The sequence below is a fragment of the Nocardia sp. NPDC050712 genome, from assembly GCF_040654295.1.
In the GTDB taxonomy this organism is placed as follows: Bacteria; Actinomycetota; Actinomycetes; order Mycobacteriales; family Mycobacteriaceae; genus Nocardia.
Map to the genome: position 1 here is coordinate 1,251,785 of NZ_JBFAHT010000003.1, position 55,519 is coordinate 1,307,303.

Consider the following 55,519-nt stretch of genomic DNA (forward strand, 5'->3'; position numbering starts at 1 on the left):
CGGTGCGGACCACGTTCCTGCATATCCTGCGGGAAGTCTCGCAGCACGCCGGCCACGCGGACATCATCCGCGAAGAGCTGGACGGCCAGAACAGCACCTACAGCCGAGTGTCCTGACCTGTCGGTGCCGCCCTATATGGTGTAGCCCGTGGCAGGTGTCTTCGATCGTCTGGTCGGCCAGGATACGGTCGAGTCCGAGCTGACGGCTGCCGCCGTGGCGGCCCGCGCCGACGTCATCGAAGGCGCGATGACGCACTCCTGGCTGTTCACCGGCCCGCCCGGCTCGGGCAGGTCTACCGCGGCACTGTGTTTCGCGGCCGCCCTGCAATGCACCGATTCCGGTACACCCGGTTGCGGCCGCTGCCATGCCTGCACCACGACCATGGCGGGCACGCACGGCGACGTGCGCCGGGTGGTCCCCGAGGGGCTGAGTATCAGCACCAAGGAGATGCGCGAGATCGTGCAGATCGCCGCGCGCCGGCCCAGCACCGGGCGCTGGCAGGTGGTCGTCATCGAGGATGCCGACCGGCTCACCGAGGCCGCGGGCAACGTGCTGCTGAAGGTCGTCGAGGAGCCGCCGGACCGCACGGTCTTCCTGCTGTGCGCGCCCTCGGTAGACCCAGAGGACATCTCCATCACCCTGCGCTCGCGCTGCCGGCACGTGCATTTGGTCACACCGTCGGTCCCCGCCATCGCGCGGGTACTGCACGAACGCGACCAGCTCGACGAGAAGACGGCTGCCTGGGCGGCTTCCATCAGCGGCGGCCACGTCGGCCGGGCCCGCCGCCTGGCCACCGACGAGGAAGCGCGCGACCGCCGCCAGCGCGCGCTCGCCCTGGTCTTCGCCGCCGGGCGCCCGGGCGCCGCCTACGCCGCCGCCGACGAACTCGTGAAGTCCGCCGACGACGAAGCCAAGCAGATGAGCGCCGTCCGGGACGAGCGTGAACGCGACGAACTCGCCACCGCCATGGGCGCCGGCGGTACCGGCAAGGGCGCGGCCGGCGCGACCCGCGGCTCGGCGGGTGTCCTGAAAGATCTGGAACGCCGCCAGAAATCCCGCGCCACCCGCACCGGCCGCGACGCCCTCGACCGCGCCCTCATCGATGTCGCCGGCGTCTACCGCGATGCGCTCGCCATCAAATTCGGCGCCGCCCGCAAGGGTTCCGGCGTCACCCTCACCCACCCCGACATCACCGACCAGATCCACGATCTCGCCGACCGTGTCCGCCCCGAGGGCCTGCTCAGCTCCATCGAAGCCGTCCTCGCCTGCCGCGAAGCCCTCGACACCAACGTCAAACCCCGCTTCGCCTTGGCCGCCATGGTCGCCACCCTCATCGCCGCCCAGACTTCCTGACCTGCCGTTTTCGCGATCTGGACACCGAGACGATAGACTCGCGACGCCCGTATGGGCACGCCGCCTTAGCTCAGTCGGTAGAGCGCTTCACTCGTAATGAAAAGGTCGCGAGTTCGATTCTCGCAGGCGGCTCCACTCGGAAAGCGGTCCTAACCAGCCGCTTTCCGACCTTTCCTCCGCTTCCGCCGAGCCGGAGCATTCCCCGTCTTGTCACGCTTTGCCACAAGCGCCTCCAGAGTGCCCGCCGCCGAGACCAGCGCATCGTTCTGCGAGTGCACGTAGGTACGCATCGTGAACGCGCTGTCCGCGTGCCCCAACCACTCCGAGATCACGGCGATCGGGACCCCCTGCAGGTGCATCAGGGTCCCACAAGTGTGGCGCGCGTCATGCAGGCGAATCCTGCGTACCTCGGCGGTCTTGGTGATCTTCTCCCAGTAGTCGGTCAGGGTGTCCGGGTGATAGGACGCGCCAGCCTCGTTGATCACCACATGGGTGCCAGGCCCGTACGCCTCACCGAGTGCCAACTTCTCGGCTGCCTGCCGCTTGCGTGCCGCCCGGAGTTCCGCCGTCAACGTGCGCGTGAGCGGCAAGGTCCGCCCGGAATCCTCGGACTTCGGATCGTATTCTTCGGCCTTGCCGTTCACCGATACACGATTGTTGGAGATCGTCAGCTCTCCGGCGTCCAGGTCGACATCCGTCCAGCGCAATCCACCGATCTCACCGCGGCGCAGGCCCGACAATGCCAGGTGCCAAGCGTGGCGATTGCGATCGTCGGACGCGACTGCCAGGACCTTGCGTACCTCGGCCTCGGAGTAGGTGACGTGCTTCTTCTTCGGCCCGGTCGGCACGCGGTCGACCAGTGCGGCGACGTTGCGGACCAACTTCCCCTCGGCGATCAGTGATTCCAACACCGTCTCGAACCGGTCGAGAGTGGCATTAACCGTCTGGGGTTTCCACGGGCGCCGGTTCTTGCCGTTGGCCTTCTTCGCGGACCCGGTGAGCAGATCGGTCACGAGGTCATCGAGGTGGCGCTTCGACAGTTTCTGTACTGCCTCGGCCCCGTACCGATCACGGACGGGCTGGAGCGCGTTTCTGTAGTTGGAGGCAGTTGTCCCGCGGACTCGCTTGCCAGCCAACCAGTCCTCGCACGCCTGTTCCACCGTCAATGTCGAGTTCGGGACGTAGGTGCCTCGGCGGACAGCCATCGACGTGTCGGCCAGAGCATCGCGGGCTTCAGCCTCGCTGCGGTAGCGCTTCTTCGTCTGCCGGCGCTTGCCCGTCTCGGGGTCCGTCCCCGCTTCAGCGGTCACCTGATACCGGATCGCTCCACTTTTCAGAGTGATCTTCTCGATCTGCGGGGGTAGCTGTCGCCTACTCATGCCGCCGCCTGATCGAGGGCATCTTCATCCAACTTCGCGATGAACTCCGCGACGGCCTGCGCTGTGACGAAGCGCCTACGACCGATCTTGACCGAGCGCAGTTCACCCGACGCGATCAGCTCGTAGTACTTGCTGTGACCCACCGGGATCAGCTTCCGGACTTCCTGTTCCGTCAATAGCTGCGACATGACCCAATCCCTTCTACGCTGCCAGTGGAGTTGCCGAAGTTTTCTGCGGCCCTGGCGGTTCGGCTGCCAGCCGGGCTCTGTTGTATTGCGCGCGCCAGGCTGTCCGCTTGGAGATCGCGCCCATGATCAGGTGCTCTCGCAATGGCCGGGACTTGTCGCCGGCCTCCACCGGTGTCACCCGCAGATGCGAGGTATCGGGCTTCTCGATTCCCACCGAGGCCAGCAGTTGCCGAACAAACTCGGCACGGTCGGCCTTGTGATCGGGGAGCGTCTTACCGGACCAGCGGCGCGAGACCAGAACGCGCCGACCCGGGAGTCCGAGGGTGTCTCGTCGGTGTGCCTTGCCCTTGCAGCGGCCGGGAGTCGTCTTCTCGTTGGCGCCCTGGGGGACGATGCCGTACTCCAGCCACACCGCGCACCGCGGGGAACAAGGCACGTTCTGAAGGGCGGCATGTAACCGGTCGTAGTGGTCGGCGGCCCGATCCGATTGCGGCTCCACGATTTCGGAGATGGACTTCACCAGGTACTTGGTGACGTAGCCGATGGTGCGGCCGGCCTTCTCGGTGCCCGCGAGCACGCCGGTGATGTGCTTGGGGTCCATCTGCACGCCGAAACGCACAACGTGCGCCGGTTCCAGGTCATCGACGGTATCCAGGACATCGAGCACGTCATCCCAGTACCCCAAGGACTTCCCGGTGCGCGGGTCGACGAACGTGGCCTTCTTGTGGTCCCACTCCGGTTGGTTCCCACCGCCGTAGAGCTTGTCCTCAGGATTGAAGTAGGGCCACCACACCTGGTGATAGGTCGCCGCGGTCACCTGCTTGAGCAGCTCGCGGGAGACGGTGCCACGGAACAGGATGTGCAGATGCGGGGCACCACGCTTCTGCGGTTCGACGGTGGCGAAGTATTGGACCTCCCAGCCGACCGCACGGCGAAGATTTTGGATCCAGCGGTCGACCAGTTTGGAGAAGAACACGACATCCCGAGCCGCAGCCGTGTAGTCATAGCTGCCGGGGTCGACGGGGGAGCCGTCCGAGCACACCGTGCCGTCACGGTCGGTCGCTCCATCGGCGTTGATACGGCCATAGGAGGGCATGGTCAGCGTGACGAACATCGAAGGCTGATGTTTCCCGGCGTAGACCTTGCCGACCGTGGTCTTCGCGACCTTCAACCGCGGAAGGTCCGGGACGTCCTGGCGCCGGCGGGTGGAACGTCGACGCCGATCCTTCGCCACGGCATCCAGACCCGGGAGCCGACCACGAAGGCCGGTTTCCCGCAGCTCTTCATCGAGATCGCGCACCAACTCCCGGATCCCATCGGCCAGCTCTTCATCGCAGGCAGCGACTGCTTGCTGGTACTGACCGACGAGATCCGCACGCGCGGTGAGCAATTCGACCTGCTTTTCGGTCGGATCCGAGTCGGGTTCGACAGGTTCGGTTTCGGCGTGCCAGCCTTCGCGGCATTGGGTGATCCGCAGCAGCCGATTCGCCTTCGCGCACGCCGGGCACACCGATTCGATCGTCGACTTGCACGGGGCACCCTCATAGGTGACCGAGCCGGTGCGCGGGTCTTCCACTCGCATCGCGATGGGGCGTTTGCACACCTCGTACTTCTCGGCGGCGGCCTGAGCGACCTCGTGCAGGTTCGGCATCGCACGCCGAGCTGCGGCAGTCTGCCGGGCCAGGGGAGCGTCCAAGTCGATCGTCGCGGTCATTGCGAGGCCTCCTCGTCGGCGAGGTCGAAACTGAGCTGGGTGGCGATGGGCTTGTCTGTGCTCCACATCCGCCACAGGTCTTCGTCGGAACGTCGGTAGACCACTAGCGATTTCGGCTGTGCACCGCGGGTTGCCCTCTCGGCGAACAGCAGAGCCGCTGTGAGGTGGCGTGCTTGCGGGAGAGGGCGCACCGACCGTCCGATCAGCACGCCCCACTGCACCGGTTCGCGCACACTCACGCCGCGTCTCCGTCGTCATATCCGTGGTCCCAGGCCGGAAGGTCGCCGGTTTCGGCCCACAGCCCCACTGCCACCTGGAGTGGGTCGGCACCGGCGCGTTCTAGTCGGCATCGCCGCCGGGCCTGGAGGTCGATGACGTTGTCGTCGTCGGGGTCGGTGTTCATGGCTGGGCCTCGTTTTCGTTGATTCCGCACACCGAGCAGGCACGTGGATGGGGGGCGCTCAGCAGCAGCCGGGCTGGGATGCGCGGGCGGGGGAATTCGTGACCGCGCTGTTCGCACTGCGCTGAGGCTCGGCAGCCGTCGCACAGGACTCGGTCACCGTCGTAATGCCAACCGAGGCCGGCGGATTGGACGTTGAGGTAGGTGACGGCCTGGTGCACCGAGTCGAAGCAGACACTCTCGCCGCTCTGGTCGCTGTAGGTGTCACCGCAGCCATCGCAGTAGATGACCACGTGCGTCTCTGACACGAATCCGGTCTTCATGCCGCCACTCCGTCCTCGTCGCCGAGATCGTCGGGATTGAAACCGCTGTAATCAGTTGTGGGAGCTTCGATCACCGGGGCCGGGGTGTAGGTGTCGATGATGCGGTCGATATCGGCATCGGACTGCCAGTAGGCACGCACCCGCACAAACTCCGAGGTGCCGTCCTCACCGACGTAGCCGACACCGGGAGTGGATTCAGTGATCCGGTCACACCGCGCACCACGATCACGAGCACCCTGACCATGGACCATGCTGGTCTGGGTCGGCTCATCCAGGCGCAACCCGATCCGCACCGGGAACAACTGCCGATTCGGCATCGTCTCCTTCGACGGATCTTGCAGTGCGGCAACCACACTCACAGCCGCAGCACGCCCTTGCGACAGGAGCAGACCGGTCAGGCGCCGGAACTCCTGCTGCTCGTCACGCTCGGCGTAGGAGGACAGTGCCGCGGCTTCGTCGATGATGATCAGGATCAACGGCTCATCTGCGGTCGGGACATGCTTGCGCACACCCGCGGCACGCATACTCGCCAACCGTTCCTGCATCACTTCCACGGCTTCGGCGAGCATGGCGAGGATGGTCGGGTTGTCGGTGGTGAAGCGGACGAACAGCTTGTTCTCTCCGCGCCCGAACTCCACACCACCCTTCGGATCAGCCAGCCACAGATCGACCAGGCCGTCACGGATGGCAGGGCCGAGACCGGCGATGATCGACCACAGCACCGAGCCCTTGCCCGAGCCGGTGGCACCGGCGAGCAGGATGTGGGAGTACAGGACCTTCAGGCGCCAGGTGTCGAAGTCTTCGGTGACCCCGACCGGGATCGCCTCCAGGTCCACGTCGTTGTGGACTGCGGCCGGCGCCGTTGCCGGGGCAGCGAGGGTGTCGAACACCCGCACCTGAAGACGAACCCAGGACGGTTCCGGAGAGACCGCGGTTACCTCCGGGACCTGCATATAGGTGGCGAACTGGTCCAAGGTTTCCTGCTTGGACCAATCGGTGAGGGATTGGCCGCCCAGCATCAGGACTTCCACGCTGAGGCCGTGGTCGGTGTAGTAGACGCCATCCAGTTTCGGGAACCCGCCCTCCGCCGATCCGAGGCCGAGAGCGGCGAACATCAGTGTGAGCTGGTCGTGGTCGGTGAGAATGCTTACCGCGGTGCGCAATTCGAGCGGGGCCTCGGCGACGATGTCAGCGACTGTCACCACTTCAGGCGTGCGACTCGGCAGCAGCGAGCTCAGCCACCACAGGCCGGCTGATCCGCCGATCATCGCGCCGTAGGAGAGCAGGATCGTGTTTGTCATGACTGATCACCCACCACGGCAGGGGTTTCCGGGCAGAACATGATGCAGCCGTCCGGACGGTCGGGGGTCTGCGGGATGACTACGGTGGTGTCGCGGTCGGTGGTCAGCAGCAGTGCGGCCGGGATCACGACGAGCAGGGCCAGGGCCAGCATCGCGGCCAGGATCGGGCGGGTGAACAACTCGGTGACCCCCACGCCACCTGCTTCTTGGTCAGGTCGACCGCAGTGAACTCGATCGCCAGTTCGTGATCGGTCAACGCCTTGATCAGACCTGCGGCCAGCAGCTGGGCATCTTCGATGCTGAGTGCCAGGGACGCTTTCGACCCGTAGCGCACCCAGATCGCGGCGCCGGCGTGCCCGCTGTACTCCCCAGCCGAGCCGTAGGTGTAGCCGTGAGCGGGCTCGTAGCTGACATCGATCTCAGCGTCGGCACTGCCGTCGATGTAATGGGTAGTGGTCAGGTAGACGCTCATGATTTATATACCTCCGACAGGGACCGCGATCGGCAGCATCGGCTGTTCCGGTCGCGAAGAACGAATAGGTGACACCGAAGCCGCGGACTCCGGCAAAGGCTGCGAAACAGCAGGAGCAGCAACCACTTCTGGTTCCGCGTCGCTGGCAGCGTTGGCCTCGATGACCGGTTCTCGCACCGTGTCGGAGGCTGAATGTTGTTGTGCTGCACGGAACAGCACCGCTAAGCCGTGCGTGTCGACGAGCAGGGATATCGGGGCGACCGCAGCCACCAGGGCCGAGGCCCACCAGGGCAGTTCGCGGCCGGCGGCAACAGCGTGCAGTGAGTTCCCGACCACCGACACCAGGGCGCCGATGACCAGTACCCCGATGAACCATTGCCGTTGAGGGCTTTTCGCCAGCACCAGAACCCCGAGAGTGGCCTGGACAATGGTGCCGTCCACGATCACCGGAAACAGCCAGGCATCCCCGGGCGGGATGTGGGCCAGGATCGCGAGGTCTCGCAGGGTCGCGAAGGACAGCCGGAACGCCGCGAGTCCGACCGCCACGATGATGATCACGGCGGACCAGCGCGCGAAGCGCATTCCCGTCGACCGGTCCGCCGTATCCATCACGCCGCCTTGGTGGACGGACGTGCAGCACCCGGATCGGCCGGTGCCTGTTTGGCCCCGGAGGTATCGCCCTTGATGCCCGTGGCCCGGATCGTCCAGCCGAGGGTCTTGAACTCACCCTGACCGGTAACCTTCGGCTGCAAGGTCATGTTCTCGAGCTCGATCACCCGCAGGCCCGTACCCGAGATCAGCTCTGCGCCATGGGGGATCGGTGCCACGTCGGCCAGAAAGATCACCTGAACACTCGAACGCTTCGGATTCGATTCCGATGGATCGGTGCAGGTGGCCTTCCATTGCCGCAGCCCGGTCACCGGATCCACCTTCTGGCGGGCCGGAGCGTTGCGGTTCTGGTTGTACTCGGTGTCGGGTTCGATGTCCCCGACGAGCAGCAGAGCCTTCTCGAACGCCTGGAAGAAGGTCATCTGGAATCGCAGATCTTTGAGCGCCATCTCGTTGTCTCCTTGGTCGTAGAGCGGTTTAATAGAACCAGCTCTATCGGACCATGCGCAGGTGAGCTGCGCAATAGAACCAGATGTAATTGGCCGAAAATATGGATATCGTGATTACAGCTACTCTTAATAGGTGCGGCACCGAGACGAAAGGACAACATCAACATGAGCGGTTACCGCGATGTGGCAGCCAGCCTGCGCGAGGCCATCCAGCAGGGCGAGTACGCCCCAGGTTCGACGCTGCCTAAGCAGGACGAGCTCGCCACCCGCTTCGGTGTCAACATCAAGACGGTCCGCCAAGCGGTTGGATTGCTAGAGGTCGAAGGCCTCGTCACGCCGATCAGGCGTCGGGGCACGGTTGTCCGCGAGCGCCCACCGATGAAGCGACTCGGAGTGGACCGCTACGCGAAAAAGAAGTGGAAGTACGGCGATACTGTCGCCTTCGTGGCCGACCGCGAGGCTTCTGGTCGACCGTGGAAGCTGACCGACCAAACCCAAACGGTCTCGCTGGTCGAGGCTGATCCCGAAGTAGCCGCAGCGTTCGGTATCGAACCGAAATCGCCTGTCTACGAACGTGCTCGAACCGTTCGCGACGGGGATCAGCCAACCCACACATTGACCAGCTACTACCTGCCCGAACATGTCGAGGGCACGCCCTTGGTCGACCCGACGCCAGGCCCCGCCGGTCGGGGTGGTGGCTTCGCAGTGCTGACCATGCAAGGCTACGAACCCGACCACATGACCGAGACGATCTGCGCCCGCATGCCAACTCCGGAAGAGACACAGGCGCTCGATCTACTCACCGGCGAGCCTGTGATGATCCTGACCCGCCGGACCTACACCACCAATGACGTAATCATCGAGTTCGCCCGCGGTGTCCACGCCGCGTCCAGGTTCTCCTGGACATACGATTTCAAGCTCCCCGACTAGAAGGGATCGCTCCATGCCAGACGCCGGCGTGCCCGAGGAGCTGCGCTCTGAGGTTGAAACCCTCTGGGACTACAACCAAATGCATCACGCACCACGCCCCGTCGACGTCGGCATCGGTCTGGGAGGCCACGACCTCGGCGTAGCAGACCGCATCGCCGAGCTCTATCACGACGGCATGTTCCCGCTGATCGTCTTCACCGGCGCCAACGCCCCGACGACCAGGGAACTCTTCCCGCGGGGCGAAGCCATGCACTTCCGCGAACGCGCAATCGAACTCGGCGTGCCAGAAGATGTGATCCTGGTGGAACCGCGTGCCACCAACACCGGAGAGAACATCGACTTCACCCGAGCCCTCCTCCAGGACCGGGACGTACGATCGGTCCTGCTCGTCTCACGCCCGTACCAGGAGCGCCGAAGCTACGCCATCTGCCGCAAGCGATGGCCTGCGGTTGAAGTCATCTGTGGGTCGCGGTCGCTGACGCTAGACGACTACCTTCCGAGCATCGGCGACGTTGATCGGGTGATCAACATGCTTGTCGGTGACACGCAACGGATCTGGGTCTACGCGGAGAAGAACTGGGCAATCGAGCAGGAGATGCCCGCCGAAGTGCGGAAGGCATACTCCCGACTGGTTGACGCTGGATACGCGCGCCGCGTTATCGCTGAGTGAAATCGCGTCCAGCGATTCCCGATCGGCTGCGAGGTCATGGCCGATGCATGCGGGGATGTTATTACGTGTGATCGCGCGTCGGCTGGTGGCCGTGGTCTGGTCGCAGCATCACGATGTACGGACCGGTGATGCTCTCGCACTTCACGCTGTAGGCGACCACCGTGCTCGGGAACAACGGATGCTGAAGCACGTAGTCGATCAGACCCTGGCGGCGGACGGCGTCGGGGTGGTCCGAGGCGACGCCGAGGCCATGCTTGTCGGCCCACCAGGCGACGCGCTCACCCACCCGCAAGCCCTCGTTCCACTCGAACATAGTTTCGAACTATGCCAGACGGGGCGCTGCTCGCGGGGAGGCGATCAGACGCGATTCGATATCAGCCGGGACTGGTCGGCCACGGCTTCCAATCAGGCGGGCGGACGTTGGTGAAGTAGTCCCCGCTCAGCCACTCCTCGAAGCGTTGACATTGACTCAACAGACCCTCGGCCGTGTAGCCGTCCCAAGGGTCGGCGTCGAACTCAGAAGTCGTGTCCATGCCCGGTTGGATGCCTCGATCATTGCCGCGGTTCCGCTCGGCGGTGCACCTGTCCGAGGTTGTCCGCTGCCACCCGACCTCAAGCAGCTGGAGGGAACAGCGTTTGCAGCCAGCCTTTCACCGCGGCCAGATCCCCGTACCCGTGGATCTTGAGTGTGTTCACGACATCGGCACCGCAGATCAAGGCGATGGGATGGCCGTCGCTGCGAACCTCGTCGTAGACCTGGGAAGCGAAGTACGACAGCGTGACGAAGACACCGAAGTTCCGGTGGCGCAGCCGGGAGATCAGCCGGGCCATCTCCTTGACGCCGACCGAGTTCGACGCCTTGTAGCACTTGGCCTCGAGCGCGAAGTCGATCAAAACCGGATCCGCGGCCGGGCCGAGCTGGTACTGCCCGACGGCATCGCGGCCGCCATCACGACTCGGCCGGGTCACATCGCACGTCGTGGTCGCCGGGGCCAACATCCGCCAGATCGCGACCGCGCACTTCTCGAAATCATGCGGGCGCCCGTCGAAATGCTCATGGATAGCGGCCAGGATCTTCTGACCGGCCTTGTCGGCGGGCAGTTGATCGGCTTTGCTCCGGATGATCGTGGTCGACGGAGCGATCAGCGTGTCGTAGCTACGGCTCTTCACCCACCTGCGCCACGCCGGCGGGCAATGCACACTTGCCACCGGTGCCGTGCCGGCTATGAGATCGTCGATCCACGCGCGCTCCACCTTGCCTACGTCGAGCACGCTGAACCTCGCCCGGTAGTTCTGGAACCGCACCTTGTCCTTGGTGCGCCAGATGGCCACGAGGTCATCGTCGGCGCTCACCGACTCCGCGCCGGGAGCCAGCAGTCCGCGGAAACGCGTGGCCCGGCCCGGAAGGGCCTTCTCGAACAACAGGAACGGCGGGACCTGTTCGCGCTCGGCTGCGGTTGCGTGTGTGGCGTCGAAAACCCTGTGCAGCAGGGCATTACCACGGCGTGAGGTCTTATGAAGATCCGCGCTTCCCGCCGTCCTATTGTCGCCGTAGTAGGTGAAGATCCCGGTCTGCGGATCGAGCTCGTCGGGCCAGTCGGTGCTGGTTCCGCTGGTGTAGAGGACCACGAAAGCGGCCTTGCCCTTCGTGGGTGAACTCTTGGGGCGGAAGCCGCCCAGGTTGCCTACCGGCAGTAGCTTGGCGAGAGCGTCATTGCCTGTACTGCCTTCCGCGCCACCCAAATACACCGTTTCGAGGGTGAGGTCGGAGGTCGCCAGATCCTTGAAGGATACCGTGTCGGACATAGGCGTCACCGTAACCGGGCCCACCGACACGAAGATCAACTGATTGAGCATGAGGCGGAGTCGCTGCACCCGCATGAACGGGCGTCTGCCCATAGAAGGAAGGCTGGGCCGGGCGTCCAGACGCCCGGCCCCAAACCTTTAGACGAGCTCGTGCGGGCTCGTGCCTTCGCGCTGCCGCAGAGACGACAGGATGTCGCCGAGGAGCACCTTCAGGGCAGGGTCCTCGCGGTAAAGCTCGGCATTCTCATCACGGATGACATACTCGGTGCCGGCGCTGCTGTACACGCCGACCATAAGTGAAAGTATCTGCATTGCCGTGTTGTACAGATCGGCCTTGGTCATATCGGCGGCGTTCGCCAGTTTTTCCGAGAACTCGGCCGTGTACGGCGTCTGAGTAAAAGTCAGCCGCCGGTCACTACCTTTCCTCCTGTCAGTGTTCGCATTTGCCATTTTTCCTGTACCTGCTCCCGCTATGTTGACAACCGGTAGGCCGGTGCTGTTAAGAGATCAGTGCCTACGCTGCCGGTAGACGACCAGCACCGTCATCACGATGATGGCGATGATCTCGATGAGCACAAGCGTGCCTCGCCAGTTATCAGAAATCGTTCCTGCGCTGACATAGAGCGTGGCCCAGGGCGCCGCGAAGAGCGCGAGGAACCCGATGCCGATCACCGGCATCGACATGTGCGCTTTCGCCTTACCTTCGAACGGCCAGGTCTTGCTGTTCACCTCAAGCGTGGTCTCGATGCGATCGTCGATACCGTTAGGCCGGTTGCGGACAATCTCGTCGTTTGCGACAGTGGCGTCACTGACCTGCTCGTGATGTTCATGGCAGGCGTGCCCCGCGTTCAAATAGGCCTTGCGGCCCTGGGGCGCGTTCTTGTTCTTGCTGGTCAAGATTCCTCCAGTCCGGTCCTTGGGCATCGTTAGACGGGACGGATTGGAAGGCGTTCAAGTCGGGGCCGATCTCCTCTCTAGACCCTGGTGTCACTCATGCAAGGTGGAGTTTCGGTGCGACCATCAGGTGCTCCGATCGTCCCGTCTAACGAATAGGTCCGCGCACGCGGCGGCAACGATAATCAGCGGTGCTCTCCGGTGTATCTGGGTCACATGGGCCATCGGAACATCTCCATAATGTGGGTTGCGTGAACCGGCTGGTTGAGCCGGAATCGTTGTGCCACAAGTGCATTGACGTCGGAGCAACGCACTCGTTCGCCTTGATCGGCACAGCACCAAGCTACACCGCTATGGATGCGCTTGCAACATCCATTTGGATGCCCTTGGTACGGGCGGTGGCTCGGCTACTTCTCCCGTCTGCCTTGTGCCCGACCGCTGGTTCGGTAGTTGCCGAATTCGGCCATACAGGATCAAGAGCGGCGCTGCGCGCCGCCCGCGCGGCTACCGCCGCGCCGCGCCGCGCGCCCGCCCGCCTCCGCAAGCTACGGCCAGCGGGCGCGTCGGCACGTCGGTAACCGCGCTCACTCCCGCAATGTCGCTCCAGGACATGCCTGGTCGCTTCTGCATCTACCAAGGAGTGTGGGCGCTTCGCCTGCCGTACCCGGCTTACCTCCCGCTGCCGAGCACGAATCTGCCGGCGCCCGGCCCGGTCATCCGGCGATGGTTGCCTCCCAAAAGACGCCGGTACCGAGAGGCATCCATCACCGCGCTTTGCGCCGGATGCCCCCAAACCCGCCACCTACGTCTTCCACGGCTGGCCACTGTGCACCGACTGCCTCGCCCAGGCCCTCACCGACCTCTTCAAACCCGTCAGCGCCGCCAGCTAGCCCCCCCGGGGGCTTCCGGCCCAACCGGCAATGACGCCGGACAGCGGGACCGTCAACGGCGACGGTTCCAGGCTCGGGATACGACGATGCCCGCAGCGGTAATACTCTCCCGCTGCGGGCATCTCGGTGTTAGGCCAAGCTTCGGAGGTTACCGAGGCTTCGGCGTGATGATGATCGTCCCGACAGGTCCGAGCAACGTAATTGTCTTACGACGGTCCGGCCGGATGGTGATCCGCTTAGTTGCCGTCGTGATCAACCCGCCGGCGGAAAGGGGTCATTGCCGGGCGCGACGGTGTCGGACCCCCGGATCTGGCCATTGGGGCGATGGATTACGGCCTCACCACCGCCGTCATTCCCCAGGATCCGCTTGGCAATCTGTTCGGCCTGCTTCTGGGTAGGGGCCGTCGCGCTTGCCCGGGAAGCACCCGGCTTCACGACCTTCCAACCTTGCTGAGCTGGCACAACATGCCGTGCATTGCGAGCCATGATTTGGCTCCCTTCAGCCAACGTCCATACCGGCAACTCGGGCGATCTGATACCGCACCGAGCGGGTTGAGGTATGTTCGGCTGGCACAACCCCGCAGAAGTGCAAACCGAACGAGCCTCAGCCGGTAGCCCCGTATGGGGCTCGTTCCCTTTGCAGGGGTTGGCGAGATCAGATACTACCCCTAGTAGCGAGCCTCGAGAAGGCCCCCAACATGTAGTAGTTGCATGTATGTGATTCTGCTATCGATGCAGTATGCTGGCCTGCCGGAGTCTGCTCACCCACCTGTCGTTGTGCCCTGCCTCCTCATTGCCGAATGATGTGAACTCCCTCGGGCTGGTCAAGGACCGTAATGGACGTCCGCTACGCGGTGGCTACACCATCCCTGACAAGCCCTCCCTCGCTTCAGGGCGGCAACTATGAGGAAGCGGGGCGGGGGAAGTCGCCGAGGCGGGCAAGGCGGGGGTTCGATGTCACCCGCTATCTTGGCCAGGGTTCGCCACTGGGCCATTCGCCGCCGAGGCCGAAGAATTCCAGTCGGTCGATCGACTCTGGGGTCACCCGCAACCCCGCATCGAAGGTGACTTCAGACCAGGGCATCCCCAAATTTTCAGCAAGCGGATAGCGGGCGGCTGGATGTCTCCACAAGTCGATATCGGTAACGGAAGGCTTATGAAAGTAGTACGGCATCAATTGATTTACCAGCAAAACGGCAGATGTATGTTCATTTTTCCATGTGTCCGGTACCCCGAAGTATCCATCTGGACCGCGGAACGGCTCCCCTTCGACTACCCCTGCCCCTTCTTTTAAGATTAGCGGATATTCCAAAGTGCCGTACAACGCGTTACTGGTGTGCCATCTATCTGTATCGGACATGTACATGCCGATGGCCACCACGTACGGACTCGACAACGTGCCATATCTTTTATGTTTCTTGAGCAAAGCTGAAAGAATTACCGGCGCTTCGTCAATTCGCTCAACGGCGGCTGGGTATATGCCGATGGCTTGTTCGTGTTCGCCTCGACGGTGAGCGGGCTTGGGGATCGCCTTGAAGGATGCGCTCCAGTCATGGACCTGCCAATCCTTCTCGGGCCACGGCACACCGGGTTGATAGTCGTCAACATCGAAGGAATTTAGCCAGGCTTCCAGATCGGACCGAAGGCGTGACACCTTGACCGGCCCGCTCCCGGTATGCAGTTCCGTGACGTATATCAGGAAATCATCGTTCTTTATTCCGTTAACTGCATCGTATACCTGAGCAGTCCGAGCAGCCTTTCCTCTAACCTCATCGCTTGCTGCGGGCGAGATCGCCTCTAGGTAGAAGCCTTCGCCGTCGCGTTCCGCATGGAAGTCGGGATGACGCGTAGTGCCAGGAATGTCCGGGTGAATTTTTACAACAAACCCGGCTCTAATCAAAGCTTCATGAAGGTAGAGTTCCAGGAAGGTGCTGCGGAATGCATAGTCATCTGGGGTGAGAAACCTGCTACGGATCTCGTTATATTCTGCGGGATCGTCAATTCGGTTTGCCCATCGCTGGATTAAATCTCGAACCTGATCCCAATACTCACCCGCTACGCGATTGAGAAATGTGAATGTCGATTCTCCGTGGCCGCATGGAACAACATTAACGCGGTCGCGTGTATCGAATATTGGCAAATATTGCGCACCGAAGTTACCGGCTGGAGAAACGGTCATTGGTTACCGCTCCTTTCGTTTGGAAACGGCGAGCCAAGATACATACTAGTCCTGCCGCGACCGATTGCCGAGGGTTGCTTTCGGTCATCGCTGTTCAGCAACCCTGCCCGCTTCCTGGCAGTGGCCCGCTCCGCTCCCTAATCCTCTCTACCCGGGACGTCGAGGAAGCGCGATGTCCGTCTCTGGCGGCCTCCGTGTTCGACTTCAAGAGGCGTCGTCGGGCGGGAGGTGTCACCGCGTTGTCACAACTCGCCCATACGGCCCCGGACGCGACCAGACCCCCGCGGAAGCATCTCTCCAGTTCGCGTGGTGGTGCGGACGTCGAAAGATTGTCGGCAGACACGTCGATCTCAACTCGTAATGAAAAGGTCGCGAGTTCGATTCTCGCAGGCGGCTCCAAGGTCAAGACCCTTTCCGGATGTCCGGAGAGGGTCTTTTGCTGTATTCAGGGTTGCTGGAGCCAGGGATGCATAGAAGTCTTTGCATAGATATCTGTGCAAAGAGTACTGTGCAACTATGGCTGACGAGGTACCGCCCCGAGAGATCACTGATCCCGTGGCTCTGCGCGCGCTCGCGCATCCCTTGCGGCAGCGGATCCTTCGTGCGCTGGCCGAGGACGGGCCAGCGACGGCTACGGCGTTGGGGGCGCGGTTGGGGGAGAACACCGGTGCGACCAGTTATCACCTGCGGCAGCTCGCTGAACACGGCTTTATCGAAGAGGCGCCGGAACTGGCCAAGGGGAAGGAGCGGTGGTGGCGGTCGCAGCCGAAGGATCTGCGCTACCGGATGGATCGGGAACAGTCGCCGGAGATGCGTGAGTTGCTGGAAGGGCTGTTCGCTCAGCACATCACCGAGGATGTCGAGATGTTCCAGCGGTTCCAGGGCGAGCGGGCCGAGCTGGGCGAGTGGGCCGAGGTGATGCCCTTCTCGCGCGGCGCGATCTACGCGACGCCCGCGGAACTCGAGGAGTTCTTCGAGGACTACATCGCGCTGCTCAAGCGCTTTCAGCAGTCTCACCAGCAGGATCGGCCCGGGACCCGGCGCGTGCTGACCCGTTTTCTCGCTTTCCCCGCACCACGTACGAACACCGCGGACTAGGACTTTGGCGTGCTCTCACTCTTTCGACGAATCATTCTGCTGACCATCATGATCGCGACCGTCGCCGGGTTTCCGGCGGCGCAGGCGCAGAACAACACCACAACCACCGACATCACCTTCGATCGCGGCGACGGCACAACCACGGCCGGGACCGTGCACGCTCCGGCCGGCGCGACCGGCAGGCCGGGCGTCGTGCTCGTCCACGGATCGGGCGACGGCAGCGGGGAGCACTATGACAATGTCGCCGAGGCCTTCGCACGCGCGGGCATCGTCGCGCTGCGCTACGACAAACGCACCGAGGGGTACACGCCGGCGCACCGTGACTACTCGCTCTTGGCCGACGACGCGCTGGCAGGCCTCGCCGCATTGCGGAAGTGGCCCGAAGTAGACCCGGCGCGGGTCGGCTTGTGGGGGCTGTCCGAGGGTGGATGGGTTGCGCCACTGGCTGCTTCGCGATCCACCGAGGCCGCCTTCCTGATCACGGTCGGCGCGAATTCGGCCGCACCCGCCGCGCAGCAGGCCTGGGCCAACGAGACCCGGTTCGGTGCGGCAGGTGTGCGCGGTTCGATGGTTGATGTATCGGCCCGCAACGCTATTCGTCAGCTGGTGACCGCCGGCCAGTTCGCGCAGGCCGACTACGATCCGATTCCGGTGCTGCAGCGCATCACGCAACCGGTGCTCGCGATCTGGGGTGACCAGGACCGCCTCACGCCACCCGGCGACAGCCTGCGCGGGTTCCAGGCCGCCTTCGACAGTGCCGGAAAAACGAACTACACGCTGCGCACCCTGCCGAACGCTCAGCACGGCGGACAATCGACCACCGACGGCTTCGACAAACTTCCCGGCTTGGCGCCGGGATACGGCGAGCTCATGGGCGAATGGGTGAACGGACTACCCGCCTCCGCCGCGTCACCCTCCGCGGATCGACCTGCGCCACAGGGACATTCCGTGCGAGCACTGGAACCCGCGTCCTGGTGGGAGACGACCGCGGTCCAGCTGACCTTGCTGTTCGGCACGATCCTTGCCCTGGCCACCTACGCGTTCACCGGGATGGTCAAGTCCTGGCGATTCTCTGATCGCCGGGCAGCGCGAGTGCTGTTGTGTGCCACTGTGATCGGCATTGTCGGCACCGTCATCCAACTCGGCCTCATCCTGACCACCCGCGCAACCTCGTTCGGCCCACTGCTGCTCGGCCGCACCTTGCCATGGCTGGCACTGCAACTGATCGCCCTCGGCGCGGTGGTCGCGCTCGGATTCGTGCTCGCCCGCGCCCGCCACACCCTCACGGGCGTGCCCGCCGGTGCCCGGATCCGGTGGTCACTACTGGTCTGCGGCGGAACAGGATTCGCACTCTGGGCTATTTACTGGGGCCTGCTGCTCCCCTGAATGGACTTCTTCGCGGATATCCCCTGCGCCGATCATCGTTGATCGGCTTCGGGAGAACGGACGCGGGTCGGCGGGCGGCAGGAGCGGATGGATTGGGCCACGCCCCACCTGACCATCGACGCGGCCAGGCGGCGATCTTCCCAGATGGCGGATGGGTCCGCGGCTTTCTGCTGCGCCGGAGGCTCAGGCCGAGGCCAGGGCCTGGACGGGGTAGTCGGTGTAACCGGTGGCGTCGCCACCGTAGAAGTAGGCGTCGCGGAAGGGGGTGATGGGGGTGTTGTGGCGGAGGCGGTCGACCAGGTCGGGGTTGGCGAGGAAGGGGCGGCCGAGGGAGATGAGGTCGGCGCCGGCGTCGAGGAGGCGGTGGGCGTGGTGTTTGCCGCCGTCGGCGGGGAGGGGTTCGCCCCAGCCGAGGTAGGGGTTGGCGATCAGGGTGCCGGGCCAGGTGCGGCGGATGTCCTGGAAGACGGGGGAGTCGGGGTCGGCGAAGACGACGTGCAGGTAGGCAGGGTGGTGCGGGGCGAGGGCCGCGACCAGGGCGGGGTAGAGGGCGGCGGTGTCGGATTCGGCGATGGCGTTGGCGGTGACGCCGGGGGCGATGCGGACGCCGACGCGTTCGGGGCCGATGGCGGCGGTGACGGCCGCGACGACCTCGCTGGTGAAGCGGATGCGGTTGGCGAGGGAGCCGCCGTAGGCGTCGGTGCGATGGTTGGTGTTGTCGGAGAGGAACTGGTGCAGCAGGAAGCCGTTGGCGCTGTGGATTTCGACGCCGTCGAAACCGGCGGTGACGGCGTTGCGGGCGGCGGTGACGAAATCGGCGACGGTGGCGTGGATTTCGGCGACGGTCATTGCACGTGGGACGGCGGCGGGCTGGGCGCCGTCGGCGGTGTGGATGGTGCCGGGCAGCGGGATCGGCGAGGGAGCGATCGGGGTGTGGCCTGTGTTGTCGGGGTGGCCGATTCGGCCGCCGTGCTGTAGTTGCAGGAAGATCCGGCCGCCTTCGGCGTGCACCGCGTCGGTGACGCGCCGCCAGCCGGCGATGTGCGCGGCGGTGTAGATGGCGGGGATGCCGGCGAAGGTCTTGCCGACCAGGTTCGGTGTCGCGGCCTCGGCGATGATCAGGCCGGCGCCGGCGCGCTGGGCGTAGTAGGTGGCCATCAGGTCGGTGGGGGTGCCGTCGGCCGTGGCGCGGTTGCGTGACATCGGCGCCATCACCAGGCGATTGGGGAGTTCGAGGGCCCCGAGGCGGGCGGTGTCGAAGAGGCTGGTGGGTGCTGCTGTGTTCGTCATGTGGGTACGGTAAAACTTGACATCAATGTGAGGATCAAGTCCGAATGTGAAAGGCCAGGTGGCGGATGCGAATCGGGGAGTTGGCCGAGCGCACCGGGGTCAGTGAACGGTCGCTGCGCTACTACGAGGAGCAGGGATTGCTGGTCTCCGGGCGCACACCGGGCGGCCACCGCGACTATCCCGAGCCCGCCGTGGACCGGGTCGTGCACATTCAAGAACTGTTCGCGGCGGGGCTGTCCAGCAAGAAGATCGTGCAGATCCTGCCCTGCATGCGCGACGTAGACGGCGGCGCCAACGAGTTCGCCACACCGGAACTGGTGGACGAGCTGCGCACCGAACGCGAGCGCATCGATCGCAAGATCCGCGATCTGCTGCGCTCGCGCGAGGTGCTCGATGAGGTCATCGGGCGGGCCGCCGTCTGAGGCGTCCTCAGGAGCCGATCGGCTTGCCGAACAGCGCCAGTACGGTCTCGCCGAGCATCGTGCCGGCGTAGGGCAGCACGCCGGGCGCGGCAGCCATCGAGCTGACATCGCTGGTGCTGCAACCGGATTGGGCGGGCACGCCGTTCAGCCGATCGCGCAGCCAGAGCAGGGCGGCGGGACCACCGCTGACCTCGGCGACGATGTGCTCACTGGCCCAGTCGCGGGTGTACTGGACCTGGGCGCTGGGGTCGGTGCAGTAGCTGTCGACCATGGTGTTGGCCGCGCCCAGCGGCAGGATCTCGTCCCAGCGGGAGTGCCAGATGAACATCGGCATATCGGGGACGGTCTTGCCGAGCCGGGTTTCCTCCACGACGCGCTGTACTGCCGGATTGCGCATCGGGTCACCCGCGGTGGACCACAGCAGGCCCTTCAGGTCGACGAAGGGCAGCAGCATCGACTGATATTGCACGCACAGCGGGCCTTTGGCGGTGATGAGCGCCCGGCCGAGCGGGTCGATATTGCGGTCGATGTACTCGGCGAAATACGGGTATTCGCGGGTCAATCCGATCACCGCGGCCAAGACCAGCGCGGCGGTGGCCTGCCCGTTGGCCATCTCGAGCGCGGCGCCCAGGTCGGGGCCGTTGCCGCCGCTGGCGGAGGCGACGATGTTGAGGTCGGGCGCGTAGCTCTGCTTCAGTTCGGCGGCGTGCTGGGTGGCCAGGGCGCCACCGGAGTAGCCGTACATGCCGACCGGGGCCTGCGCGCCGACGCCGAGCGGTTCGAACGCGGTGGCGGCGCGGATGCCGTCGAGGGTGATGCGCCCGGCGAGCGGGCCGGCGGCGTAGGCCGAGTTCGGGCCCTGGTGGTCGGGGATGACGACGGCCCAGCCCTGTTGCAGCGCGGCCTGCGCGAAGAGGAATTCGGCGGGCGCCACGATCTGGCCGGCGAAGGTGGCGGCCGAGAGGAATTGCAGCGCGTAGGACGGCGCGCAGTACCCGGCGAGCGAGTCCTCGGCGATCTGCACCGACAGCAGTTTGCGGGGTTCGGGGGCGACGCCGCGCGGCTTGAGCATGGTGGCCACGGCCGGAATCGGTTGTCCGGCGGTGTTGTTGGAGCGGTAGGACACCTGCCAGGCGTCGACATTGAGCGGGATGATCCCCGCGTTCGCGACGTTGACCTGCCGGACCGCGATGAGCCCGCCGGGGTCGGTGGCGGCGACCACGTCCGCGGGCGGGTTGTAGAAGGCGGCGTCGAATTCCGGCGGCAGCGGTATCGGGGCCGGCGCCTGAATGGCCGGCTGGGCCGGCGCCGGTTCGGCGACGGCGGTTGTCGTAGTGGCCAATACCGCGAGCACGCCGGCGGCCAGGGCTGCGGTACGACGCAGCGCGTGTGATTTCCAGATGGTCATCTTCGACCCACATCCCTTGTTCCCCGCATTGAGACACCTGCGTCTCAATGTTGCGCGTCACTATCGCACGAACGTGACCGGGATCGCAATTACCCCTCGGATGTGCTGGGGATCAGCAAGGCGAACAGCAGCGTCGACAGCATCTCGACCAGGGCACGCACCGGCGGCCGCTGCTCGTCCATGCTCCAGTGATGGGCCGCGCCGTTGAGCGCGCCGATGAAGCCGGCCATGGCGGTCGGCCAGCCGCAGGCCGGAGCGCGCACCTCGGGCACGTTGGAGGCGATGGCCTCGATGGTGTTGGCCCACTCGTCGCGCACGCCGAGCCGGTGCTGTTCGACGCGTTCGCTGACGCCGACCACCTCGACGTAGGCGACCTTGGCCCGGCGGATATCGCTGACCATCGCGTCCAGATACGCGGTCAGGCCCACGGTGACCAGTTCGCGGGCCGAACCGCCGGTGGTGTCGGCCAGCGCCGCCGCGACGGCGTCCCGGGCCGCCTGATGGGCCGCGTCGTAGGCGGCCATCAGGAGATCTTCGCGGCTCGAGTACTCCTCGTAGAACTGGCGCCGGGACAGGCCCGCGGTCGAGCAGATCTCTGTCACAGAGCTTTTCGCGTACGACCGATCGGCGAACACCGTCAGCGCCGCGTCTACGAACAAGGCGCGGCGCTCGGCGCGGCGCTCCAGGACCGATTGTCCGGAGTAGCTGTGTCTGGTCTGCGGCGTACCCATCGCCGCCCAGCGTAGTGCCCGCCGCGGCGCGGTTCCCGATCGGTGGCCGCAACCGAAAAGGCAGGTGCGGGCAGGTTTCCCGGCCCGCACCCGCCTTGCGGAGGTCAGTCGAGGCAGGCGGCCGCGCCGGCGCTCGGATCGGAGAAGTCGCGGGTTTCAGGGGTGGGGTTCCACAGGCCGTCGGTCTTGGCGTACTTCCAGGACGGGCCGTGCTCGACGAGCGTGGCGACGGCCTGGATCAGCCGATCGACGTCCGCGGAGCTGGTGCCGAGGCCGACGCTGGCGCGCAGCGCGCCTTCCAAGCCGAGGCGGGCCAGCAGCGGGTGGGCGCAGAAGCGGCCGTCGCGGACGCCGATGCCGTGCTCGGCGGAGAGGTAGGCGGCGACCTCGCCGGGGGCGAAGCCGTCCAGGGTGAAGGCGACGATGCCGACGATGTCGGGGCTGTCGGCCCACAGCCGCAGCTGGCGGACGCCGGGGAGGGCGGACAGGCCGGTGCGGAGGCGTTCGGCGAGTTCGTGTTCGTGCGAGATGAGGGTCTGCGGGTCGATCTGACACAGGGCGTCACAGGCGGCCGCGAGGGCGGCGACGCCGAGCACGTTGGGCGAGCCGGCCTCGTGCCGCTGCGGGGCGGGCGCCCACTGCGCCCCCGCGGTGGTGACCTCGCGGACCGCGCCGCCGCCGGCCAGATACGGTTCGGCCTGATCGAGCCAGTCCCGCCGGCCGACCAGCACGCCGGCGCCGAACGGCGCGTAGAGCTTGTGGCCGGAGAAAGCCAGGTAGTCGATGCCGGTGTCGCGCAGGCTGATCCGGCGATGCGGCGCCAGCTGCGCGGCGTCGACCAGGATGCGGGCGCCGCACTGGTGCGCGATCAGGGCGAGGCGTTCCAGCGGCAGCACCTCCCCGGTGACGTTGGAGGCGCCGGTGACCGCCAGCAGCGCGGCGGGCTTGCTGCACAATTCGGCGACGACCAGGCGGATGGTCTCCTCGACGGTGTCGGCGGCGCGCACGACGCGGCGGCCGTTCTTGGTCCACGGCAGGAAGTTGGCGTGGTGCTCGATGTCGAGGACGACGGTGTCGCCGGGGACGCAGCCGGCCAGCAGGTTCAGCGAATCGGTGGTGTTGCGGGTGAACACGACGACCTGGTCGTCGGCGGCGTCGAGGAAGCGGGTGACCGAACCGCGGGCCGCTTCGTAGCGCTCGGTGGAGATGCGCGAGGCGTAGCCGGCGCCGCGGTGCACGCTCGCGTAGAACGGCAGCAGCTCCTGCACCCGGTCGGTGACCTGGGCCAGAGCCGGCGCGCTGGCGGCGTAGTCGAAGTTGGCGTAGGTGGTGGTTCCGCCCTGCACGAGCGGCACCTGGAGATCGTCGCCGGATACTCGGGCGAGGGGGGCGCAGATCTGGGTGGCCACAGCAGTCATCACGTAAATCCCGTCGGTTCAGGGACCCGCAATCGTGAGATCGGTCGAGTCCGCGCTTGCCGCGCCCATCTGGACGAACAGCCTGGTCGTCACCCGGAGCACCCCACCGCGGAGGAGGGTTGCCGACCAGCTAGCCGGGGCTTAGTGCTGGTACTCATGACCTGAACCGAGATTGTCAGACGCACCGGCGGCCTGTCAACCGCCATTTCCCGCTAGTCGCGGCTGCATGAAAATGCAGTGAAAAGAATAAACTTGCGAACTTGTTCCGGATGCGTTCCCATGGAGGGGTGACACCTTCACTCCTGCTCAGCTTCGTCGGCCTGTGCATCCTGCTGTCCCTCACGCCCGGTCCGGACACCTTCCTGGTGCTGCGCTACTCGATCGCCGATGCCCGACCGGGGATCGCGGCGGCGATGGGGTCGGCGCTGGGCGGAATGGTGTGGGCGGTGGTCGTGGCCGCCGGTGTCGCCGCGCTGCTGGAGCAGTCCGCCACGGCCTATCGGCTGTTGAAGGTGGTCGGCGGAATCTACTTGCTGTACTTGGGAATTCGCGCCCTGATCGACCTGCGGAAGCAGCGCCGGGCGGCCGCCGCGGAACCGGCGGACACCCCGGCCCGCCCGGCGGCGGCCGCCTCGGTTCGCTCGGCGTTCGCCGCGGGCGTGATCTCCTGCCTGTTCAACCCGAAGGTCGGGTTGTTCTACCTGGCGGTACTGCCGCAGTTCCTGTCCGAGGTCAGCTTCGCCAACACCTTGGCGCTCGGCGCCATCGAATCCGCCATCGCCGCGATCGAAATGGTGCTGGTCGCGCTGCTCGCTTCGCGGGCGGTGGCGCTGCTGCGGCGGCCGGTGATCCGGGAGCGGCTCGAGCAGGCCTCGGCGGGAATTCTCGCCACGCTCGGGATCGGCACCGCCGCTTCGGCCGCGTAACGCTGCCGCGGTTCGGCGACGGGAAATTCGCAGGTACCGCAGGTACCGTGGACAGTTGGTCACCGTGGTGTTTGCCCACTGGTAACCCTGGTCGTGCAGTATTTCCGCCGTCTCGGTATGGGCCGGGATCGGTCTATGAGAGGTGGGCAGGGCGGATGCTCCAGCCGGAGGTCGATGCGGTAGCCGAGGAGCTATCGAATCCTTTGCTGCGCGGCACCCTTGCCCCGCCGGCCCGGACCCTGGTCGATATTCTCGCCGCGACCGCGGACACCTACCCCGACGCGCCCGCCCTCGATGACGGCACGACGGTGCTCGGGTACGCCGAACTGCTGGCCGAGGTCGATACCGTGGTCGGTCGGCTGGCCGCCGCGGGTGTCCGGGCGGGGGACCGGGTCGGGGTGCGGATGCCCTCGGGGAGCAGCGATCTCTACGTCACCATTCTCGCGGTGCTGCACGCGGGCGCCGCCTACGTCCCGGTCGACGCCGACGATCCGGACGAGCGGGCCCGCCTGGTCTTCGGCGAGGCGCGGGTCAGCGCGATCGTCACGGCGGCCGGTGTGGAGCGCACCGGAGTCGAAACAGCCGACGCGGCAGTGGAATCCACCGAACTCCCGGCACCCGACGACGACGCCTGGATCATCTTCACCTCCGGGTCCACCGGTACGCCGAAAGGTGTTGCGGTGACCCATCGCAACGCCGCCGCGTTCGTCGACGCCGAGGCCCGGCTGTTCCTGCGCGACGCGCCGATCGGCCCCGGCGACCGGGTACTGGCGGGGCTCTCGGTGGCCTTCGACGCCTCCTGCGAGGAGATGTGGCTGGCCTGGCGGCACGGCGCCTGCCTGGTGCCCGCGCCGCGCGCGCTGGTGCGGACCGGCGCGGATCTGGGGCCGTGGCTGGTGCGCCGGGAGATCAGCATCGTCTCCACCGTGCCGACCCTGGCCGCCACCTGGCCGGCCGAGGCGCTGGACTCGGTCCGGCTGCTCATCTTCGGCGGCGAGGCGGTCCCGCCCGAACTCGCGGAAAAGCTCGCCGGAAACAGCAGTTCGGGAGACGTCGACTCGGTCCGGGAGGTGTGGAACACCTACGGGCCGACCGAGGCCACCGTGGTCGCCTGCGCGGCGCTGCTCGACGGCACCTGGCCGGTCCGGATCGGTCTCCCGCTCGACGGCTGGGACCTCACCGTCGTCGACGCGGCCGGTAATCCGGTGGGGGAGGGCGAATCCGGCGAGCTCGTCATCGGCGGTATCGGCTTGGCCCGGTACCTCGACCCCGCCAAGGATGCCGAGAAATACGCGCCGCTGGCCTCGGTCGGCTGGGAGCGGGCGTACCGCAGCGGCGATCTGGTGCGCAACGACCGGGAGGGTCTGGTCTTCCTCGGCCGCGCCGACGACCAGATCAAGCTGGGCGGCCGCCGGATCGAACTCGGCGAGATCGACAACGCGTTGCAGCACCTGCCGGGTGTCACCGGCGCCGCGGCCGCGATCCGAACCACCAAGGCGGGCAACAAGATCCTGGTCGGCTATCTGACCGGCCCCGGCGACGATTTCGACCAGGCCGGAGCCAGAGCGATACTAGCCGAACAACTTCCGGCGCCACTGGTGCCCCGGCTCGCTGTCGTCGCGGAACTGCCCACCCGCACCTCCGGCAAGGTCGACCGCGACGCGCTGCCCTGGCCGCTGCCCAAGCACAAGGACCCGGACGCCGACACCGGACTGTCCCCGACGGCGCAGTGGGTCGCGGGACTGTGGGATTCGCTCCTCGGCGCGGAGGCCACCGGACCGGGCACCGACTTCTTCGATCTCGGCGGCGGCTCGCTCGCGGCCGCCCAGCTGGTGGCGGCCTTGCGCGAGCGCTATCCGCACGTCGCGGTCGCCGATCTGTACGACCATCCGCGCCTCGGCGCGCTGGCCGACTTCCTGGACGCGAGCGCCCCGGTCGAGGCCGTCGACGAACGCCTCGTGCGCCCGACGCCGCTGAGCGCCCAGACCTTCCAGGTCCTGGCCACCATCCCGCTGACCACGCTCACCGGCCTGCAATGGCTGACCTGGCTCGCCATCGTCGGCAATATCGCCGCCCGCTACGGCGCGCTGCCGTGGCTGCCGCATCTGTCCTGGTGGTGGGCACTGGTGGCGTTCCTGCTGTTCATTTCCCCGCCGGGGCGCATGGCGCTGTGTGTGCTCGGGGCCCGGCTGCTGCTGCGCGGCGTCGAGCCGGGCAGTTACGAGCGCGGCGGCCCGGTGCATCTGCGGCTGTGGGCCGCGATCCGGCTCTCCGAGGCCAGCGGCGCGGAGAACCTGTCCGGCGCACCGTGGATGGTGCCGTTCGCGCGGGCGCTGGGCGCGAAGATCGGCGAGGGCGTCGATCTGCACACGCTGCCGCCGGTCACCGGCATGCTGGAACTCGGCGACGGGTGCAGCATCGAACCCGAGGTCGACCTGTCCGGCTACTGGATCGACGGCGACCTGGTGCACATCGGCCCGATCACCATCGGACCGGGGGCCGTGGTTGGTGCGCGCTCGATCCTGCTGCCCGGCACCCGGATCGGGAAGAACGCCGAGATCGCCGCGGGTTCCGCGGTCGCGGGCAAGGTCAAGGCCGAACAGGAGTGGGCGGGCTCGCCCGCGGTGAAAGTCGGTAAGGCGCAGCATCGCTGGCCCGGCACCACGCCCGCGCGGGCCGCGCACTGGGTGCTGATCTTCGGTATCACCTCGATGGTGCTCGCCGCCGTGCCGATCCTGGGTATCGGCACGGGCGGCGCCTTCATCGCCTGGTGGGTGCGCGATACGCCGACGCTCGCGGCCGGGCTGGTGCGCGCCTTCGCGATCCTGCCGGTCGCCATGCTGCTCAGTCTCGGGGTGTACGCCGGGATCACGATCGTGGCGGTGCGGTTGTTCAGCATCGGACTGACCGAGGGCTATCACCCGGTGCGCAGCCGGGTCGGGTGGCAGGTCTGGTCCACCGAACGTTTGCTGGACGCGGCGCGCACCTTCCTGTTCCCGCTCTACGCCAGCCTGCTCACCCCGATCTGGCTGCGGCTGCTCGGCGCCAAGATCGGCAAGCGGGTGGAGGCGTCCACGGTGCTGCTGCTGCCCAGGTTCACCACCGTCGCCGACGGCGCGTTCCTGGCCGACGACACCATGATCGCCAGCTACGAGCTCGGCGGCGGCTGGCTGCGGATCGGCGAGGCCAAGATCGGCAAGCGCGCCTTCCTCGGCAACTCCGGCATGACCGCCCCGGGCCGCCGGGTGCCGAAAAATGGTCTGGTGGCGGTGCTTTCGGCCGCACCGTCCAAGTCCAAGGCGGGGTCGTCGTGGCTGGGCAGCCCGCCGGTCCGGCTGCGCCGTGCCTCCGAGAACGCCGACACCGAGCGCACCTTCGATCCGCCCATGCGGCTGCGCGTGGCCCGCGGCATCGTCGAAACCTGCCGCCTGATACCGGTTTTCGTGACTTTCGCGATCGGGCTCGGCGTGATCTTCGGGCTGGCCTGGCTGGCCCAGACCTTCGGGCATCTGACCGCGGCGCTGCTCAGCGGCCTCGTGCTACTGGCCGCGGGTGCGCTGGCCGGGGCCAGCGCCGTCGCCGCCAAATGGTTGCTGGTGGGCCGGATCCGGGCCGAGGAGCATCCGCTGTGGAGCTCGTTCGTGTGGCGTAACGAGGTCGCCGACACCTTCGTCGAGACCGTCGCCGCGCCCTGGTTCGCGCGCGCCGCGACCGGCACACCCGTACTCAATCTGTGGCTGCGCGGGCTCGGCGCGACGATCGGCCGCGGGGTATGGTGCGAGTCCTACTGGCTACCGGAGGCGGACCTGGTGACACTCGGTGACGGCGCGACCGTGGAACGCGGCTGCGTGGTGCAGACCCACCTGTTCCACGACCGCATCATGGCGATGGACACCGTCACCCTCGCGCCCGGCGCCACCCTCGGCCCGCACTGTGTCGCGCTGCCCGCCTCGCGCATCGGCGCGGGCGCCACCATCGGCCCCGCCTCGCTGGTCATGCGCGGTGACTCGGTGCCGCCCTCGACCCGCTGGTGGGGCAATCCGATCGCGCCGTGGCCCGGCGACGAGGGGACGGTTCGTTGATGCGGGGCAAGTTCTACGAACCGCCGATCGACGAATACCTCCCGCAGAACGGCAACCGCGGCTATCGGGTCTCGCGCTACGAGCTGGACCTGGTCTACAAGGTCGCCAGCAACCGGTTGACCGGGCGGGCCGAGATCACCGCCGTCAGCACCGCCGCCCGGGACCGGTTCGCACTGGACCTGTCCCAATCTCTCAGTGTCGGGAAGGTTTTCGTCAACGGCGCGAAGGCCGCGAAGTACGCGCACCAGAACGGCAAGCTGGTGATCACCCCGGCGCAGAAGATCCCGGCGGGCGGCGCGCTGGTGCTGATCGTGCAGTACGCGGGCGTGCCCAAGCCGGTGCGCGGCCCGTGGGGCGAGGTCGGCTGGGAGGAGCTGACCGAAGGCGCGCTGGTGGCCAGCCAGCCCAACGGCGCGGCCTCCTGGTTCCCCTGTGACGATCACCCGAGTTCCAAGGCCAGCTACCGCATGTCGATCACCACCGACAGCCCGTTCTACGCCCTGGCCAACGGCGCGCTGCTGCGCAAGCAGACCAAGGCCAGCCAGACCACCTGGGTGTACGAGCAGACCGAGCCGATGGCTACCTACCTGGCGACCATCCAGATCGGGCCCTATCAGCGTTATCGGGTCGGGCCGACGAGTAGCCCGGTGCCGATGCACGCGGTGCTGCCGGCCCGGTTGCGGGCCGAATTCGAGCATGATTTCGCGCGGCAGCCGCAGATGATGGAGCTGTTCACCGAACGGTTCGGGCCGTACCCGTTCGAGTCCTACACCGTGGTGGTCACCGGCGACGAGCTGGAGATTCCCATCGAGGCGCAAGGGATTTCGATCTTCGGCGCCAACCACTGCGATGGCCGCCGGGGTGCGGAACGCCTGGTGGCACACGAGCTCGCGCACCAGTGGTTCGGCAACAGTCTCACCATCCGGCACTGGCGCGATATCTGGCTGCACGAGGGTTTCGCCTGCTACGCCGAATGGATCTGGTCCGAGGCCGCCGGCGGGCCCAGCGCCGATCAGCAGGCCCGCGCGGCCCGGCACAATCTGGCCCGGCAGCCGCAGGACATCGTTCTCGGCGATCCCGGCCCGCTGCGCATGTTCGACGACCGCGTGTACAAGCGCGGCGCGCTGGCCCTGCACGCGCTGCGGCTGCACATCGGCGACCTGGCGTTCTTCGATCTGCTGCGGGACTGGACGATTCGCTACCGGCACGCCTCGGTCGACACCGAGGAATTCACGGATCTGGCCGGGCACTACAGCGCGGTGCCGCTGCGGCCACTGTGGGACAGCTGGCTGCGCCAGGAGCGCTTGCCCGCGCTGCCGCCGCCCGGCCGCTAGGCGACCAGGTAGCGCGCGGCCAGCTCCTCGACCAGCGGGTCGTCGGCGCCGACGCTGTCGAGATCGTCGAGGTCGGTGACCAGCGCGATCTGGGGGGGTCGTCCTGTTCCTGGTCGGGGGCGCCGTCCTCATCGAGCTGGCGGACGATCTTGGCGCGGACGCGCTGCTTCAGCGAATCGCTCATGGTCTTCGCGTGCCCTCTCTGCCGATGGTTGATCAGACGGGGGTGAGCCAGGTGCCCCAGGGGGTATTGCGCAGGACCGAATAGACGACCACCAGGATAAACACGACGATCAGCGCCGGCCGGTTGACATGCGGGATCGTCATCCGCTCGCCGCGCCAGGCGCGCATCGTCCACATCCCGACCAGGGCCGCGAAGGCGAGCAGCAGCGGGATCGCGATCAGATTGCTGTGCAGCGAATCGATCAACCGGCCCTCGGTGAAGTTGTGCACCGCGCGCATGCCACCGCAGCCGGGGCAGTAGATCCCGGACAGCGCGTAGACGGGGCAGAGTCCATAGGAGCCTTCGACGTGCGGATCCCGGAAATGCAGCAGCGTGACGGCGCCCAGGCCCGCGGCGGCGGTGAGCAGCGGTGCGGCCAGCGCACGCAGGCCGGAATGCTTAGCGGGGGCCGGGCCGGGGGCGAGGTGCGTGCTGTCCACAAGCACCAACGGTAACCGCGGCGGCGGGTGCGCCGCCATCCGATCCGGCTACTCCGGCTGGGCGAACCGCAGGGTATTGCCGAACGGGTCGCCCAGCTGGAATCCAGGGCCGCCCGGACCGTCCTCGGGCGCACCGGGTTTCGCGTACCGGTAATCCTTGGGCGCGAGCTCGGCATGGAAGGCGTGGATATCGTCGACCGCGATCCACACCACCGAACCGGGCGTGCCGTCGCCGTGGTGCTCGCTGAGGTGCAGCTTGGCCGCCGAGCGCGAGACCTGCGCGTACAGCGGGAAGTTCTCGCCGAAGCGATGCTCCCAATCGACGGTGAAGCCGAGATAGTCACGGTAGAACTCGTAGGCCTTGGCCACGTCGAACATCCGCAGCACGGGTATCGGGGCCGCCAGGCCGATCTGCTCGGTCGCCATGCCGTGATCATGCCACCGCACCCCGACAACCAGCGGAAGCGCTGTGACGCCGATGTTTTCGAGTGCGGTACGGGTGATTCGACAGGGCGATTTCCGGGTATCCAACTGTTCGAGCCAGGATTTTCCGCCGTTAGTGCTTGCACTAGCTAGCACACAGCTTGCACTGTACTGTGGCGGCAGACACAAAGGAGTGCTCGAATGCTGGTCACGTCGATGAAGACGCTGGCGGGGCTGCGTGCCGCCGAACCGCTGAATGCCGCTTACCGCGCCGCACTGCGGAACCGCACCTTCGAAACCGCCGCCTTCAACAAGCCCGCGGTTCCCGCCGAAATCATCCCGGTCACCACCGTCGACGGTGTTCGCCTGCGGGTGCATGCCTACGGCCCCGCCGACGGCGAGGTGCTGGTGCTGATCCACGGCTGGAGCTGCAGCATCGAGTACTGGAACCCGCAGATCAACGCCTTCGCCGACCGGTACCGGGTGATCTGCTACGACCAGCGCGGGCACGGCGAGAGCCAGTTCGGCAGCCGGATGCCCAGCGCCGAGACCCTCGCCGACGATCTCGCCACCGTCCTGGACGCCACTCTGCCGCGCGGCCGCCGGGCCGTCCTGGCCGGTCACAGCATGGGCGGCTTCACCTTGCAGGCCTGGGCGGCGCGCTACCCGGAGCAGGTGCAACGCCGGGCGTCGGCGGTCATGCTGGTCAACACCGCGGCCGCCGATCTCCGCGAGGAGATGGATCTACTACCCCTGCTGAACAAGCCGCTGGTCGTTCGTGGCCGCCCGGTCAGCGTCCTGGGCGCCGGTCTGCGGATGCCGATCGTGGTCGGCAAGACCGTGCTCTCAGCCCCGGTGCCGCTCACCGGCACCTGGCCGGTGCGCGCGATCTTCAAGGCCCGCGTGCTGACCAGCCGGGCCACCACCGACGAGGTGGACTTCGGGCTCGGCATCGTGCGCGCCTGTCGTCCGCTGGTCCGCGGGTTGTATGCCGCCGCGCTCGCCGAGATCGATCTCGGCGACTCCGCGAAGTACCTGACCGTGCCCACCACCGTCATCGCCGGCTCCGCGGATCATCTGCTGCCGGAGCGGATGAACAAGCGGATCGTCGCCGCCCTGCGCGCCGCCGGCAGCCTGGTCGCCTATCACGTCTGGCCCACCGGCCATCTCGGCAATATCGAGGCCGCCGCCCGGTTCAACACCGAGTTGCAGTCCGTTCTGACCAGTGCGAACCAGCAGGCCGCGGCCGCGGTCTGAATATCGTTTCTCCTGGAGCGGTCAACGGCGCCCGGTCCAGAAGTAACGCCACAGGAAAGCCCCGTAGCTCCCTCGTGGAGGTACGGGGCTTTCCTGGCTGGGCTCAGGCGGTAACGGTGCCGCTGTACTCGTTCCAGGACCGGCCTTTGGACTTGCAGCCGAAGCTGCCGTGGAAGCCCACTTCGCAACGCGCGCCGGCGAATTCGATGAACGGCCCCCACGCGCCGTCGCCGGTCTTGACGTCGTAGATGCTCGGATTGCCGCCGGGCAGGGTGCGCGACCCGGGGCTGAAGGTCGGGTGCGCGGGCAGCCACTGCTGGTCGATGACGATGTCGTTCACCGGAATCGTGATCGGCAGGAAGGTGTACTGCAGCCGGGCGGTATCCGAGCCGAAGTCGCAGCCGACGACCCCGTCCGGGGCAATCGCGCAGTTACGACTGCCGACACTGAAGTAGACGGTGTCCGCGGCGTGCGCGTTCGCCGCCAGGACGACCGGGGCCAGGCTCGCGACCACTGCGGCACCGGCGAGACTTGTGATGATCCGCTTCATGCGGAAACTCCTCATGATCGGGTTCCCCCTTCGGACAGACTCTTTCGTCTGTCGGTTATCACGAGGTATTCGTTTCAAACGGAAGTCTCAGATGGGGTTCAGTGATCCAGCTCGACCGGGCGGTGATAGCGGCCGTTGTAGTAGAGAAGCGGTGCGGCGGCGGGCTTTTCGTCGGTTTGGTCGTGCACCCGGGTGACCAGTCCGACGACGAAGGTGTGGTCGCCGATCGGGATCAGTTGCTGGATGATCGCGCGGAACCAGATCGGGGTGCCGTGCAGCACCGGTTCGCCGGTTTCCAGGGTGGTCCACAGCGAGTGATCGGTGAAGCGCTGGTCGGCACTGCGGGAGAAGCGCTGCGCCAGGTGCTGCTGGTGCTCGCCGAGGATGTGCACGACCACGGAGTCGGCGTCGAGCAGCGCGCGGATGCTGGAGGAGGTGTCGGCGATGTTGAACGAGATCAGCGGCGGCTCCAGCGACAGCGACGCGAACGAGGTCGCGGTGAAGCCGACGGGGCCGTTGGCGGAGTCGAGGGTGACCACGGTGACGCCGGCCGGATAGTGCCGCATGGAGGCGCGGTACAGCTCGGCGGTGATGCCGCTCAGGTCATCCGGGATCTCGATGCCGGTCTCGGGCGGTAGTGCTTCGGTCACACGTCGAAACTACGCCCAGATCGTCCGGGTTCGTGTGGGTGTCCCCGATCGGTGTTTCGGGGCGAGGGTGCTGACCTGTGCGTATCCGGCCGGAAGTGATTCGATCCACGCCGAATTGAACTATTCGCCGTATTCCGGATAGCCGTCGACCGGCCCTAGTACCGCGTCGAGCCGGCCCCGCGCGACCCGCGCCAGCTCGTCGGCCGATCGCCCGGCCAGCGGTTCGCGCGGCACCGCGTCCAGCGCCCGGTCCAGATCGGATTCCGACAGCGCCAGCACCTCGACCTCGGCCATCGCCAGCGCCGCGTCCCGGTCCGGGAACGGGCGGGCATCGGCCAGGCGCGCGGCCCAGGTGACATTGGCGCAGCATTCGTACAGGGCGTGTACGGCGCGACCGCGAGACAGGGTGTTGAAGCGGTCGAGCCCGATTCCTTGATGCATCAGCATGATGGCCTCCTGATGCGCCAATGATCCGCCGCGCGGGCGGCGCGGAACCAGCCGTATCACCGCGATTTTGCGCAGGTTTTACACCGCGTGATCAGCGGCGGCGGCGCGCAGTACGCTGTACAAATGACTGATTGGAAGGCTTTCACCGTCGAGACCAAGGACCACGTCGCGCAGGTGACGCTGACCGGTCCCGGCAAGGGCAACGCCATGGGCCCGGATTTCTGGCGCGAGCTCCCGCTCATCTTCACCGAGCTGGACGCCGATCCCGAGGTACGCGCCATCGTGCTCACCGGTTCGGGCAAGCACTTCTCCTACGGCCTGGACCTGCCCGCCATGTCCGGCACCTTCGGCCCGCTGCTGGGCGAGCGCGCGCTGGCCGCGCCGCGCACCGATTTCCTCAAGGAGATCCGCAGCATGCAGGCCTCGGTGACGGCGGTCGCCGACTGCGGCAAGCCGGTCATCGCCGCGGTCTCTGGCTGGTGCATCGGCGGCGGACTGGATCTGATCGCCGCCGTCGACATCCGCTACGCCAGCGCCGAGGCCAAGTTCAGCCTGCGTGAGGCCAAGGTCGCGATCGTCGCCGACATCGGTTCGCTGCACCGCCTGCCCGGCATCATCGGCGTCGGCCATCTACGTGAACTCGCCTACACCGGCAAGGACATCGACGCCGCGCGCGCCGAGAAGATCGGCCTGGTCAACGACGTGTTCGACGATCAGGACGCAGCGCTGGCGGCCGCGCACGCGACCGCGCGCGAGATCGCGGCCAACCCGCCGCTGGTGGTGCAGGGCGTCAAGGACGTGCTGGACCAGCGTGAGAAGTCGGCCGTCGCCGAGGGGCTGCGCTACGTCTCGGTGTGGAACGCGGCCTTCCTGCCCTCGGAGGATCTCACCGAGGCGATCCAGGCGGTGTTCCAGAAGCGCGAGCCGCAGTTCAAGGGGCAGTAAAGCCCAGGAAATCGTTTGCCCTTTCCTTTCGCAATGCGTACTACTTGTATCAAGCAACTAATTGATTGATACAAGCAAAAGGTGATCCGGTGGACGCGGACGAGCAAGTAGTCGACACGATCGCGGTGCAGCTGACGCGGCTGCAACGCCTCCGGGACCGGGCGGCGGTACAGATCCGTACCACCTCCGGCATCGATCCGGCCGCCTTCGCGATCCTGTTCCGCCTGCAGTGCGACGGGCCGATGCGCTCGGGCGCACTGGCCGAGGCACTGCACTCCGACGCCTCCACGATCAGCCGTCAGGTCGCGCTCCTGGTGGAGCGCGAGCTGGTGGAGCGCACCGCCGACCCGGCCGACGGCCGGGCCTCGGTGCTCGTGATCAGCGATCGGGGCCGCGCGGTGGCCGAGGAGATCCGGCTGCGCCGTCGCGCCAACCTCACCCGGGTGATGGCGGACTGGACGCCGCAGGACCGCGCCCAATTCGCCGGTCTGCTGCGGCAATTCGTCGACGACTTCGACGAGGCCCGGCCCACCATGGTCGCCACCGCGATCGCCGCACACGCGAACGACAGTGAAACGGAGCAAGTTTCTTGAGCACCACCGCACTGCCCGTGGAGCCGCAGTCGAACTTCAGCCACAAACAGATCCTCACGATCATGAGTGGCCTGATGCTCGGCATGCTGCTGGCCTCGCTGGACCAGACCATCGTCTCCACCGCCATCCGCACCATCGCCGACGACCTGCACGGCTACTCCATGCAGGCGTGGGCGACCACGGCCTACCTGATCACCGCCACCTTGGCGACGCCGCTGTACGGCAAGCTGTCCGACATGTTCGGCCGCAAGCCGTTCTTCATGGCCGCGATCGTGCTGTTCGTCCTCGGTTCGCTGCTGTGCACGCTGGCGCAGTCGATGTACCAGCTGGCGGCCTTCCGCGCGTTCCAGGGGCTGGGCGCGGGCGGTCTGATGTCGCTGGCGCTGGCCATTCTCGGTGACATCGTCAGCCCCCGTGAGCGCGCTCGCTACCAGGGCTACTTCCTTGCGGTCTTCGGTACCTCCAGTGTCATCGGCCCGGTTCTCGGCGGCCTGTTCGCCGGTCAGGACACGCTGCTCGGCGTGGCCGGCTGGCGCTGGGTCTTCCTGGTGAACGTGCCGCTGGGCCTGGTCGCGCTGGCCGTGGTCTCGCGGGTGCTGAAGCTGCCGAAGAAGCCGCACTCGACCGACCGGGTCGACTGGTGGGGCGTGGTCGTGCTGGCCGTCGGCCTGGTGCCGCTGCTCATCGTGGCCGAGCAGGGTCGCGAATGGGGCTGGAGCAGCACCGCCGCCATCGCCTGCTACGTGATCGGCGCGGCCGGCATCCTCGGCTTCATCGTGGTGGAGAAGGGCCTGAAGGACACGGCCCTGATTCCGTTGCGGATCTTCGGCAATCGCACCTTCGCGCTCGGCGTGGTCATCTCCTTCGTGGTCGGTTCGGCCATGTTCGGCGGCATCTCACTGCTGCCGCAGTACCTGCAGGTGGTCAAGGGCGCGAGCCCGACGATGGCCGGCTTGCAGATGCTGCCGATGGTGCTCGGCCTGATGACCGGTTCGGTGGTCTCGGGTCAGCTGATCTCGCGGACCGGGCGCTACCGCGTCTTCCCGATCATCGGCGCCGCCATGCTGACGCTGGGCCTGTTCCTGCTGCACTTCCTGGACGCCGACAGCCCGCTGTGGCTGGCGATGATCTTCATGGCCTGCACCGGTTTCGGCCTCGGCAACCTGATGCAGCCGCTGACCCTGGCGCTGCAGAACGCGTTGCCGCCCAAGGACATGGGCGTGTCCACCGCGTCGGCGACCTTCTTCCGGCAGATCGGCGGCACCCTGGGTGTGGCGGTGTTCCTCTCCATCCTGTTCGCCCAGCTGACGCCGAACATCAGCGATCAGATGCAGACCGCGGCCAAGGATCCGGCCTTCCAGCAGGCCGTGGTGACGGGGCTGAACAGCAGCAACCCGGCCGATGTCGCACTGTCGAAAGGCCTGGCCGCGCACGACACCTCGGCCGCCGCCGACGTGCTGAAGGACAGCTCGATCATCCAGCAGCTGAGCCCGGCGCTGGCCCGGCCGTTCCAGGTCGGCTTCGCCGATTCGATGTCGTCGGTGTTCCTGTCGGCCACCGGACTCGCGCTGGTCGCGCTGGTGCTGGTGCTCTTCTGGAAGGAAGTGCCGCTGCGCACCGCCGGCGGTATCCAGGCCGCGGGCGCCGCCAAGCAGGACGAGTCCTCCTCGGTGCTGGAAACCGAAGTGGCCGTGGTGGATCAGGCCGGTCTGCTGCTCGCCGGCGGTGAGGTGGCGCAGCCGTCCACCCCGGGCTCCGGCAGAAACGGTGTATCGCCCCCGGCATGACAGTTCGCTCCTACCTTCGTCACCGATCGCGGCAGTTGCCTGCCGCGATCGGTTACTTGGTGGTGGGTGCGCTCAGCGGGTTCGCGGCGCTGCTGGCGGTCGTCCCCCTGACGTTCGTGGCGGGGCTGAGCCTGGTCGGGGTGGGCATTCCGGCGATACCCGAGCTGATCCGGTTGCTGCGACCGCTGGTGGCCTTCGAACGACGCCGGGCCGCCCGGTACCTCGAGACCCCGATCGAGCCCGCGTACCAGCCGCTGACCGGTGACCTGAAACAGCAACTGGTGACGGTCTTCACCGATCCGGCCAACCGGCGCGACGTCGGCTATGTGCTGCTGCACGGGCTGACCGGACTGGTGCTGGGTCTGCTGGCCCTCGCACTGCCGCTGAGCATGCTCAATCAGGCGCTGCTGCTCGGGTATTGGCAACTGCTGCCCGCCGGCGAACCGGCGTCCAACTACGGCATCACTGTTGTCTCGTGGCCGACGGCGATCCTTGGTGCGCTGCTGGCGTTGCCGGTCGGCGCGCTCATGCTGCAGATCCCGGTGGTCGCGCGCTGGCAGGCGCTGGCCGCGCGGGCGCTGCTCGGCCCCGCCGAAGGTGTGGTGCTGGCCGATCGGGTCGCCGAGCTGACCGCGACCCGGGCCGCCGCGCTCGACGCGCACGGCGCCGAATTGCGGCGCATCGAGCGGGATCTGCACGACGGCGCGCAGGCCCGGATCGCGGCGGTGATCATGCAGCTCGGACTGGCCGACCAGCTACGCGCCCAGGACGCGGGGGCGGCCGATGCCATGGTGCGCAAAGCGCAGGACACTGCGACGGCCGCGCTGGCCGAACTGCGCGACGTGGTGCGCAGCGTCTACCCGCCGGTGCTCGCGGATCGCGGGCTGGCCAGCGCGATCTCCGCGCTCGCGGCGCGCAGCCCGATCCCGTGCGTGCTGGACCTGAGCGGCATCGGACGGCGGCCCGCGGCGGTGGAGGCGGCGGCCTACTTCGTGATCACCGAGGCACTCACCAACGCCACCAAGCACAGTGCCGCCCAGCATATTTCGATCGCGCTCGGCGGACCGCCGGCGCTGCTGACGGTCGAGGTGACCGACGACGGCGCGGGCGGCGCGCAGGAGACCGAGGGCGGTGGCCTGGCAGGCATCCGCCGCCGGGCCGAGGCGCTGGACGGCCGGATGACGCTGAGCAGTCCCGCGGGTGGGCCTACTGTGTTACGCGTGGAGTTGCCGTGCGGGTCATGATCGCCGAGGACGATGCCCTGCTGCGGGAGGGCCTGGTGCTGTTGCTGAGCACGGCGGGCATCGAGGTGGTCGCGGCCGTGGACAACGCCGAGGATTTCCTGACCGCGGTGACCGCCGACCGCCCGGACGCGGTGGTGGTCGACGTCCGGTTGCCGCCCACCTTCACCGATGACGGCTTGCGCGCCGCCGTGCGCGCTCGCGGCATCCACCCGGGTCTGCCGGTGCTGGTGCTGTCGTCCTACGTCGAGGACAGCTACGCCGCCGAACTGCTCGGCGACGGCGCCGGCGGGGTCGGTTATCTGCTCAAGGAGCGGGTCGGCAAGGTGGATCGCTTCCTGGATTCGCTGCGCCGCGTCGCGGCCGGCGGGACGGCCATGGACCCGGAGGTCATCTCGCAGCTGCTGGTGCGGCGCAAGGCCGACGATCCGCTGGCCGTGCTGACCGCCCGGGAACGCGAAGTGCTCGCCCTGATGGCGGAGGGCCACGACAACACGACCATCGCCGAGCGCCTGGTGGTCACCGACGGCGCTGTGCACAAACACATTCGAAGTATCTTCGCGAAGCTCGGTCTGGCCGCGGACGAGGCCGGACATCGCCGCGTGCTGGCGGTGCTGGCCTACCTGAACGCGTAAAGCCGGAACCCCGGTCGGGGGTTCCGGCTCACACATCGCGCTCAGTCCGCTCGGCAGGTGTAATCCGCCGCGGGGAAGGTCCCGGCGTCGAAATAGCTGTTGATCGCGCCGTACACACACGAGTTCGGGTAGCGGCCGAAGATGGCGTGGATCGGTACGTCCTGCAACGTCACCAGCCGGGAACCGTCGAGCGCCTCGCGCATCGCCCGGGCCGCGCCGTAGGTGGTGCGGGTGTCGCCGGTGGACTGCACGATCAGCGCAGGGAGCGCGTTGTCGACGGTCGTCATCGGTTCGACGGGCGGTGCCCAGAAGGCACACGGCGAGATGTTGTTGGCGAACGCGCCGAACACCGGCTCGGTGGGCCGGGCGGCCTCGATATTGCGCCAGTACCAGGCCGGGTCCCGCGGCACGTTCACATCGGCGCACATGATCGCCAGCTGAGCCGAATTGTCGTGCGGCAGTGCCTTGATCGTGAGCGCGAAGATCACATCCAGCTCCGGGCCGGGCCGCACCGGCGTGCCGTCGGCCGCGTCGGCGATCTGGCGGATCTGGCCGGCGAGCAAGGCGTAGTTCCGGGGATCGTCGAGCGCGACGTAGGGGACCAGCGGCAGCGTGTGGTCGTCGACCAGGTATTCGCCCACCCGGATCGGATCCCGGCCCGCGCGGTCGATCAGGCCCAGCAGCGTGGCCCGGACCTGCTCTCGCGTTGCGCCCAAACGGAATTCGCCGTCGCGCGCCGCCGTCCAGTCGGCCCACAGATCCAGTGCCGCCTCGTTGGCCGGGCCCATGGACCGCAGCATGTCGACCGGACCGTACCGGACCGGGTCGACCGCGCTGTCCAGCACGAACCGGTCGGCGCGCGCCGGGAACATCTGCAAGAAGACCGCGCCCAGATACGTGCCATAGGAGGTGCCGTAGTAGCTGATCCGGTCGGCGCCGAGCAGGCCGCGGATGAGGTCCATATCGCGCGCGGTGTTGCGGGTGCTGTAGTGCGGCAGGTCGCCGCCGTAGACCCCGGCACAGCGGGCGGCCAGTTCGGCTTGCCGGGCAACCGATTCCGCGTAGGCGCCCGCGTCGGTGCCCGCCGACTCCAGACCGAAGCCGCGCGGCCAGCCGCAGTCGATCGGAGTCGACCGGCCGACACCGCGCGGGTCCATGCCGATCAGGTCGTAGGCGGCCCGGCCCTGCGGCGTGAGCGCCGCGCCGACCTCGACCATGAAGTCGAGTCCGGGCCCGCCCGGTCCGCCGGAGTTGGACATCATGATCCCGCGCCGCTGTCCCGGGTCGGTGGCGGGAATCCGGGAGATCGCGACGGTGATGGTGCGGCCCGCGGGGTCCGCGTAGTTCAGTGGCACCGTGACGTCCGCGCACTGTGCGCCCGCCGGATCCAAACGCGGGTCCGCGCAGGAGGTCCAGCGCAGGTCCTGCTGCTGGAAGCGGGCCAGCGGATCCGCCGGTGCGGCCGTGGCGGTCGCGGTGCCGGCCAGGATCCCGGTGACCGCGGCGAGCACCGTGAGCGCTCGTCGCTTGTGTTTCCGCAGCCGATCGACGGTCATGGGTTCCTCCCGTTCGGGCCGGGCGGCAGATCGTCCCGGTCCAGCTCGAGCCTAGGAATTCGAGCTCGCCACGCCCATGGCGCGGACACCCGGATCCGAGTTGTGACCGGGGGAGTGGTCACGGTAGCGCCAGCACTACCGTGTCGAGGATTCCCAGGTCGGCATCGGCTCGGTATTCTGTCTGGGACGGTTCTTTTCGAGCATCGGGGCTCGACCGGGCGAGGAGTGGGCAATGGCGCCTTCTGAAGTGTCTCCGCTAGCGCTGCCGCACGAGCAGACCGGCCTGCCGCCGAACGCGCGGTTCGCGATCGGCCCGCGGCGCTATCGCCGGATCCATGTGGATCGGGGCGTGGCCATCCGAATGTCGGACGGGACAATACTTTCCGCCGATATCACCCGGCCCGCGCACCGGCGGGGCACGCCGGTCACCGAGCCGCTGCCCGCGATCATCACCCTCACGCCCTACAACAAGACCCTGATGACCAGGGCCAACCCGCTCATCGACCTGGTGGGCGCGGCCGCGCCGCTGGTGGATCGGCTGGTGTCGCCCTCGCCGAGCGGCCGGGCGGGCGGCCGGGAGATGGTGCGCGCGCTCAGCGGCGGCACGCTGGACGCGGTGCGCGCCAGCCGGACCCTGATCTCGCGTGGCTATGTGCACGTCAACGTGGATGTGCGCGGCACCGGCACCTCCACCGGCCGCATGCAGATCATGTCCGATCGCGAGCAGCGCGACGCGCTCGAAGTACTGGCCTGGGTGCGCGAACAGCCCTGGTGCGACGGCGATCTCGGCATGACCGGCATCTCCTACCTGGCCATCTCCGCACTCCAGGCGGCCGGCAAACGACCCGAGGGCCTGAAAGCCGTTTTCGCCCTTGTGGGTTCGGAGGACCCGAACAAGGACCTCACCCTCACCGGCGGCGTGCAGTCGGTCTTCACGCCGTTCTGGCTGCTGGCGGTGAACGGCCTGAAATGGCTGCCCTCGGCGCCCGGCCTGATCAAGACCGGGGCCGCCCCGCGCTACCTCTACGACCGGATCACCAGCCCGGTCACCCGGCTCGGCTCGCTGCTCGGGGTCCTGCTCGACGACCAGCACCCCGAGCACTTCATCCAGCCCGACGCCGAGAGCCGCCGCGCCCGCATCGAGGACATCACCGCCGCCACCTGGATCCACGGCGGCTGGCACGACGTCTTCGATCGCTCGCCCACCCGCCTGTTCGGCCGGCTCGCGCTGACCGGCGGCGCGAAGCAGGTGCTGGTGGATGACGGCTTCCACATCAATCCCGGCTCCGGCTTCGGCGCGCCCGCCAATCCGCAGCGCCTGGATCAGTTGCAGTGCGCGTTCTTCGACCGCTGGATCAAGGGCATCGACAACGGCATCGACGGCTACGGCCCGGTCACGGTGCGCCAGCTCGGCACCGGCGCCTGGGTTTCCCGGCAGCAGTTCCCGCATCCGCGGGCCCGGGTGCGGCGCTGGCACCTGTCGGCCACGCCCTCGGGCACCGCCGCGCACGCCGCCGCCGACGGCACGCTGGGCGGCGAGATCGACACCGGGACAACGCGGTTGACGCTGCCCCGGCATCCGCTGCCGCTGCCCTCGCAGAGCGGTTCGCTGATGCTGATGGGCCTGACCACCCTGCTCGGTGCCGACTGGACCTCCGACGACCGTGCCGCCCAGGCCCCGGCCGTGGTCTTCACCAGCGCCCCGATGACCGCCGATACGCTGCTGTCCGGCGCGATGAACCTGCACCTGCGGGTGCTGGCGAGCGGCGCCGACGCGTTCTGGGCGGTCACCGTCTGCGATGTCGCGCCGAGCGGCGCGAGCGCCGTGCTCACCCGCGGCGCGCTGCTGTCCAGCCGCCGGGCCCTCGATACCGACGTCAGCCTCTATATCGACGGCGAACTCATCGCGGCCGAGCATCCGCTCACCGCCGCGTCGGTGCTGCCGGTCCGGCCCGGTGTGCCGCACGAACTCGACATCGACATCAACGCCACCGAGGCGGTGCTGCGCCGCGGGCACCGGCTGCGGGTGGCGGTCACCCGGACCAGCTGGCCGCGCCACTTCCTCACCCCGGCGGTGTCACGCAAGATCAAGGACCAGGCGATCCTGCTCGACCCGCGACATCCGAGCTGGCTGTCCTTCCTCGCGGTGGACGCGGGCTAGTCCACGGCACAAAAAAGCGGGAAGTCCCTGGGACTTCCCGCTTTTCGAGGGGTGCGACTCAGTGGCCGCCGTTTTCCTGCAAACGCTTGAAGGAGGCCTCCACCTCGGCCTCGGCCTCGGCGCGACCGACCCACTCCGAGCCCTTGACGAACTTGCCCGGCTCCAGGTCCTTGTAGCGCTCGAAGAAGTGCTTGATGTCGGCCAGGTCGTTGGCGGGCACGTCGGCCAGATCCTGGATGTGGTCCCAGCGGTGGTCGCCCGCGGGCACGCACAGCACCTTGGCGTCGCCGCCGGCCTCGTCTTCCATCTTGTACATGGCGACGGGACGGGCCTCGACGATCACGCCCGGGTACACCGAGGCGGGCAGCAGGACCAGCGCGTCCAGCGGATCGCCGTCCTCACCGAGGGTGTTCTCGATGAAGCCGTAATCGGCGGGGTAGACCATCGAGGTGTAGAGGTAGCGGTCGAGACGGACGCGCCCGGTCTCGTGATCGACCTCGTACTTGTTGCGGGAACCCTTGGGGATCTCGATGGTGACGTCGAATTCCACGCCATCTCCTTCTTGCTGCAGCTGTTGTCTCGAGCAGGCAGAACCGCCGACTCGCCAGGTTGTTCGGGGGAACGCTAGCGGTACGAGGATAGTGTGGGCGGTGGGGTTGCAGGACAGGTGCACGGGGAGTGCGCTTCGGCGAAGCCAGGGAGACGGCTGCACGTGGTAGGTGGCAACAACAGCAATGGTGGCGTCGCGCCCGCTCGACGACGCAAAACCTGGATTCCGATCACGCTCGTGCTCGTGGTGCTGCTCATGGCGGCCGGGGCCGGGCTGGTCGTGCTGCGGCCGTGGACCCCGGAGTTCCGGCACGGCGGGCTGACCATCGCCGATCCGCCGGCGCCGGTGAAACCGGCCCCGCAGGTCGTGCCCGCGCCGCCGAACGCGCCCGCGCCCACCGCCGCCGGACTGTCGGCGGCGCTCGCGCAGGTCGTCGCGAATCCGGATCTGGGCGCGTTCGCCGGGATGGTCTCCGACGCCGACAGCGGCGCCACACTGTGGAGCCAGGACGCGGACCGGGCGATGATCCCGTCCTCCACCGCGAAGATCCTGCTCTCGGCGGCCGCGCTGCTGGCGCTGCCCGCCGATTCCCGGGTCACCACCAAGGTGGTGACGGGAACGGCCCCGAACGAACTCGTCCTGGTCGGCGGCGGCGATCCCACGCTGACCGCGCAGCCCGACGGCAAGGGCTACTACCCGGACGCACCGCGGCTCTCGGACCTGGTCGAACAGATCCGCAAGTCCGGCCGCAAGGCCGACACCATCGTGGTCGACGTCTCCGCCTACCGCGGCCCGACCATGGCACAGGGCTGGGAAGAGCGCGATATCCCGGACGGTTCGATCGCGCCGATCGAATCGGTGATGATCGACGGCGGCCGGCTCGATCCGCTCGTCGAATACTCCCCGCGCACGCCGACTCCGGCGCTGGCCGCCGGTCAGGCGCTGGCCGCCGCGCTCGGCCTGGATCCCGCGAAGGTTCGCCTCGGCGCCGCCGCGCCGGCCGCGCCCGAGGTCGCCAGCGTGAAGTCCGCGCCGCTGAAGGAGCGGCTGCACCAGCTGATGGTGCACTCCGACAACGTGCTCGCCGAGACCGTCGGCCGCGAGATCGCCAAGGCCACCGGCAACGAACCGTCGTTCGCCGGCGCGGTGGCCGCGCTCACCGCCACACTGAACAAGGCGGGCTTCGAGCTGAACGGAATGGTCATGCACGACAACAGCGGTCTCTCCACCGACGACCGGGTGCCCGCGCGCCTGCTCGACGCGGTGCTGGCCACGGCCGCCCGGCCGACCGGAGACCAGCTGGTGAAGCCCACCGGAACCAAGGCCGTGCCCGAAAACAGCCAGCTCGCGGCCACTTTGGCGCCGCTGCTGGACGACCTGCCGATCGCCGGGGCCACCGGGTCGCTGGCCGCACGCTATGTCACCCAGAACCACGGCGCCGCGGGCTGGGTGCGAGCCAAGACCGGAACTCTGTCGGTGGCGAGCACGTTGGTCGGGTATGTGCTCGACCGTGACGGCCGGGTGCTGACCTTCGCACTGATGTCGAACGATCGGCCGCCCGAGGTGAGCAGGCCCGCCCTGGACGCGATCGCCGGCACGCTGCGTAACTGTGGATGCTCGTGACGGGTGGTTGACGATGTTCGAGACAAGTTCGGCCGAGGGCGCTGACAAGGCAATCGAGACCGGCCGGCGCTCGTCGCTGTCCGGCGCGATCGACTGGAAACTGGCCGCGCGGACCGGAGCGGCGCTGGTGCCCTCGGGGCCGAGCACGTCCCGCATCGCGGCCGAGCAGGTGGTCAGCGAACTCGCCGCCGCCTCGGTGCGGGCCGAGGGCCCGGTGCGCGAGGTCAGCCGGCTGCTCGACGATCGTCCGGTGCCCGCCGCCCGGATCGTGGACCGCCCGGGCTGGATCGCCGCCGCCGCCGACTCGATGTCGGCGCTGACCGGGAACGACGCCGAGGGCAAGGACCGCGGCCTGCTCGGCGGCAAGCCGGCGGGTGTGCAGGCCGGAGCCATGCTGGCCTTCCTGTCCACCGCGATTCTGGGCCAATACGATCCGTTCACCGGCCCGGACGGCACGCTGCTGCTGGTCGCGCCCAACATCGTGGGAGTCGAACGCGCGCTGGGTGTTTCGCCCTCCGACTTCCGGCTCTGGGTGTGCCTGCACGAGGTGACCCACCGCGTGCAGTTCTCCTCCGCGCCGTGGCTGGCCGATTACATGCGCCAGAACGTGGAGATCCTCGGCCAGGTCGGCGACGAACCGATGACCGAGCTGCTTTCCCGGCTGGTGGAGGAGCTACGCGAGCGCCGGCGCACCGGCAGCACCGATGATCCGGCGTCGCGCGGCGTGGTGGGGCTGCTGCGCGCCACCCAGCCGCCCGCCCAGCGCGAGGCGCTGGACCGCCTGCTCATGCTCGGCACCCTGCTCGAGGGCCACGCCGATCACGTGATGGATGCCGTTGGCCCCGAGGTCGTTCCGACGGTCGGCCAGATCCGCGCGGCCTTCGACAAGCGGCGCACCCGCCCCGCCAACCCGATCCAGCGGCTGCTGCGCGCGCTGCTCGGCGTCGACGCGAAGGTCGCGCAGTATGTGCGCGGCAAGGCGTTCGTCGATCACGTGGTCGGCCGGGTGGGCATGGAGCAGTTCAACACCATCTGGACCGAGGGCGAGACCCTGCCCCGTCCGGCCGAGATCGAGGACCCGGACCTGTGGATCGCCCGGGTTCTCGCCTAGCGCGCACCCGCAGGTTGCCCGAGACCCAGTCGGTGCTGGAGATCCGGCAGGCGGTCCGGGCCTGGCTGGGCGGGTACGCCCCGGAGCGGGCGATCGCGGTGGCGCTGTCCGGCGGCCCGGATTCGCTCGCGCTGACCGCCGCCGCTGCGCTGGAGGCGGATTCGGTCGACGCGTTGATCGTCGACCATCAATTGCAGGCCGGATCGGCCAGGGTCGCCGCGGAGGCGGCCGCGACCGCGCTGCGGCTCGGCTGCCGATCGGCGCACGTGCTCGCGGTCGAGGTCGGCACCGACGGCGGCTTGGAGGCCGCGGCCCGGCAGGCGCGGTACGCGGCGCTGGACGCGGCGCGCGACGGACTGCCGGTGCTGCTCGGCCACACCCTCGACGATCAGGCCGAAACCGTGCTGCTCGGCTTGGCGCGCGGCTCGGGTGGCCGCTCGATCCAGGGCATGGCGGTCTACGCCGAGCCCTGGGGCCGCCCGCTGCTCGGTGTCCGCCGCGCGGTGACCCGCCGGTTCTGCGCCGACGCCGACCTGGCCCCGCACGAGGATCCGCACAACTCCGCGCCCGAGTTCGCCCGGGTGCGGCTGCGCCACGAGGTGCTGCCGCTGCTCGAGGACGTGCTCGGCGGCGGCGTCGGCCCGGCCCTGGCACGCACGGCCGAGCAGCTGCGGGAGGACGGCGCGGTGCTCGATGAACTAGCCAAAGAATTGCTGGAGGCCGCCCGGAGTCACCGCACCGAGCCTGTGACCTCGGCTGATGAGGACACCCTCGCCATCGAGATCCTCGCCACTGCCCCCGCCGCCCTGCGCCGCCGCGCGATCCGCGCCTGGCTGCTGGCGGGCGGTGCGAAAGCCCTGACCGACAAGCATTTACGCGCGGTAGACGCCCTGGTCACGGCGTGGCGCGGGCAGGGCGGGGTGGCGGTGGGCGGTGGGTCCGCGGGGATCAGGTTGGTTGCCGGGCGCGAACATGGCAGGCTGGCCATGCACAGGCGATAAACGGATGTCTGCGCGGTGACTGGGCTGAGAACATCCACGGAAGGGATACAACTTACGTGTACGGGGATGACATCGCATCGGTGCTGATCACCGAAGAGCAAATCGCCGAGAAGACCCAGGAGCTGGCGGAGGTCATCGCCAAGCGCTATCCGCCCGACGCGACCGAGGGCGATCTGCTGCTGGTCGGCGTGCTCAAGGGCGCGATCTTCTTCATGACCGATCTGGCCAAGGCGCTGTCCATCCCGACGCAGCTGGAATTCATGGCGGTGTCCTCCTACGGCTCCTCCACGTCCTCCTCGGGCGTCGTGCGCATCATGAAGGACCTGGACAAGGACATCGCGGGCCGCAACGTCCTGATCGTCGAGGACATCATCGACTCCGGCCTGACCCTGTCCTGGCTGATGCGCAACCTGAAGACCCGCAACCCGGCCTCGCTCGAGGTCGTCACGCTGCTGCGCAAGCCCGACGCCCTCAAGACTCCGGTCGAGGTCGCCAATGTCGGCTTCGACATCCCGAACGAATTCGTCGTCGGCTACGGCCTGGACTACGCCGAGCGCTACCGCGACCTGCCCTACATCGGCACGCTGCACCCGCGCGTCTACGGCGGCGAGTAAACCCCGCCCCTCACAGGGTATTCGGGCTCATCTTCACGATCCGGACGATCGGTGCGCTCTCGATCTGGCTGATGCCCGGCAGCGCCGCGAGCGGGCCGGTCAGATAGCCGTACAGCGCCTGATCGTCGGCGACCAGGACCGCGCCGAAGAGATTCGCCGGTCCCGTCGTGGCGGAGACGCCGCTGATCTGCGGGTGCTCGGAGAGCGCTCGACCGGTCGCGGCCAGCTCGGCCGGGGGCACCGAAAGCCACAGCGCGGCACGCGTATTCAGGCCGAACATGCGCCAGTCCAGTTCGAGTCCGAAGCGCAGGATCCGGGCGGTCCGCAGCTGGTTGACCCGCCGGCGCACGGTGCTCGCCGACCACCCGAGCTCCGTGGCGAGCGCCTCGAAGTCGCGCCGCCCGTCGAGGGACAGGGCGGCGAGCAGACGCTGATCCTGCGCGGTCAGGGTCACCGCCGCGATGCCCTCGTTGCTCAGCGTGACGCCCGGCGGCGGGACCACGTCATCCGGCCGCAGCGCCCGGATCTGATCCGCGGTCAGCGGACCGTGTTTGGGCATGAAAGTGTGTAGCTCCGAGGCGAACCCGTGCAGCAGGCGGTGCCCGGTCACGGCTTGCACGCCGGAGGTTTTGCGCAGTGCCCCCAGCAGGGCCGTGGTCTCGGCCTCGTCGAAATTCTGCACCACGCCGACGACATCGGCGCCGCCGGAGGTGAGCGCGATGTACCCGGTGTCGGGCCGGCGGGCCAGCGCCTCGGCGATCGACTCGGCAAGGCCGGGGGTACAGCGAATTCGCAGCGCCCACGCGGTGCGCCCGGTGGTGTAGATCGAGCAGTCGGCGACGACCCGGACCGCCCGCGCCGCCCGCAACCGGGCGTAGTGCCGGGCGACGGTCTTGTCCGAAACCCCGAGAACCGATCCGACCAGGCTGAACGGCACGCGCCCGTCGACCTGGAGCGCATGCGCCAACTGCCGGTCCAGCTCGTCGAAGCCGTTGGCGTCCATTGCCGGGAGTATACGAAGCAGGTCCGCGAATTCGGCGCGTGGCGAGGCCGGGCGAATGCGTGGCATCCACCCGGCCCGATTCAGTGATCAGGGCGAGACCCAGCCGATCCCGGCGCCGATCAGCCCACCGAGCAGCGCGCCCGGGATCTCGCCGAACAGCGGCAGCAGGAAGAAGCCGATGAGCCCGCCGACCGCCGCGCCGATCAGCGCACCGACCGCCGCGTTGTATTGGTGCCGGGACAGCTCCTGCGCGTAGTCGGCGAAATGCACGGGCAGCTCGGCCCGCCGCGACTCCTCGATCGGCAACCCGACGGGCGTGAGGGTCAGACGGCTCCCGTTCTGTTCGATCGCCGGCGCCAGATCGAAGACCTGACCGTTCACCTGATAACGCAATGGGAACGAATCGACCACCGCCCCTTGCTGATTCGAGACCTCGATGCGGCGCCCACCCGGATCCGGCGCGAAGGTGCCGCCGGTCAGGTCGGTGGTCACGCCGGTGGCGTCCGGGGTCGGCCCGGACACCGCGGAGATATCGCCGAATGTGCCCGACAGCGTGCTGGATTGCGCGTGCGCGGTGCCGCCGCCGAGAACGAGGGCGGTGATCACGACCGAGATCGTCGAAACGAGTCCGAGCTTCATGAGAACCTCCGGTGTCGTGGCTGCCGCTTGCGATGCGGCGGCGCTTCCGAAAGCCTCGCGCCGGAGCCGCGGCCGGGCTCCCGAGCCGGGGCGAACTGCTGGAATTCGACGCCGTGGGGCCGTGCGGTGCCGGAATTCGACACTCGGTGGGCGGGCCGCTGTGCCTATGGTGAGCTGTGAGTTCGATGGTGGCCGAGCGGGCGGTACTTCCCGGGTGGACGGTTCCGCTGATCTTCGTGGTGGGTGCGATTTCGCAGTATGTGGGCGCCGCTATCGGGGTGTTCCTGTTCGACACGACCGAGCCGTCGACGGTGGCCTGGCTGCGGGCGGGTGCGGCGGCGGTGGTGCTGCTGGCCTGGCGGCGGCCCTGGCGCAACCGGTGGACCCGGCGCACGGTGCTGATCGCGGCCGGATTCGGGGTGGTCACCGTGCTGATGAACGTGGTGTTCTACGAGGCGATCGCGCGGATTCCGCTGGGGACGGCGGTGGCCATCGAATTCCTCGGACCGGTCGCGGTGGCGACGCTCGGATCCCGCCGGCCGCGTGATGTGCTCGCGGTGGTGCTGGTGGCCGCCGGGGTATTCCTGCTCGCGGGTGTCCGGATCGACGTGCAACCTGTCGGCGTCGGGTTCGCGCTGGCCGCCGCCGCGGCGTGGGCGGCCTACATCCTGCTCGGCAAGCGGGTGGCCGATGCCGGGGAAGGACTGGATTCGCTGGCGGTCGGCATGGCGGCGGCCGCGGTCCTCCTCGCGCCGTTCGTGCTGATTCCGCAATTGGCCATCGACGTGGGCGTTTTCGCCGATCCGCGCACCTGGCTGTTCGGCGTCGGAGTGGGTGTCCTGTCGAGTGCGGTGCCGTACGCGCTGGATCAGCTGGTGCTGGCCAGGGTCGGCCGGGCCCGGTTCGCGCTGCTGCTGGCGCTGCTGCCGGCGACCGCCGCCATCGTGGGCGCGCTCCTGCTCACCCAGCGCCCCGAGACCGCGGAGGTCGCGGGCATCGTGCTGGTCATGGTGGCACTCCTGATCAACGCCGCACCGGGGCGGCGCTCGCGCGCCGAACCACCCGCGCCGCTCTAGGGCAGGAACGCGAAGATCGTTGCCGGTGAACCGGATCCGCCCCGGTACAGGGCGCCGCCGACCAGCACCCAGGCCCCGGTAGCGGGCAGCTCGGCCAGATTGGCCAGGCATTCCAGGCTGATCCGGTGCTCCTGGTACAGCAGCTTGGACACGGTATAGGTGTCGTCGGTGCCGAGATCGGGGCCGAACGTGTCGATACCGAGCGCGCCCCGGCGGCCCAGCCGCCCGGTCCGCAACAGCCACTCGGCCGTCTCCACCGCGAAACCCGGCTGGTGATAAGCGGATTCACCCTCGCCGATGAATTCCGGCCGGCCCCACAGGGCATCCCACCCGGTCCACGCGATGATCGCCGACCCGCCCGGAATCCGGCCGTGCCGCGACTCCCACTGCTTCAGATCGGCCACACCGATCGCGTAATCGCGATCGTCCTTGCACTGCTCGCGCACATCGATCTTCACCGCGGGCAGCATCAGATCGGCCAGGTCGAGCTGATCCGCCGCCAACCCGTCGGCGTCGAAGTGAATCGGTGCGCCCCAATGGGTTCCGGTGTGCTCACCCTGCTGCACATACCGCAGGTAATACCCGTCGTTGGCGATGGTGGCCGCGATATCGACGCGGAACTCCGGATCGCCGGGAAACAGGGGAGTGGTGGCCGGATCGTGCACATGCGACAGGCTGACCGGCCGCCCGAACGGCGGATTCACGGCTTCCCCTGTCCCGCATCCGGCGCCAGCACCCGCTCCAGCGCCCGCAGGTCCTTCTCCAGTGCCATGAACAGAACATAGACGCCGAGGAAGGCCACCACGCTGCCAATCGCCAGGAACCGCAGCACCACAATGATTTCGGCGAGATCCGCCGGTACCAGCAGGGTGGCGCTGGCGACGGAGAGCAGGGGGATGGCGGCCGCGCCGAGCATCCAGGCGCCGCAGCGGCGGCGTAGGCGGTGCAGGAGGACGGCGTCCCGGGCGCTGATTTCGCCGTGGCTCAGGAACATCGGGTAGATGCAGCGGATGAGGTAGAAGTTCATCAGCAAGAAGGGGTAGACGAGGGCGATCGCGCCGCAGATGGCGTGTGAGACGAAATAGTGGGCGTAGGCGTAGGCGGACGGGACCTCGTCACCGGTGCCCGCCAGCAGGAACGGGAAAGACACCCCGGACAGCATCCACATCGAGAAGACCGCGATGAGCGCGCGGTCGCCGAACTGGATGGTGTTGGTCCGGGCGCGATGCAGGGTCTCGGGGGAGTACCGGACGCCGGTGCGCAGGCCGTGCGGAACGAAGATCAGGTGCCGGCCGAAGTAGACCATCACCGCCGCCCCCACGGTGAAGTAGGCGGCATTCGTGATCGCGGTGGTCAGGTCGATTCGGTCCTGCGCCTCCGCGGACATGTGATTGATGATCAGGGCGCGGTTGTGCTCGATGTTGTACAGCGAGGCAAGGGCATTCGGAACGCCGATGGCCAGCGCGATCAGCAGGACCCGCCAGTGCCGCAGGTGCCGTCGCAGGCTGCGCTGCGGTGGGTCGACCAGGTCCCGCGCGTGTTCGTCGAGGCACAGATCCAACTGCTGGGCGAGCACCGCGCCGGTACTCCAGCGCCGATGGGGTTCCGGTTCCAGACAGGTCAGCAGGACACGGCGCAGCGCTGCCGGGCAGTCGGCGGGCAGCTGTCGCAGCGCGGTGGCGCGCACGCCGCCGCGCCGCTGCTCGAGCGCCGCAGCTGGAGAATCGGCACCGCCGAAGGGAAGCGTTCCGGTGAGCAACTCCCACAGCAGCACACCGAGCGCATAGATGTCCGCGCGTGAATCGAGCTCCGGCGCTTCCGAATCGAGGGCGCGAGACAGTTCTTCGGGCGAGCTATAGGCCGTCGTTACCGTCGGGGCCTCGAGGCCCGGATCGTCAGTTGTTCGCTCCGGCATGAAGTCCGCCAGCTTCGGCACACCCTCCGCCGTGAAGAGAACATTCGAGGGCTTCAGCGCACGGTGCCCTACGCCGTGCCGTTCGGCGTAGTCCAAGGCCTCGGCCAGCCGCCGCCCGATCCACGCGACGGTCTCCGGCCAGGAGAGCGCCGCGATCTCGGCGCGCACCCGGGAATCCGACGGCCGGATCTCACCGGCCGCTTCCACGGCCGCGTCCACGGCGCGCAGCAGCACCCGCCCACCCTCGGCGCCCACCCCGGCCCCCCGCTGCTCGAGCACCTCCGCCGCCGTCCCACCCGGCACGTACTGCATGTACACCAACCGGCCGAACGCCGCACCGTCGGCGAACACCACCATCCGGTGGTCGAACACCCGCACGATATGCGGATGATCCAGCCGCGCCATGGTGTGCGGTTCATCGACGCCACCCGTCGAAAGCCGCACCGCGACAAGGCGTTGCATCGACCGCTGCCGAGCCAGGAAGACCCGGTTCGACGCCGGATCGGGGGCGGCGCCCAGCTCGGTCAGCAGGTCGAAGTCGTCGATTCGCTGCCCGGGCGCGATCTCGGCCAGGGTCCGGTCGATCCGCAGGACGTTCGCGTCGATCCGGTCCGCTCCGGTCGCCGCCAGGTGCGCCCGCACCCGGTCGGCCAGGTCGGGGTATTCGGCGAGGAAGTCCTCGAGGGGCAGCGGCCCGCTGCGCCGCCGTGCCACGAATTCCTCGCGGAGCAGATCCACCAGCTCGGGACTGTCCTGGAATTCCGGGAATTCGGTGCGGTAGTCGGTGATGCGCTTGCCGAGCCCGGGGCGCTCCCAGCGGTGCCGGATATCGATGCGCACCAGATCGGACAGCACCGCGAGGCGCGCTTCGGATTCGTCGGGGACGTAGGCCGCCAGCGGTGGGGGATCGGTGCGGGTCCCGGACAGCGAGCGTCGCCAGTCGGCCGAGAACCGGGCGATGCTGTCGGCCAGGCGCACGGTCACCGGGGCGGCTCCGCCACCGTGGTCGCGGCCTCGGCCGGCTCGGCCGGGATCGGCCGCAGCGGCGCCAGAACGCCCGTGCGCATCGGCACCGAATCCTCGGTGAGGGTCGGCGCGACCACCCGCACCAGCGCCTGCAGGTCCGCCTCGAGCGCCCGGAACAGCAGGTAGGCGCCGACGAAGGCGAAGATGCCGCCCGCACACAGCACGCGGACCGCGACGATCACCTGCGGAATGTCGCCGGGCGGCAGGAAGGTCACACCGGCGACGGCGAGCAGCGGCACCGAGGCCGCGATCGCGAGATATCCGCTGCAGCGGCGGTCGAGCCCGCGCAGCCACACCGCGTCGTCGGCGCTGATCTCGCCGTGGCGCAAGAAGACCGGGTACACGCACCGGACGATATAGAACGTGGCCAGGAAGAACGGATACGAGGCCGCGATGGCGCCGCACACCAGGATCGAGGCCAGGAAGTGCACCACCGAGCGCCCGGTGATCTCGCCGGTCGCCAATTGCAGCGCGACCGGGAAGGTGATGCCCGAGAGCACCCAGAGGCAGAACGGAATCGCCACGGCTCGTTCGCCGAGGAGCAGCGCGTCGGCGCGGGCCCGGCGCAGGGTGTCCGGGTCGTATTGCTTGCCGTGCCGCAGTCCGCGCGGCACGGTCAGCACGTAGCGCGACAGGTAGACGATCAGCAGGAAACCCAGCGGGAAGAAGATCGAGTTCACCGCGCCGGTGACGATCAGGAAGGTGCGCTGCGCGTCCGCGGTCATCCGCTCCACGATCAGCGTCTGGTTGTGCTGGATGTTGTACAGCGAGGCCAGCACATTCGGCAGACCAAGCGAGACCAGCAGCACCGGCATCAGCCAGGGCCGCAGGCGCAGCCGCCAGCTGTGCGGCTTCGGGTCCACCAATTCGCGGGCGCGGGCGTCCAGGCACAGGTCGAACTGCTTGGCCAGCACCTCGCCGCTGGCCCAGCGGTCGTCCCGGTCGGGGGCCAGGCAGGTCAGCAGGACCCGGCTCAGCGCGGCCGGGCAGTCCGGCGGAACCCGCTGCAGCGCGGCGGCTTCCACGCCCTCGCCGCGGCGCTCCAGCATGGCTTCCAGGGTGGTGTCGTCGCCGTGCGCGCCGGCGCCGGCGGTGCTGTCGTCGAAGGGCTTGGCGCCGGTCAGCAGTTCCCACAGCACGACGCCGAGCGAGTAGATGTCGGCGCGGGTGTCCAGATCGGCGGCGGACCGCGCGCGGCCCGGATGGCAGGCCTCGAGCTGTTCCGGCGACATGTAGGCCAGCGAGCCGCCGAAGTAGGCGACCGGGCTGGTGCCCTCGACGTTGCGGCTGAAACTGATGTTGAAATCGGCCAGTTTCGGCACGGCCTCGGCGGTGAGCAGCACGTTCGCGGGTTTCACGTCGCGGTGCAGTACGCCGTGATCGGAGGCGTAGTGCAGCGCCTCGGCCAGCCTGCGGCCCAGCCAGGCGACGGTTTCCGGCCAGGAGAGCGCGGCGATCTCGGCCCGCACGCTCGAATCGGTCGGCCGGATCTCGCCTTTCTCCTCCATCGCCGCGTCCACCGCGTCCAGCAGCAGCCGGCCGCTGCGTTCGGCGGGCGGGGTGGCACGCACCCAGCGCAGCACGCCCAGCAACGTGCCGCCGGGCAGGAACTGCATGTACAGCAATCGGAGCCGGCGGGACGCGCCGTCGCCGCCGCCCCCGGCATCGAGCAGGCGCTGGTCGAACACGCGCACGATGTAGTCGTGGTCGAGCTGGGCCAGTGTTTGCGGCTCGGTGCCGTGATCCGCGGAGATCTTCACCGCGACCAGGCGTTGCATCGAGCGCTGCCGGGCCAGGAACACCCGCGCGAAGGCTCCGCTACCCAGCCCGGTGAGCAGGTCGAAATCATCGATCTGCTGGCCGATTTCGATGCGATCCAGCGGGGCGAGGGCATCGGGCTCGGCGCCGGTGGGCGTGTCGAACCCGGTGGCGCTGAAGTCCGGCGCGACCGCGGCGGTGCTGTCCGGGGCGGCGCCCACGGTGTGCGTGCCGTCGTAGGCGGCGGTGCGCGTGTCCTCGAGTGGCGCGGCGCGGGTCTCGTCCAGTGGCGCGGCCTGGGTGGCTTCGCCTGGTGTCGCGCGGGTTTCGATGTCCGCCGCGGCGGTCCGCAGACTGGGCTCGTCTTCCGGGCCGGAGCGGCGCGTGCTCTGGTCCACGTCATCGGAATTGAGCAGTTCCCGCAACTCGGCTGCCTGGTAAGGAAATTCGCGCAGGCATTCGCGCGGGTCCACCCGCTCGCCACTGTGCCGGCGCACGACGAATTCCTCATACACCAATCCCGCGGGCAGGCTGCGCTGCTCGAGTTCCGGGAATTCCACGCAGTATTCGGTGAGGCGTTTACGCCGGCGCGGGGTATCCGCGCCCGTCGCGCGGCGCAGCCAGCGATGCCGGAGATCGACTC

55 protein-coding genes, 1 tRNA gene and 1 riboswitch (2 of these 57 cut by a window edge) are annotated in these 55,519 nt (G+C 68.0%); of the genes, 23 read left to right on the top strand and 33 right to left on the bottom strand.

Features of this window, described 5'->3' with window-relative positions; all coding sequences use genetic code 11:
• The 3 genes from AB0H76_RS26165 to AB0H76_RS26175 form a co-directional block, all read left to right on the top strand.
• On the top strand, nucleotides 1–116 hold the end of the coding sequence (locus AB0H76_RS26165) for a DUF664 domain-containing protein (RefSeq protein WP_357329075.1). Its footprint begins 391 nt before the window's first position; the window shows 116 of its 507 coding nt (coding positions 392–507); its start codon lies beyond the left edge, outside the window; it ends in the stop codon at nucleotides 114–116.
• Between the two features lie 31 nt (nucleotides 117–147).
• Entirely contained in the window at nucleotides 148–1,353 is a 1,206-nt protein-coding gene (locus AB0H76_RS26170; RefSeq protein ID WP_357329078.1) for a DNA polymerase III subunit delta', read from the top strand.
• Nucleotides 1,354–1,412: 59 nt separating this feature from the next.
• A tRNA-Thr gene (locus AB0H76_RS26175) sits at nucleotides 1,413–1,488 on the top strand.
• A 14-nt stretch (nucleotides 1,489–1,502) separates the two neighbouring features.
• On the opposite strand, the gene AB0H76_RS26180 is transcribed toward AB0H76_RS26175, so the two are convergent.
• The 10 genes from AB0H76_RS26180 to AB0H76_RS26225 form a co-directional block, all read right to left on the bottom strand.
• Entirely contained in the window at nucleotides 1,503–2,732 is a 1,230-nt protein-coding gene (locus tag AB0H76_RS26180; RefSeq protein WP_357329081.1) for a site-specific integrase, read from the bottom strand.
• Nucleotides 2,729–2,920 (bottom strand): helix-turn-helix domain-containing protein, encoded by a 192-nt coding sequence (locus AB0H76_RS26185; protein ID WP_357329084.1) that lies wholly within the window; start codon nucleotides 2,918–2,920, stop codon nucleotides 2,729–2,731. The genes AB0H76_RS26180 and AB0H76_RS26185 overlap by 4 nt, the downstream gene beginning before the upstream one ends.
• 13 nt (nucleotides 2,921–2,933) lie before the next feature.
• On the bottom strand, nucleotides 2,934–4,709 hold the full coding sequence (locus AB0H76_RS26190; RefSeq protein WP_357329087.1) for a replication initiator: 1,776 nt from the start codon (nucleotides 4,707–4,709) through the stop codon (nucleotides 2,934–2,936).
• A 160-nt stretch (nucleotides 4,710–4,869) separates the two neighbouring features.
• Nucleotides 4,870–5,037: a hypothetical protein gene (locus AB0H76_RS26195; RefSeq protein ID WP_357329090.1), complete on the bottom strand. Its 168-nt coding sequence runs from the start codon at nucleotides 5,035–5,037 to the stop codon at nucleotides 4,870–4,872.
• Nucleotides 5,034–5,357 (bottom strand): hypothetical protein, encoded by a 324-nt coding sequence (locus tag AB0H76_RS26200; protein ID WP_357329093.1) that lies wholly within the window; start codon nucleotides 5,355–5,357, stop codon nucleotides 5,034–5,036. The genes AB0H76_RS26195 and AB0H76_RS26200 overlap by 4 nt, the downstream gene beginning before the upstream one ends.
• Entirely contained in the window at nucleotides 5,354–6,658 is a 1,305-nt protein-coding gene (locus AB0H76_RS26205; RefSeq protein WP_357329096.1) for an FtsK/SpoIIIE domain-containing protein, read from the bottom strand. Before AB0H76_RS26205 ends, AB0H76_RS26200 begins: the two co-directional genes overlap by 4 nt.
• A complete protein-coding gene (locus AB0H76_RS26210) occupies nucleotides 6,655–6,810 on the bottom strand; it encodes a hypothetical protein (RefSeq protein WP_357329099.1) in 156 nt (51 codons plus the stop codon). Before AB0H76_RS26210 ends, AB0H76_RS26205 begins: the two co-directional genes overlap by 4 nt.
• Nucleotides 6,783–7,130 carry a hypothetical protein gene (locus tag AB0H76_RS26215; protein ID WP_357329101.1) on the bottom strand — a complete coding sequence of 116 codons (348 nt, stop codon included), beginning with the start codon at nucleotides 7,128–7,130 and terminating at the stop codon, nucleotides 6,783–6,785. Before AB0H76_RS26215 ends, AB0H76_RS26210 begins: the two co-directional genes overlap by 28 nt.
• Before the next feature lie 3 nt (nucleotides 7,131–7,133).
• Entirely contained in the window at nucleotides 7,134–7,739 is a 606-nt protein-coding gene (locus AB0H76_RS26220) for a DUF2637 domain-containing protein (RefSeq protein WP_357329104.1), read from the bottom strand.
• The gene (locus tag AB0H76_RS26225; RefSeq protein ID WP_357329107.1) at nucleotides 7,739–8,161 is read right to left on the bottom strand and encodes a hypothetical protein; all 423 of its coding nucleotides are present in this window, start codon (nucleotides 8,159–8,161) and stop codon (nucleotides 7,739–7,741) included. The genes AB0H76_RS26220 and AB0H76_RS26225 overlap by 1 nt, the downstream gene beginning before the upstream one ends.
• 192 nt (nucleotides 8,162–8,353) lie before the next feature.
• On the opposite strand from AB0H76_RS26225, the gene AB0H76_RS26230 reads away from it, so the two are divergent.
• On the top strand, nucleotides 8,354–9,118 hold the full coding sequence (locus AB0H76_RS26230; protein WP_357329110.1) for a GntR family transcriptional regulator: 765 nt from the start codon (nucleotides 8,354–8,356) through the stop codon (nucleotides 9,116–9,118).
• Between the two features lie 13 nt (nucleotides 9,119–9,131).
• Nucleotides 9,132–9,788: a YdcF family protein gene (locus tag AB0H76_RS26235; protein WP_357329111.1), complete on the top strand. Its 657-nt coding sequence runs from the start codon at nucleotides 9,132–9,134 to the stop codon at nucleotides 9,786–9,788.
• A 61-nt stretch (nucleotides 9,789–9,849) separates the two neighbouring features.
• Here the strand turns inward: AB0H76_RS26235 and AB0H76_RS26240 are convergent, their stop codons facing one another.
• The 7 genes from AB0H76_RS26240 to AB0H76_RS26270 all read right to left on the bottom strand — a co-directional run bounded on the left by AB0H76_RS26240 (nucleotide 9,850) and on the right by AB0H76_RS26270 (nucleotide 15,557).
• Complete coding sequence (locus AB0H76_RS26240) at nucleotides 9,850–10,101, bottom strand: hypothetical protein (RefSeq protein WP_357329113.1); 252 nt, start codon at nucleotides 10,099–10,101, stop codon at nucleotides 9,850–9,852.
• Nucleotides 10,102–10,162: 61 nt separating this feature from the next.
• Nucleotides 10,163–10,321, bottom strand: coding sequence for a hypothetical protein (locus AB0H76_RS26245; RefSeq protein ID WP_357329115.1), 159 nt, complete (start codon nucleotides 10,319–10,321; stop codon nucleotides 10,163–10,165).
• Nucleotides 10,322–10,400: 79 nt separating this feature from the next.
• Complete coding sequence (locus AB0H76_RS26250; protein WP_357329117.1) at nucleotides 10,401–11,594, bottom strand: restriction endonuclease; 1,194 nt, start codon at nucleotides 11,592–11,594, stop codon at nucleotides 10,401–10,403.
• A 138-nt stretch (nucleotides 11,595–11,732) separates the two neighbouring features.
• Nucleotides 11,733–12,044 (bottom strand): hypothetical protein, encoded by a 312-nt coding sequence (locus AB0H76_RS26255; RefSeq protein WP_357329119.1) that lies wholly within the window; start codon nucleotides 12,042–12,044, stop codon nucleotides 11,733–11,735.
• Between the two features lie 57 nt (nucleotides 12,045–12,101).
• On the bottom strand, nucleotides 12,102–12,491 hold the full coding sequence (locus tag AB0H76_RS26260; RefSeq protein WP_357329120.1) for a hypothetical protein: 390 nt from the start codon (nucleotides 12,489–12,491) through the stop codon (nucleotides 12,102–12,104).
• Between the two features lie 1,139 nt (nucleotides 12,492–13,630).
• Nucleotides 13,631–13,864, bottom strand: a complete 234-nt coding sequence (locus tag AB0H76_RS26265; RefSeq protein WP_357329122.1) for a DUF2188 domain-containing protein — start codon at nucleotides 13,862–13,864, stop codon at nucleotides 13,631–13,633.
• Between the two features lie 478 nt (nucleotides 13,865–14,342).
• A complete protein-coding gene (locus AB0H76_RS26270) occupies nucleotides 14,343–15,557 on the bottom strand; it encodes a hypothetical protein (RefSeq protein WP_357329124.1) in 1,215 nt (404 codons plus the stop codon).
• 555 nt (nucleotides 15,558–16,112) lie between these two features.
• Between AB0H76_RS26270 and AB0H76_RS26275 the strand changes: the two genes are divergently transcribed.
• Entirely contained in the window at nucleotides 16,113–16,655 is a 543-nt protein-coding gene (locus tag AB0H76_RS26275) for a helix-turn-helix domain-containing protein (RefSeq protein ID WP_357329126.1), read from the top strand.
• Nucleotides 16,656–16,664: 9 nt separating this feature from the next.
• Nucleotides 16,665–18,041 (top strand): alpha/beta hydrolase, encoded by a 1,377-nt coding sequence (locus AB0H76_RS26280; protein WP_357329128.1) that lies wholly within the window; start codon nucleotides 16,665–16,667, stop codon nucleotides 18,039–18,041.
• Between the two features lie 183 nt (nucleotides 18,042–18,224).
• On the opposite strand, the gene AB0H76_RS26285 is transcribed toward AB0H76_RS26280, so the two are convergent.
• Nucleotides 18,225–19,331, bottom strand: a complete 1,107-nt coding sequence (locus tag AB0H76_RS26285; protein WP_357329130.1) for an alkene reductase — start codon at nucleotides 19,329–19,331, stop codon at nucleotides 18,225–18,227.
• A gap of 65 nt (nucleotides 19,332–19,396) precedes the next feature.
• Here AB0H76_RS26285 and AB0H76_RS26290 point away from each other — a divergent pair, with 65 nt between their 5' ends.
• On the top strand, nucleotides 19,397–19,753 hold the full coding sequence (locus tag AB0H76_RS26290) for a MerR family transcriptional regulator (RefSeq protein WP_357329132.1): 357 nt from the start codon (nucleotides 19,397–19,399) through the stop codon (nucleotides 19,751–19,753).
• A 7-nt stretch (nucleotides 19,754–19,760) separates the two neighbouring features.
• Here AB0H76_RS26290 and AB0H76_RS26295 read toward each other — a convergent pair whose 3' ends face one another.
• The 3 genes from AB0H76_RS26295 to AB0H76_RS26305 all read right to left on the bottom strand — a co-directional run bounded on the left by AB0H76_RS26295 (nucleotide 19,761) and on the right by AB0H76_RS26305 (nucleotide 23,310).
• Nucleotides 19,761–21,161, bottom strand: a complete 1,401-nt coding sequence (locus AB0H76_RS26295; protein ID WP_357329134.1) for a lipase family protein — start codon at nucleotides 21,159–21,161, stop codon at nucleotides 19,761–19,763.
• 89 nt (nucleotides 21,162–21,250) lie between these two features.
• Nucleotides 21,251–21,892, bottom strand: a complete 642-nt coding sequence (locus tag AB0H76_RS26300; RefSeq protein WP_357329136.1) for a TetR/AcrR family transcriptional regulator — start codon at nucleotides 21,890–21,892, stop codon at nucleotides 21,251–21,253.
• A 104-nt stretch (nucleotides 21,893–21,996) separates the two neighbouring features.
• Nucleotides 21,997–23,310 (bottom strand): aminotransferase class V-fold PLP-dependent enzyme, encoded by a 1,314-nt coding sequence (locus tag AB0H76_RS26305; protein ID WP_357329138.1) that lies wholly within the window; start codon nucleotides 23,308–23,310, stop codon nucleotides 21,997–21,999.
• Nucleotides 23,311–23,357: 47 nt separating this feature from the next.
• A riboswitch (SAM riboswitch) is annotated at nucleotides 23,358–23,472 on the bottom strand.
• A 125-nt stretch (nucleotides 23,473–23,597) separates the two neighbouring features.
• Between AB0H76_RS26305 and AB0H76_RS26310 the strand changes: the two genes are divergently transcribed.
• The 3 genes from AB0H76_RS26310 to AB0H76_RS26320 all read left to right on the top strand — a co-directional run bounded on the left by AB0H76_RS26310 (nucleotide 23,598) and on the right by AB0H76_RS26320 (nucleotide 29,652).
• Nucleotides 23,598–24,236: a LysE family translocator gene (locus AB0H76_RS26310; protein ID WP_357329140.1), complete on the top strand. Its 639-nt coding sequence runs from the start codon at nucleotides 23,598–23,600 to the stop codon at nucleotides 24,234–24,236.
• A gap of 155 nt (nucleotides 24,237–24,391) precedes the next feature.
• Nucleotides 24,392–28,318, top strand: a complete 3,927-nt coding sequence (locus tag AB0H76_RS26315; protein WP_357329142.1) for a Pls/PosA family non-ribosomal peptide synthetase — start codon at nucleotides 24,392–24,394, stop codon at nucleotides 28,316–28,318.
• Nucleotides 28,318–29,652, top strand: a complete 1,335-nt coding sequence (locus tag AB0H76_RS26320; protein WP_357329144.1) for a M1 family metallopeptidase — start codon at nucleotides 28,318–28,320, stop codon at nucleotides 29,650–29,652. The genes AB0H76_RS26315 and AB0H76_RS26320 overlap by 1 nt, the downstream gene beginning before the upstream one ends.
• Before the next feature lie 216 nt (nucleotides 29,653–29,868).
• On the opposite strand, the gene AB0H76_RS26325 is transcribed toward AB0H76_RS26320, so the two are convergent.
• On the bottom strand, nucleotides 29,869–30,315 hold the full coding sequence (locus AB0H76_RS26325) for a DUF2752 domain-containing protein (RefSeq protein WP_357329145.1): 447 nt from the start codon (nucleotides 30,313–30,315) through the stop codon (nucleotides 29,869–29,871).
• 48 nt (nucleotides 30,316–30,363) lie between these two features.
• Nucleotides 30,364–30,741 (bottom strand): glyoxalase superfamily protein, encoded by a 378-nt coding sequence (locus tag AB0H76_RS26330; protein ID WP_357329147.1) that lies wholly within the window; start codon nucleotides 30,739–30,741, stop codon nucleotides 30,364–30,366.
• Between the two features lie 198 nt (nucleotides 30,742–30,939).
• Between AB0H76_RS26330 and AB0H76_RS26335 the strand changes: the two genes are divergently transcribed.
• The gene (locus AB0H76_RS26335) at nucleotides 30,940–31,995 is read left to right on the top strand and encodes an alpha/beta hydrolase (protein ID WP_357329149.1); all 1,056 of its coding nucleotides are present in this window, start codon (nucleotides 30,940–30,942) and stop codon (nucleotides 31,993–31,995) included.
• Nucleotides 31,996–32,098: 103 nt separating this feature from the next.
• Here the strand turns inward: AB0H76_RS26335 and AB0H76_RS26340 are convergent, their stop codons facing one another.
• From AB0H76_RS26340 to AB0H76_RS26350, 3 genes are all read right to left on the bottom strand, one after another.
• Nucleotides 32,099–32,545, bottom strand: coding sequence for a hypothetical protein (locus AB0H76_RS26340; protein ID WP_357329150.1), 447 nt, complete (start codon nucleotides 32,543–32,545; stop codon nucleotides 32,099–32,101).
• Between the two features lie 98 nt (nucleotides 32,546–32,643).
• Entirely contained in the window at nucleotides 32,644–33,111 is a 468-nt protein-coding gene (locus AB0H76_RS26345) for a flavin reductase family protein (protein WP_357329912.1), read from the bottom strand.
• 204 nt (nucleotides 33,112–33,315) lie between these two features.
• Entirely contained in the window at nucleotides 33,316–33,642 is a 327-nt protein-coding gene (locus AB0H76_RS26350) for a 2-oxo-4-hydroxy-4-carboxy-5-ureidoimidazoline decarboxylase (RefSeq protein ID WP_357329152.1), read from the bottom strand.
• A 123-nt stretch (nucleotides 33,643–33,765) separates the two neighbouring features.
• Between AB0H76_RS26350 and AB0H76_RS26355 the strand changes: the two genes are divergently transcribed.
• The 5 genes from AB0H76_RS26355 to AB0H76_RS26375 all read left to right on the top strand — a co-directional run bounded on the left by AB0H76_RS26355 (nucleotide 33,766) and on the right by AB0H76_RS26375 (nucleotide 38,843).
• Nucleotides 33,766–34,587 (top strand): crotonase/enoyl-CoA hydratase family protein, encoded by an 822-nt coding sequence (locus AB0H76_RS26355; protein ID WP_357329153.1) that lies wholly within the window; start codon nucleotides 33,766–33,768, stop codon nucleotides 34,585–34,587.
• Between the two features lie 89 nt (nucleotides 34,588–34,676).
• Nucleotides 34,677–35,180 (top strand): MarR family transcriptional regulator, encoded by a 504-nt coding sequence (locus AB0H76_RS26360; RefSeq protein WP_357329155.1) that lies wholly within the window; start codon nucleotides 34,677–34,679, stop codon nucleotides 35,178–35,180.
• Nucleotides 35,177–36,967 carry an MDR family MFS transporter gene (locus tag AB0H76_RS26365; RefSeq protein ID WP_357329157.1) on the top strand — a complete coding sequence of 597 codons (1,791 nt, stop codon included), beginning with the start codon at nucleotides 35,177–35,179 and terminating at the stop codon, nucleotides 36,965–36,967. Before AB0H76_RS26360 ends, AB0H76_RS26365 begins: the two co-directional genes overlap by 4 nt.
• Nucleotides 36,964–38,211: a sensor domain-containing protein gene (locus AB0H76_RS26370; protein ID WP_357329159.1), complete on the top strand. Its 1,248-nt coding sequence runs from the start codon at nucleotides 36,964–36,966 to the stop codon at nucleotides 38,209–38,211. Before AB0H76_RS26365 ends, AB0H76_RS26370 begins: the two co-directional genes overlap by 4 nt.
• Nucleotides 38,199–38,843: a response regulator transcription factor gene (locus AB0H76_RS26375; protein ID WP_357329161.1), complete on the top strand. Its 645-nt coding sequence runs from the start codon at nucleotides 38,199–38,201 to the stop codon at nucleotides 38,841–38,843. The genes AB0H76_RS26370 and AB0H76_RS26375 overlap by 13 nt, the downstream gene beginning before the upstream one ends.
• Nucleotides 38,844–38,884: 41 nt before the next feature.
• Here the strand turns inward: AB0H76_RS26375 and AB0H76_RS26380 are convergent, their stop codons facing one another.
• Nucleotides 38,885–40,399, bottom strand: a complete 1,515-nt coding sequence (locus tag AB0H76_RS26380) for an alpha/beta fold hydrolase (protein ID WP_357329163.1) — start codon at nucleotides 40,397–40,399, stop codon at nucleotides 38,885–38,887.
• Between the two features lie 232 nt (nucleotides 40,400–40,631).
• Here AB0H76_RS26380 and AB0H76_RS26385 point away from each other — a divergent pair, with 232 nt between their 5' ends.
• On the top strand, nucleotides 40,632–42,560 hold the full coding sequence (locus AB0H76_RS26385; protein WP_357329165.1) for a CocE/NonD family hydrolase: 1,929 nt from the start codon (nucleotides 40,632–40,634) through the stop codon (nucleotides 42,558–42,560).
• 58 nt (nucleotides 42,561–42,618) lie between these two features.
• Here the strand turns inward: AB0H76_RS26385 and AB0H76_RS26390 are convergent, their stop codons facing one another.
• Entirely contained in the window at nucleotides 42,619–43,110 is a 492-nt protein-coding gene (locus AB0H76_RS26390; RefSeq protein ID WP_357329166.1) for an inorganic diphosphatase, read from the bottom strand.
• A 255-nt stretch (nucleotides 43,111–43,365) separates the two neighbouring features.
• Between AB0H76_RS26390 and dacB the strand changes: the two genes are divergently transcribed.
• From dacB to hpt, 4 genes are read left to right on the top strand one after another with little or no spacing between them, the layout of a single operon-like run.
• Nucleotides 43,366–44,733, top strand: coding sequence for a D-alanyl-D-alanine carboxypeptidase/D-alanyl-D-alanine-endopeptidase (dacB, locus tag AB0H76_RS26395; protein ID WP_357329914.1), 1,368 nt, complete (start codon nucleotides 43,366–43,368; stop codon nucleotides 44,731–44,733).
• A gap of 13 nt (nucleotides 44,734–44,746) precedes the next feature.
• The gene (locus AB0H76_RS26400; protein WP_357329168.1) at nucleotides 44,747–45,844 is read left to right on the top strand and encodes a zinc-dependent metalloprotease; all 1,098 of its coding nucleotides are present in this window, start codon (nucleotides 44,747–44,749) and stop codon (nucleotides 45,842–45,844) included.
• Nucleotides 45,845–45,858: 14 nt separating this feature from the next.
• The gene (gene tilS / locus AB0H76_RS26405; protein ID WP_357329170.1) at nucleotides 45,859–46,845 is read left to right on the top strand and encodes a tRNA lysidine(34) synthetase TilS; all 987 of its coding nucleotides are present in this window, start codon (nucleotides 45,859–45,861) and stop codon (nucleotides 46,843–46,845) included.
• A 56-nt stretch (nucleotides 46,846–46,901) separates the two neighbouring features.
• Nucleotides 46,902–47,459 (top strand): hypoxanthine phosphoribosyltransferase, encoded by a 558-nt coding sequence (gene hpt / locus AB0H76_RS26410; protein ID WP_357329172.1) that lies wholly within the window; start codon nucleotides 46,902–46,904, stop codon nucleotides 47,457–47,459.
• Nucleotides 47,460–47,469: 10 nt separating this feature from the next.
• On the opposite strand, the gene AB0H76_RS26415 is transcribed toward hpt, so the two are convergent.
• Both AB0H76_RS26415 and AB0H76_RS26420 read right to left on the bottom strand, forming a co-directional pair.
• Entirely contained in the window at nucleotides 47,470–48,462 is a 993-nt protein-coding gene (locus AB0H76_RS26415; protein ID WP_357329174.1) for an AsnC family transcriptional regulator, read from the bottom strand.
• Nucleotides 48,463–48,549: 87 nt separating this feature from the next.
• Nucleotides 48,550–49,101 carry a hypothetical protein gene (locus tag AB0H76_RS26420; protein ID WP_357329175.1) on the bottom strand — a complete coding sequence of 184 codons (552 nt, stop codon included), beginning with the start codon at nucleotides 49,099–49,101 and terminating at the stop codon, nucleotides 48,550–48,552.
• A 185-nt stretch (nucleotides 49,102–49,286) separates the two neighbouring features.
• Between AB0H76_RS26420 and AB0H76_RS26425 the strand changes: the two genes are divergently transcribed.
• Complete coding sequence (locus tag AB0H76_RS26425; protein ID WP_357329916.1) at nucleotides 49,287–50,177, top strand: EamA family transporter; 891 nt, start codon at nucleotides 49,287–49,289, stop codon at nucleotides 50,175–50,177.
• Here the strand turns inward: AB0H76_RS26425 and AB0H76_RS26430 are convergent.
• The 3 genes in view from AB0H76_RS26430 to AB0H76_RS26440 are tightly spaced (each overlapping or abutting the next) and all read right to left on the bottom strand, a layout consistent with a single transcriptional unit that may run on beyond the window.
• Nucleotides 50,174–50,881: a cyclase family protein gene (locus AB0H76_RS26430; RefSeq protein WP_357329177.1), complete on the bottom strand. Its 708-nt coding sequence runs from the start codon at nucleotides 50,879–50,881 to the stop codon at nucleotides 50,174–50,176. The genes AB0H76_RS26425 and AB0H76_RS26430 overlap by 4 nt on opposite strands.
• Nucleotides 50,878–53,076 carry a serine/threonine-protein kinase gene (locus AB0H76_RS26435; protein ID WP_357329179.1) on the bottom strand — a complete coding sequence of 733 codons (2,199 nt, stop codon included), beginning with the start codon at nucleotides 53,074–53,076 and terminating at the stop codon, nucleotides 50,878–50,880. Before AB0H76_RS26435 ends, AB0H76_RS26430 begins: the two co-directional genes overlap by 4 nt.
• Nucleotides 53,073–55,519 carry the 3' portion of a serine/threonine-protein kinase gene (locus AB0H76_RS26440; protein ID WP_357329181.1) on the bottom strand. Its footprint extends 220 nt past the window's final position, so the window shows 2,447 of its 2,667 coding nt (coding positions 221–2,667); its start codon lies off the right edge, out of view — the gene reads right to left on this strand; the stop codon is at nucleotides 53,073–53,075. Before AB0H76_RS26440 ends, AB0H76_RS26435 begins: the two co-directional genes overlap by 4 nt.

Bases quoted from the DNA above. Each gene is read 5' to 3' on its own strand.
- AB0H76_RS26180 (WP_357329081.1), bottom strand. From the start codon at position 2,732: ATGAGTAGGCGACAGCTACCCCCGCAGATCGAGAAGATCACTCTGAAA.
- AB0H76_RS26185 (WP_357329084.1), bottom strand. From the start codon at position 2,920: ATGTCGCAGCTATTGACGGAACAGGAAGTCCGGAAGCTGATCCCGGTG.
- AB0H76_RS26195 (WP_357329090.1), bottom strand. From the start codon at position 5,037: ATGAACACCGACCCCGACGACGACAACGTCATCGACCTCCAGGCCCGG.
- AB0H76_RS26200 (WP_357329093.1), bottom strand. From the start codon at position 5,357: ATGAAGACCGGATTCGTGTCAGAGACGCACGTGGTCATCTACTGCGAT.
- AB0H76_RS26205 (WP_357329096.1), bottom strand. From the start codon at position 6,658: ATGACAAACACGATCCTGCTCTCCTACGGCGCGATGATCGGCGGATCA.
- AB0H76_RS26210 (WP_357329099.1), bottom strand. From the start codon at position 6,810: ATGCTGGCCCTGGCCCTGCTCGTCGTGATCCCGGCCGCACTGCTGCTG.
- AB0H76_RS26215 (WP_357329101.1), bottom strand. From the start codon at position 7,130: ATGAGCGTCTACCTGACCACTACCCATTACATCGACGGCAGTGCCGAC.
- AB0H76_RS26220 (WP_357329104.1), bottom strand. From the start codon at position 7,739: ATGGATACGGCGGACCGGTCGACGGGAATGCGCTTCGCGCGCTGGTCC.
- AB0H76_RS26225 (WP_357329107.1), bottom strand. From the start codon at position 8,161: ATGACCTTCTTCCAGGCGTTCGAGAAGGCTCTGCTGCTCGTCGGGGAC.
- AB0H76_RS26230 (WP_357329110.1), top strand. From the start codon at position 8,354: ATGAGCGGTTACCGCGATGTGGCAGCCAGCCTGCGCGAGGCCATCCAG.
- AB0H76_RS26235 (WP_357329111.1), top strand. From the start codon at position 9,132: ATGCCAGACGCCGGCGTGCCCGAGGAGCTGCGCTCTGAGGTTGAAACC.
- AB0H76_RS26240 (WP_357329113.1), bottom strand. From the start codon at position 10,101: ATGTTCGAGTGGAACGAGGGCTTGCGGGTGGGTGAGCGCGTCGCCTGG.
- AB0H76_RS26245 (WP_357329115.1), bottom strand. From the start codon at position 10,321: ATGGACACGACTTCTGAGTTCGACGCCGACCCTTGGGACGGCTACACG.
- AB0H76_RS26250 (WP_357329117.1), bottom strand. From the start codon at position 11,594: ATGTCCGACACGGTATCCTTCAAGGATCTGGCGACCTCCGACCTCACC.
- AB0H76_RS26255 (WP_357329119.1), bottom strand. From the start codon at position 12,044: ATGGCAAATGCGAACACTGACAGGAGGAAAGGTAGTGACCGGCGGCTG.
- AB0H76_RS26265 (WP_357329122.1), bottom strand. From the start codon at position 13,864: ATGGCTCGCAATGCACGGCATGTTGTGCCAGCTCAGCAAGGTTGGAAG.
- AB0H76_RS26270 (WP_357329124.1), bottom strand. From the start codon at position 15,557: ATGACCGTTTCTCCAGCCGGTAACTTCGGTGCGCAATATTTGCCAATA.
- AB0H76_RS26285 (WP_357329130.1), bottom strand. From the start codon at position 19,331: ATGACGAACACAGCAGCACCCACCAGCCTCTTCGACACCGCCCGCCTC.
- AB0H76_RS26290 (WP_357329132.1), top strand. From the start codon at position 19,397: ATGCGAATCGGGGAGTTGGCCGAGCGCACCGGGGTCAGTGAACGGTCG.
- AB0H76_RS26295 (WP_357329134.1), bottom strand. From the start codon at position 21,161: ATGACCATCTGGAAATCACACGCGCTGCGTCGTACCGCAGCCCTGGCC.
- AB0H76_RS26300 (WP_357329136.1), bottom strand. From the start codon at position 21,892: ATGGGTACGCCGCAGACCAGACACAGCTACTCCGGACAATCGGTCCTG.
- AB0H76_RS26305 (WP_357329138.1), bottom strand. From the start codon at position 23,310: ATGACTGCTGTGGCCACCCAGATCTGCGCCCCCCTCGCCCGAGTATCC.
- AB0H76_RS26315 (WP_357329142.1), top strand. From the start codon at position 24,392: ATGCTCCAGCCGGAGGTCGATGCGGTAGCCGAGGAGCTATCGAATCCT.
- AB0H76_RS26320 (WP_357329144.1), top strand. From the start codon at position 28,318: ATGCGGGGCAAGTTCTACGAACCGCCGATCGACGAATACCTCCCGCAG.
- AB0H76_RS26330 (WP_357329147.1), bottom strand. From the start codon at position 30,741: ATGGCGACCGAGCAGATCGGCCTGGCGGCCCCGATACCCGTGCTGCGG.
- AB0H76_RS26335 (WP_357329149.1), top strand. From the start codon at position 30,940: ATGCTGGTCACGTCGATGAAGACGCTGGCGGGGCTGCGTGCCGCCGAA.
- AB0H76_RS26340 (WP_357329150.1), bottom strand. From the start codon at position 32,545: ATGAAGCGGATCATCACAAGTCTCGCCGGTGCCGCAGTGGTCGCGAGC.
- AB0H76_RS26345 (WP_357329912.1), bottom strand. From the start codon at position 33,111: ATGCGGCACTATCCGGCCGGCGTCACCGTGGTCACCCTCGACTCCGCC.
- AB0H76_RS26350 (WP_357329152.1), bottom strand. From the start codon at position 33,642: ATGCTGATGCATCAAGGAATCGGGCTCGACCGCTTCAACACCCTGTCT.
- AB0H76_RS26355 (WP_357329153.1), top strand. From the start codon at position 33,766: ATGACTGATTGGAAGGCTTTCACCGTCGAGACCAAGGACCACGTCGCG.
- AB0H76_RS26370 (WP_357329159.1), top strand. From the start codon at position 36,964: ATGACAGTTCGCTCCTACCTTCGTCACCGATCGCGGCAGTTGCCTGCC.
- AB0H76_RS26380 (WP_357329163.1), bottom strand. From the start codon at position 40,399: ATGACCGTCGATCGGCTGCGGAAACACAAGCGACGAGCGCTCACGGTG.
- AB0H76_RS26385 (WP_357329165.1), top strand. From the start codon at position 40,632: ATGGCGCCTTCTGAAGTGTCTCCGCTAGCGCTGCCGCACGAGCAGACC.
- dacB (WP_357329914.1), top strand. From the start codon at position 43,366: ATGGCGGCCGGGGCCGGGCTGGTCGTGCTGCGGCCGTGGACCCCGGAG.
- AB0H76_RS26400 (WP_357329168.1), top strand. From the start codon at position 44,747: ATGTTCGAGACAAGTTCGGCCGAGGGCGCTGACAAGGCAATCGAGACC.
- AB0H76_RS26415 (WP_357329174.1), bottom strand. From the start codon at position 48,462: ATGGACGCCAACGGCTTCGACGAGCTGGACCGGCAGTTGGCGCATGCG.
- AB0H76_RS26420 (WP_357329175.1), bottom strand. From the start codon at position 49,101: ATGAAGCTCGGACTCGTTTCGACGATCTCGGTCGTGATCACCGCCCTC.
- AB0H76_RS26425 (WP_357329916.1), top strand. From the start codon at position 49,287: ATGGTGGCCGAGCGGGCGGTACTTCCCGGGTGGACGGTTCCGCTGATC.